44 protein-coding genes and 5 pseudogenes (1 of these 49 only partly in view) are annotated in these 57,671 nt (G+C 42.3%); 31 read left to right on the top strand and 18 right to left on the bottom strand.

The genetic code is table 11. From position 1 onward, the window contains the following. On the top strand, positions 1 to 270 hold the 3' portion of the coding sequence (locus HP552_RS27605) for a YheC/YheD family protein (RefSeq protein WP_175398581.1). The gene continues 492 nt to the left of window position 1, outside the view; only the last 270 of its 762 coding nucleotides appear in the window; its start codon lies beyond the left edge, outside the window; its stop codon occupies positions 268 to 270. Between the two features lie 1,237 nt (positions 271 to 1,507). Then, positions 1,508 to 1,752, top strand: a pseudogene (locus tag HP552_RS27600) (LbetaH domain-containing protein); the annotation flags it as partial. A gap of 304 nt (positions 1,753 to 2,056) precedes the next feature. Here HP552_RS27600 and HP552_RS35945 read toward each other — a convergent pair. Continuing rightward, positions 2,057 to 2,144, bottom strand: a pseudogene (locus HP552_RS35945) (IS200/IS605 family transposase); the annotation flags it as partial. A gap of 421 nt (positions 2,145 to 2,565) precedes the next feature. Here HP552_RS35945 and HP552_RS27595 point away from each other — a divergent pair. The 12 genes from HP552_RS27595 (at position 2,566) to HP552_RS27540 (ending at position 17,226) form a co-directional block, all read left to right on the top strand. Further along, positions 2,566 to 4,152, top strand: coding sequence for a glycoside hydrolase family 32 protein (locus HP552_RS27595; RefSeq protein WP_175398580.1), 1,587 nt, complete (start codon positions 2,566 to 2,568; stop codon positions 4,150 to 4,152). 503 nt (positions 4,153 to 4,655) lie between these two features. Next, on the top strand, positions 4,656 to 5,141 hold the full coding sequence (locus tag HP552_RS27590) for a hypothetical protein (RefSeq protein ID WP_175398579.1): 486 nt from the start codon (positions 4,656 to 4,658) through the stop codon (positions 5,139 to 5,141). A gap of 162 nt (positions 5,142 to 5,303) precedes the next feature. Beyond that, positions 5,304 to 5,534 carry a hypothetical protein gene (locus HP552_RS27585; RefSeq protein WP_175398578.1) on the top strand — a complete coding sequence of 77 codons (231 nt, stop codon included), beginning with the start codon at positions 5,304 to 5,306 and terminating at the stop codon, positions 5,532 to 5,534. Positions 5,535 to 5,848: 314 nt separating this feature from the next. Beyond that, positions 5,849 to 6,223, top strand: a complete 375-nt coding sequence (locus HP552_RS27580) for a winged helix-turn-helix transcriptional regulator (protein ID WP_175398577.1) — start codon at positions 5,849 to 5,851, stop codon at positions 6,221 to 6,223. Between the two features lie 756 nt (positions 6,224 to 6,979). Further along, entirely contained in the window at positions 6,980 to 7,645 is a 666-nt protein-coding gene (locus HP552_RS27575) for a nitroreductase family protein (RefSeq protein ID WP_175399132.1), read from the top strand. 533 nt (positions 7,646 to 8,178) lie between these two features. Next, positions 8,179 to 8,604: a MarR family winged helix-turn-helix transcriptional regulator gene (locus tag HP552_RS27570; protein ID WP_175398576.1), complete on the top strand. Its 426-nt coding sequence runs from the start codon at positions 8,179 to 8,181 to the stop codon at positions 8,602 to 8,604. A 468-nt stretch (positions 8,605 to 9,072) separates the two neighbouring features. Further along, positions 9,073 to 10,041 (top strand): NAD(P)H-dependent flavin oxidoreductase, encoded by a 969-nt coding sequence (locus HP552_RS27565; RefSeq protein WP_175398575.1) that lies wholly within the window; start codon positions 9,073 to 9,075, stop codon positions 10,039 to 10,041. Between the two features lie 287 nt (positions 10,042 to 10,328). Then, positions 10,329 to 11,687, top strand: coding sequence for an NtaA/DmoA family FMN-dependent monooxygenase (locus HP552_RS27560; protein WP_175398574.1), 1,359 nt, complete (start codon positions 10,329 to 10,331; stop codon positions 11,685 to 11,687). 881 nt (positions 11,688 to 12,568) lie between these two features. Beyond that, a complete protein-coding gene (locus tag HP552_RS27555) occupies positions 12,569 to 12,994 on the top strand; it encodes a MarR family winged helix-turn-helix transcriptional regulator (protein ID WP_175398573.1) in 426 nt (141 codons plus the stop codon). Between the two features lie 394 nt (positions 12,995 to 13,388). Beyond that, positions 13,389 to 14,528 (top strand): NtaA/DmoA family FMN-dependent monooxygenase, encoded by a 1,140-nt coding sequence (locus HP552_RS27550; RefSeq protein WP_175398572.1) that lies wholly within the window; start codon positions 13,389 to 13,391, stop codon positions 14,526 to 14,528. Between the two features lie 68 nt (positions 14,529 to 14,596). After that, on the top strand, positions 14,597 to 16,036 hold the full coding sequence (locus tag HP552_RS27545) for a DHA2 family efflux MFS transporter permease subunit (protein ID WP_175398571.1): 1,440 nt from the start codon (positions 14,597 to 14,599) through the stop codon (positions 16,034 to 16,036). Between the two features lie 158 nt (positions 16,037 to 16,194). Then, on the top strand, positions 16,195 to 17,226 hold the full coding sequence (locus HP552_RS27540; RefSeq protein ID WP_175398570.1) for an aldo/keto reductase: 1,032 nt from the start codon (positions 16,195 to 16,197) through the stop codon (positions 17,224 to 17,226). Positions 17,227 to 17,587: 361 nt separating this feature from the next. Here HP552_RS27540 and HP552_RS27535 read toward each other — a convergent pair whose 3' ends face one another. After that, complete coding sequence (locus tag HP552_RS27535) at positions 17,588 to 18,133, bottom strand: TetR/AcrR family transcriptional regulator (protein ID WP_175398569.1); 546 nt, start codon at positions 18,131 to 18,133, stop codon at positions 17,588 to 17,590. Positions 18,134 to 18,368: 235 nt separating this feature from the next. Between HP552_RS27535 and HP552_RS27530 the strand changes: the two genes are divergently transcribed. The 5 genes from HP552_RS27530 to HP552_RS27510 all read left to right on the top strand — a co-directional run bounded on the left by HP552_RS27530 (position 18,369) and on the right by HP552_RS27510 (position 22,255). Then, on the top strand, positions 18,369 to 19,130 hold the full coding sequence (locus HP552_RS27530) for an SDR family oxidoreductase (RefSeq protein ID WP_175398568.1): 762 nt from the start codon (positions 18,369 to 18,371) through the stop codon (positions 19,128 to 19,130). 902 nt (positions 19,131 to 20,032) lie between these two features. After that, the gene (locus tag HP552_RS27525) at positions 20,033 to 20,383 is read left to right on the top strand and encodes a PadR family transcriptional regulator (protein ID WP_175398567.1); all 351 of its coding nucleotides are present in this window, start codon (positions 20,033 to 20,035) and stop codon (positions 20,381 to 20,383) included. Beyond that, positions 20,380 to 21,054 carry a hypothetical protein gene (locus HP552_RS27520; RefSeq protein ID WP_175398566.1) on the top strand — a complete coding sequence of 225 codons (675 nt, stop codon included), beginning with the start codon at positions 20,380 to 20,382 and terminating at the stop codon, positions 21,052 to 21,054. Before HP552_RS27525 ends, HP552_RS27520 begins: the two co-directional genes overlap by 4 nt. Further along, positions 21,051 to 21,605 (top strand): DUF4825 domain-containing protein, encoded by a 555-nt coding sequence (locus tag HP552_RS27515; protein WP_175398565.1) that lies wholly within the window; start codon positions 21,051 to 21,053, stop codon positions 21,603 to 21,605. Before HP552_RS27520 ends, HP552_RS27515 begins: the two co-directional genes overlap by 4 nt. A 224-nt stretch (positions 21,606 to 21,829) precedes the next feature. Continuing rightward, positions 21,830 to 22,255, top strand: coding sequence for an RNA polymerase sigma factor (locus HP552_RS27510; RefSeq protein WP_246311085.1), 426 nt, complete (start codon positions 21,830 to 21,832; stop codon positions 22,253 to 22,255). 213 nt (positions 22,256 to 22,468) lie between these two features. On the opposite strand, the gene HP552_RS27505 is transcribed toward HP552_RS27510, so the two are convergent. Then, entirely contained in the window at positions 22,469 to 23,509 is a 1,041-nt protein-coding gene (locus HP552_RS27505; RefSeq protein WP_175399131.1) for an NAD(P)-dependent alcohol dehydrogenase, read from the bottom strand. 68 nt (positions 23,510 to 23,577) lie between these two features. Continuing rightward, positions 23,578 to 24,618, bottom strand: a complete 1,041-nt coding sequence (locus tag HP552_RS27500) for a zinc-binding alcohol dehydrogenase family protein (protein ID WP_175398563.1) — start codon at positions 24,616 to 24,618, stop codon at positions 23,578 to 23,580. A 188-nt stretch (positions 24,619 to 24,806) separates the two neighbouring features. Here HP552_RS27500 and HP552_RS27495 point away from each other — a divergent pair, with 188 nt between their 5' ends. Both HP552_RS27495 and HP552_RS35170 read left to right on the top strand, forming a co-directional pair. Continuing rightward, positions 24,807 to 25,232: a winged helix-turn-helix transcriptional regulator gene (locus tag HP552_RS27495; protein WP_175398562.1), complete on the top strand. Its 426-nt coding sequence runs from the start codon at positions 24,807 to 24,809 to the stop codon at positions 25,230 to 25,232. 303 nt (positions 25,233 to 25,535) lie between these two features. Further along, a pseudogene (locus HP552_RS35170) lies at positions 25,536 to 25,693 on the top strand (LLM class flavin-dependent oxidoreductase); the annotation flags it as partial. 375 nt (positions 25,694 to 26,068) lie between these two features. On the opposite strand, the gene HP552_RS27490 reads toward HP552_RS35170, so the two are convergent. Next, positions 26,069 to 26,917: an SDR family NAD(P)-dependent oxidoreductase gene (locus HP552_RS27490; RefSeq protein ID WP_175398561.1), complete on the bottom strand. Its 849-nt coding sequence runs from the start codon at positions 26,915 to 26,917 to the stop codon at positions 26,069 to 26,071. Positions 26,918 to 28,675: 1,758 nt separating this feature from the next. On the opposite strand from HP552_RS27490, the gene HP552_RS27485 reads away from it, so the two are divergent. The 3 genes from HP552_RS27485 (at position 28,676) to HP552_RS27475 (ending at position 30,768) form a co-directional block, all read left to right on the top strand. Beyond that, a complete protein-coding gene (locus tag HP552_RS27485) occupies positions 28,676 to 28,924 on the top strand; it encodes a hypothetical protein (RefSeq protein WP_175398560.1) in 249 nt (82 codons plus the stop codon). Between the two features lie 440 nt (positions 28,925 to 29,364). Beyond that, complete coding sequence (locus HP552_RS27480) at positions 29,365 to 29,742, top strand: MerR family transcriptional regulator (protein ID WP_175398559.1); 378 nt, start codon at positions 29,365 to 29,367, stop codon at positions 29,740 to 29,742. 282 nt (positions 29,743 to 30,024) lie between these two features. Beyond that, the gene (locus HP552_RS27475; protein ID WP_175398558.1) at positions 30,025 to 30,768 is read left to right on the top strand and encodes an SDR family oxidoreductase; all 744 of its coding nucleotides are present in this window, start codon (positions 30,025 to 30,027) and stop codon (positions 30,766 to 30,768) included. Between the two features lie 861 nt (positions 30,769 to 31,629). Here the strand turns inward: HP552_RS27475 and HP552_RS35165 are convergent. Continuing rightward, positions 31,630 to 31,788, bottom strand: a complete 159-nt coding sequence (locus HP552_RS35165; RefSeq protein WP_312884377.1) for an IS110 family transposase — start codon at positions 31,786 to 31,788, stop codon at positions 31,630 to 31,632. A 211-nt stretch (positions 31,789 to 31,999) separates the two neighbouring features. Here HP552_RS35165 and HP552_RS27465 point away from each other — a divergent pair, with 211 nt between their 5' ends. From HP552_RS27465 to HP552_RS27445, 5 genes are all read left to right on the top strand, one after another. After that, on the top strand, positions 32,000 to 32,593 hold the full coding sequence (locus HP552_RS27465) for a TetR/AcrR family transcriptional regulator (protein WP_175398557.1): 594 nt from the start codon (positions 32,000 to 32,002) through the stop codon (positions 32,591 to 32,593). 80 nt (positions 32,594 to 32,673) lie between these two features. Next, a complete protein-coding gene (locus tag HP552_RS27460; protein ID WP_175398556.1) occupies positions 32,674 to 33,696 on the top strand; it encodes an MBL fold metallo-hydrolase in 1,023 nt (340 codons plus the stop codon). A gap of 108 nt (positions 33,697 to 33,804) precedes the next feature. Next, on the top strand, positions 33,805 to 34,854 hold the full coding sequence (locus HP552_RS27455) for an aldo/keto reductase (RefSeq protein ID WP_175398555.1): 1,050 nt from the start codon (positions 33,805 to 33,807) through the stop codon (positions 34,852 to 34,854). Positions 34,855 to 35,810: 956 nt separating this feature from the next. Further along, positions 35,811 to 36,914 (top strand): colicin E5-related ribonuclease, encoded by a 1,104-nt coding sequence (locus tag HP552_RS27450; protein WP_175398554.1) that lies wholly within the window; start codon positions 35,811 to 35,813, stop codon positions 36,912 to 36,914. Positions 36,915 to 36,952: 38 nt separating this feature from the next. Next, positions 36,953 to 37,378, top strand: coding sequence for an SMI1/KNR4 family protein (locus HP552_RS27445; protein ID WP_175398553.1), 426 nt, complete (start codon positions 36,953 to 36,955; stop codon positions 37,376 to 37,378). Between the two features lie 794 nt (positions 37,379 to 38,172). Here HP552_RS27445 and HP552_RS27440 read toward each other — a convergent pair. The 12 genes and pseudogenes from HP552_RS27440 to HP552_RS27385 all read right to left on the bottom strand — a co-directional run. Continuing rightward, positions 38,173 to 38,527: pseudogene (locus HP552_RS27440) on the bottom strand (extracellular solute-binding protein); the annotation flags it as partial. Positions 38,528 to 38,662: 135 nt separating this feature from the next. Continuing rightward, positions 38,663 to 39,061, bottom strand: a complete 399-nt coding sequence (locus HP552_RS27435) for an RDD family protein (RefSeq protein ID WP_175398552.1) — start codon at positions 39,059 to 39,061, stop codon at positions 38,663 to 38,665. 346 nt (positions 39,062 to 39,407) lie between these two features. Then, positions 39,408 to 41,918, bottom strand: coding sequence for a WG repeat-containing protein (locus tag HP552_RS27430; protein ID WP_175398551.1), 2,511 nt, complete (start codon positions 41,916 to 41,918; stop codon positions 39,408 to 39,410). A 92-nt stretch (positions 41,919 to 42,010) separates the two neighbouring features. Further along, the gene (locus HP552_RS27425; RefSeq protein WP_175398550.1) at positions 42,011 to 43,423 is read right to left on the bottom strand and encodes a hypothetical protein; all 1,413 of its coding nucleotides are present in this window, start codon (positions 43,421 to 43,423) and stop codon (positions 42,011 to 42,013) included. Beyond that, a complete protein-coding gene (locus tag HP552_RS27420) occupies positions 43,405 to 43,947 on the bottom strand; it encodes a sigma-70 family RNA polymerase sigma factor (protein WP_175398549.1) in 543 nt (180 codons plus the stop codon). The genes HP552_RS27425 and HP552_RS27420 overlap by 19 nt, the downstream gene beginning before the upstream one ends. Before the next feature lie 132 nt (positions 43,948 to 44,079). After that, positions 44,080 to 44,358, bottom strand: a complete 279-nt coding sequence (locus tag HP552_RS27415) for a hypothetical protein (RefSeq protein ID WP_175398548.1) — start codon at positions 44,356 to 44,358, stop codon at positions 44,080 to 44,082. After that, a complete protein-coding gene (locus HP552_RS27410) occupies positions 44,345 to 46,120 on the bottom strand; it encodes a hypothetical protein (RefSeq protein ID WP_175398547.1) in 1,776 nt (591 codons plus the stop codon). Before HP552_RS27410 ends, HP552_RS27415 begins: the two co-directional genes overlap by 14 nt. Positions 46,121 to 46,124: 4 nt before the next feature. Next, positions 46,125 to 49,685: a DUF4132 domain-containing protein gene (locus HP552_RS27405; protein ID WP_175398546.1), complete on the bottom strand. Its 3,561-nt coding sequence runs from the start codon at positions 49,683 to 49,685 to the stop codon at positions 46,125 to 46,127. 45 nt (positions 49,686 to 49,730) lie between these two features. After that, positions 49,731 to 50,922: pseudogene (locus tag HP552_RS27400) on the bottom strand (VWA domain-containing protein). Continuing rightward, the gene (locus tag HP552_RS27395; protein WP_175398545.1) at positions 50,907 to 53,312 is read right to left on the bottom strand and encodes a DUF5682 family protein; all 2,406 of its coding nucleotides are present in this window, start codon (positions 53,310 to 53,312) and stop codon (positions 50,907 to 50,909) included. The pseudogene HP552_RS27400 and the gene HP552_RS27395 overlap by 16 nt, the downstream one beginning before the upstream one ends. Next, positions 53,300 to 54,400, bottom strand: coding sequence for an ATP-binding protein (locus HP552_RS27390; protein ID WP_175398544.1), 1,101 nt, complete (start codon positions 54,398 to 54,400; stop codon positions 53,300 to 53,302). Before HP552_RS27390 ends, HP552_RS27395 begins: the two co-directional genes overlap by 13 nt. A gap of 405 nt (positions 54,401 to 54,805) precedes the next feature. Continuing rightward, positions 54,806 to 55,783 carry an aldo/keto reductase gene (locus HP552_RS27385; RefSeq protein WP_175398543.1) on the bottom strand — a complete coding sequence of 326 codons (978 nt, stop codon included), beginning with the start codon at positions 55,781 to 55,783 and terminating at the stop codon, positions 54,806 to 54,808. A 290-nt stretch (positions 55,784 to 56,073) separates the two neighbouring features. Between HP552_RS27385 and HP552_RS27380 the strand changes: the two genes are divergently transcribed. Together HP552_RS27380 and HP552_RS27375 are read left to right on the top strand one after the other, a co-directional pair. After that, positions 56,074 to 57,264 (top strand): cytochrome P450 family protein, encoded by a 1,191-nt coding sequence (locus HP552_RS27380; protein ID WP_175398542.1) that lies wholly within the window; start codon positions 56,074 to 56,076, stop codon positions 57,262 to 57,264. Positions 57,265 to 57,304: 40 nt separating this feature from the next. Beyond that, entirely contained in the window at positions 57,305 to 57,649 is a 345-nt protein-coding gene (locus tag HP552_RS27375; protein WP_175398541.1) for a ribosomal protein L7/L12, read from the top strand. The last annotated feature ends 22 nt before the right edge of the window (positions 57,650 to 57,671 follow it).

Here is a 57,671-nt window from a genome sequence, read left to right as displayed (position 1 = left end):
CTGCTGGAATCTCATGCATCCCTGAAACGCAGAAATGAACTCATCCAGGAGATGAATGAGCTTGGATTACGTATTGCACGCCACATGAAGAAAAAATACCCGTACCTTAAGCAAATCGGCGTTGATATTGGGCTGGACCGGAGTTTGAAACCCTGGATTATTGAGGTGAACGTCAAACCGGACCCTTATATTTTCAACCAATTAAAGAACAAGACAATGTATCGAAGGGTGATTAAATATTTCCGCCATGCTGCTAAAAAAACAAAATAACGTTTCTCTTTTAATCATAACAATATCACCCCCCGCAGTCCGTTCTTATTCTGTAATCTATGCAGGGACCGAGCTGTTCTTTTAGAGAGATACCCTTACTTGGCAGCCGTCTTGTCGTCATAGATTTTGTAAAAAAAAGTGAATATTTCCCGAAAATTACTCTTAGCAGAAATCCAGAAATGGCAGCATGAAACTAAGCCCAGCTTTAGTGGTTTTTAAAAACTGTGCTTCTTAGGATGTATGGAGTGGGCGACTTCAATCTGTGCCGCTCAGAGATATTTGTTGCCTTAGCGCGTTTTCGAGGATTCTCGTTTTCCGGCACTTTCATTCTGCCCATGAACTAGGCTAGCCCACGATGCTTCCAAAAGGGAGCCACATACCGTGGTGCACCATGGCCGTTGTAGTCAGACTAACGGATGGGTTCGCGACACCACAGCTTAACGACCTTCCTCACCAGCCGTAAGAATAGTCTAAAACGCAGCATCAAAATTTTCATTACGCTGTGGTGCCCCGAGAGGGGCATGGATGGCTAACGGGCAGTTTGTTTGAAAATAGAAGATCCGTCTTGTAATGTATAAGTTGCCTTTAAGTAATACAACAATTTCCTTTCCTCGTGATATAATTCAGAAAAATTCATCGTCTGTAAATTAGATGTACATATGGAGTGCTACTTAAGATGAACGATATTTTAGAAGATATAATTAACAGGTTAAAGATAAGCTTGAAAGAGGATACAAATGGAATAATAATTGGCGAGTTCAATGATGTGATTTCTAGTATGAGTTCAATTCTCTTCATCTAACTCAGTACAAATCATTTCTAGAAAAAACAAATGGTGCACAGTGTGGGGCGATTGATTTTTGGTCCTATGAGGAATTACCTGATAATAATCAATTTAATCAGAACAGAGACATCTGCTTTTTTACTGATATGGTGTATCCAATCAAGGTGTTAAAATAGGTAAGACATGGTATCAATATGAACTAAAAGATAAATCATGTAGTTACCACAATTAGAATGCACTACAAAGATTCGTATGCTGCATTGTATCAAATGATATTTAATTTGTCTGGAGAAGTGGAGGACAATCACATGTCTCTATAAGGTTTTAAGTCAATCCGTGAAGATACAGTGAATCACATGTGAAAGAAGCCGTTCGATAAATGTCGAGGGACAAGAACATAGTCCGATTGACGATTAGATGTATATCTAAACAGTGAGTACATCACTTCAAACAATCCATATATACACTGCTACACATCCGCTGAATCCAATGGAAAGAAATAAAGGACCCGAATATGGAAAGCCAGTAAACATCAGTAATAGTGTATGGGTTGGTGGTAGAGCTATATCAATCCAGGTGTGACGATTGGTAATAATGTCGTAGTTGCTTCCGGAGCAGTTGTAACTAAGGACGTTCCAGACAACATGGTAGTTGGTGGCAACCCAGCGAGAGTAATTAAACAAATCGAGCAAAATTGAATATCGGTTTTGCTTTGATGGTGTAAGAGATGTGATGCATATTTGAAAGACTAAGAACATCTAATGAGTTAGCTCTCTATTTTAGGGAAGATTTATTGGTGGTATAAAATTTAAATGGACGCTATTATTCCAACAATGTCTCCTTTGGATGTGTTCTTTATTAAGCAGAGCTACAGTCTCAAGATATGCTGAGAAGTAATTATTTTTATAACCTGCACACCTATCACGAGCCTGAAAACGTATGTTCAGCTCAGTGTTATTTGTTACTTCCCCTTAACAGTTAAACTGGTTTACTTTTTTTTCTTCAATTCTCCCTGAACGGATCTTCGTACTCTTTCTTTTACACTCAGTTTGTCTATGGCTTGGTCGTACGCTTCTTGTTCACGATTATAGTTAACCTGACTATTCTCTCTGTCTACAGTCACGTCTTATAGCAGGGAAGTAAAACAAGCAGTAATTGTAATTTTATTCAAATTTGCTCGCCCCACTAATTTAATTCAGCGTCTTTCAACGACATCATTAATGTGCATTTGTAAACAAATTAGTTTTCCGATACAGAAGTAAGACTGAAAAACTTAATGAAAAGCTCTTTACTTCGCTTATTTCAACAATAAAAATGTTCAAATGTAAAATTAATGTGCAGAAATAACAAAAAAATATGTGCAAATAAGATAATATATTTTGACAAATGCACTTCATTGGATTATTTTGTTAATAGGAGTTGAGTTAGCTCCTCTAAGCAATTATCTTCCAATATAGTTGTCAAGCTAGTTGCTTACTTCTAATTAAGATTTTAAATCGAATTAAAGGAGAGTGAGTAACATCAAAGAATTACATTTATCAGGAGAAATGAGTAGTAGTAAAGAATCTGAGAATATATTTTTCAAAAACAGATTCAGGCCCCAATTACATTATTCACCTAAGAAAAATTGGATGAATGATCCTAACGGTATGGTTTACTATGAAGGAGAATATCACCTTTTCTACCAACATACGCCTCATGATACTGAACCTGATTTTGACAACATGCATTGGGGGCATGCGGTAAGCAATGATTTAGTACATTGGGAGGAACTTCCTCCGGCGATTCTTCCTGGCGAAGATGGAGCGATCTTCTCGGGAAGCGCGGTGGTGGATAATAACAATACAAGCGGATTTTTTAACGAGAATGGATCTGGATTGGTTGCAATTTATACTAATAATAGCAACAGTGCACAGTATGGAAAACCACAGGTGCAAAGCATTGCTTATAGCAGAGATAAAGGCCGAACTTGGACAAAATATAAAGGTAACCCTGTTTTATTCCCAATGAAAACGCTAGATTTCCGTGATCCGAAGGTATTCTGGCATGATGAATCCTCAATGTGGGTAATGGCTCTTGCTGTGAGAGACCGTATCGAATTTTACATCTCACCAAATCTTAAGGAATGGTCTTTTGCAAGCGAATTCGGTTCAGACATTGCTGGTATTCACCGAGGAGTATTTGAGTGTCCTGACTTATTACAAATCCAAGTAGATGAGGAACCTGATATTACTAAGTGGATTCTGATACTAAGCGTTGGGGATAGAAATGGTGTGAATCCAAAGGATCCAGAACCACCAGCTGGCGGTTCCGGTATGATGTATTTCATAGGGAACTTTGATGGTAGGTCATTCACACTAGATGATACGTTGGAATCTTTAGATGCTATCAGATGGATAGATTACGGATCTGACTTTTACGCCGCCGTGACATGGAATGGCATTCCGAAAGAAGACGGACGGAAGATTTGGGTCGGCTGGTTGAACAACTGGCGTTATGCCACCGCTCTTCCTTCAAAGGAATGGCGTGGCCAAATGTCAATCCCCCGAGAGATTCAGCTTAAGACATATCCGGAAGGAATTCGCTTAATTCAAGTACCTGTAAGTGAGCTAAGTCAACTCAGAAAACCGATTATGTCTCTGCAAGACTTAACGATTAAGCCAGGTAGCAACATCTTATCTGATATTTCTACTGAAAAGGCAGAAATTATTGCTGAATTTGAAATCGGTACTGCAATAGAAGTTGGGTTTAAGGTGAGAATGTCTGCCAATCAGGAGACGATCATCGGATATAATATCTTGAAAGAGGAGTTGTTTATCGATCGGACAAAGTCGAATGACATTGATTTCCATCCTGACTTTGCTGCAAAACACAAGGCCCCTATGAAGCCAGAGCATGAACGAATACAATTGAGTATTTATGTTGATTGGGCTAGTGTCGAGGTCTTCGGCAATAAAGGAAAAGCAATCATCTCAGACATGATTTTCCCGGACTTGGAAAGTAGAGGGTTAGAACTCTATACTCTTGGCGGAGAGCTAAAGATTGTTTCACTTCAAATCAATGATCTGGTAAGCATCTGGGGAAATGCTACATTTTAATGGTTACATCCCAGTTTTCGGCACCCATAGGTGTCCAAAATAATGAATATAAGATACTTCAAAAATCAGTTGAAGCATTTGTGAAAAAAATTGAATTCTTAACCGCTAATTCTAATGAGATGAGACTAGCGGTTCTTTTTTTATAAAAAGAGTGAAGAGAGCAAATTAACATCAACAATGAACAATGGAACAATATTTTTGTCCTCCGATGTCGCGCGATAAGAACATTGTACCATTGCTGAAATGGACAAGAACTTTGTACCATTGCCGAAAAGGACAAAAACATTGTGTCATTTCGGATTAGGTAGGTATATAAACAGTTGGATGATGGAACTCATGTGGCTAGATAAAAGCCACAGAACTCAGTTCCATTGCTGAAACATGGTACCAATGTCGATTTTAATTCTTATCTGTTTAATTAAACTAACGGGCAGGATAGCATAATATCTTAGCAACCTTCCTCCATTTCCGAACGTCGATAACTGATGAAAAGGGGGATTATTATGAAAAAAATGATGATTACACTGATAGTCATTTGCTTCATTCTACCTGGCTGCTTTTCTAATCAAACGGGAAATGAGCCAGTGAATGTGAATAATAAAGAGAAACTTGTGATTGAAAACGAAAACAATCTTACTTTGGATAAAGTGACAGCCGCTTTAAAGACTGAGGGAATTGAAATGTTTATAAAAGAACTGAATAATGATTGGATATTAAATAACGTTCACGCAAACAGGTTTTCTGTGTCTCGACCAACTGTAAAAGAAGTTTATAAAGAGTACATTTCAGTGTACATTTTTAATTCAGAGACAGCTCGAAGAGAAGGTCTAAATGATTTCAATCATCAAAAGGAAAAGTATGATATGCAAATACCAAACATCTATGAATATAAAAATGTTCTTATTCTGTATTGGCATAATGAAACCGTAGACAATTCGAAGAATGCGAAATTTAATAAACAAATAGAAATGGCAATTCAAAAAATTTAAATTCAGGGGTTCGACATTAAACTAACGGTGGAACGTTAGTTCAATAACAACAAGAAAAGCAGTCGATCATCGTGATCGGCTGCTTTTGTTCAGCTAACGGGCAGGATAGTTGAATTGATGTTAAAATGTAAGTAAATAAAGCAATAAGGGATGAGGAAAAATTTGAGGGAAAGATTTTCGATTGAAAAAGCAGAATGGTCTGATACAAGAGAAAAACAGTATAGAAAAGACTGTTTAGATATCGTGTTTCAGTTCGGTGATAATATAAAAAAGATTGATGATAAAACGTATTTGATAAGAAACCGTGAACTAATCGAGATATTGAAACCAGATAAACAAAGATCATTTTGGTATGAAACTTGGTTAAAATTAAAGGATTACTACGGGGTATAATCATTTAGCTCCATATTTCTGTTAAGCTAACGGGAAACGTTAATTTAATGACAACAGCTGCAGTCTAAGACTTTATTTTTCAAGTCTTGGTCTGCCGCTGCTTCTTTTAATGGACTTGTCAAAAAATTATTTTCTAATAGCTGACGATTCTTCTCTTTAAAACCTACGGTAATTCAACGACTCCAGTCTAACACTTTATTTTCACCAAACAGTTACATATGCTAGAATATAATCATTTCTCATCTTTTTGATGAAGCAATAAACATTCACATAGTACATTTTTTTGTACTTAACAGTAGAAAGCAGGTGAAAAGGTGTCTAGATTATATAAGGATGGATTTGATAAAGAGTGTATAAAGGAACATAGAGAAGAAGTTTATGGCATTGCCTATACCCAAAACATACTTTCTGGGCGTTGGAAATATATCATTCTTTGGTATTTAAAGACCAAAGAGCGTCGTTATAGTGAGATTAAAGCTTTTTTATGGGATATTCCACAAGGTTCTCTTACAAAGCAACTTCGAGAATTAGAAAGAGATGGCTTAATAAATCGTAAAGTTTATCCAGAGGTTCCTCCTCGAGTAGATTATTCATTAACCTCAAAAGGGAAAGAATTCATTCCTATAATTAATTTGATGGAAGAGTTCGGGAAGAAGTTCGGGGAGCAGTTTGGGGAGCAGGTAGACTAACCAAAGCGTTCTATTTATCGTTTACAATTTACCCCAAAATTTAAATGGTGGATAAAGTAATAGTTGTGGGAGGAGAGATCGTTCTAACGGCAGTTTTCTTTTACGATAAAAGTTTGTGAAGAAATGTATTAAAGTAACGTAGGAAGAAGTAAAGACCCTAAGCTGTCATTTTGGCAGCTTTTTTTTGCACTAACCAAGCTATTCAGTACAAAAAATGTACTAAGGCAATTTTTATTGCCCTCTTTAAAAAAATGAGAATTGGTTTTATTCTATTGTCTGTAACAAAGTTACTCAATGCACCAAGTTGATAGGCAAACGGTGTAATAAACTGAATCTGTCATTTTAGTGTGAAACGCTGATGTGGGTTCATCTTTCAATCTTTTGAGTTAGATCCATACTTTTGCCCCCGTTCTAGATAAATTCAATCCGTTAAAATGTGAGGAGGTCCGTTTCACCATGTTATAGTTAGCACGCTAAATACATTTTGATAGTGGGGGCATACCTATGATCTTTAAGGTTGGATGCGATTTTCATGAGTCGTTAGATAAAATTTCATTCCAAATGCGTCGAGATTATAACGAAAGTCTAAGAGAACTTAATCTTCATGTACGCCAGGATAAACAACTCGCTCGTTTGTGGTTAGGTAAATGGAATAACACAAATGTAACTAAGCTATGTGAACATTTAAAATGCGTACCGCCTATGGTAACAAATATGGAGAACAAAACAATCAAGTTATTTCTAGGAGGAATTACAATGTCAAACTCTCAAAATTCAGAAAAGATCGAACAGCAACTGTTCTTAGATGTGATTCGTGAACGTCGTTCTGTTCGTTCATACGATCCAAACGTGCAGATCTCACGTGAAGAAATGACTGAAATACTCGAACTGGCAACATTGGCTCCTTCGTCTTCGAACCTTCAGCCATGGCGTTTTCTCGTTATCGATACACCAGAGTTGAAAGAAAAGCTTTTACCTATCGCGTTTAACCAACAACAAGTAGTCGAAGCTTCTGCCGTTATTGCTGTGCTAGGAGATCTGAAAAGCTACCAGAAGGCAGAAGAAATTTATGGTCAGGCTGTTGAAGCAGGCTTTATGCCGATTGATACGGCTAAATCATTCATCGAACGAAATGTTGATATGTACTCAAACCTGCCTCCTGAAGAGACGCTACAAATTGTATATACGGATGGTGGCCTGATTTCGATGCAGCTCATGCTTGTCGCACGATCCAAAGGTTACGACACTGTTCCGATGCATGGATACGATAGAGCAAAGTTATTTGAAACGTTCGGAATTTCCGAGCAGTATGTGCCGGTTATGATCATTGCGATCGGAAAAGCAATGAAACCAGGACATCCTACTACTACACGTCTTCCTATTGAGGATGTAGCGTTCTTTAACGAATTTCCATCAGAATAAGCTTGACTTAATGCAAAGAAGTATTTCATATAAAAAGTAAAACTTTATTTTATCCCTATTAATTTATATGCCTATAAGGGGGACTCGAGATACGTGCAAAACAGGTGAAAAGGTGTCTAGATTATATAAGGATGGATTTGATAAAGAGTGTATAAAGGAACAAAGAGAAGTTAATGGCACTGCCTATACCCAAGACATACTTTCCTGGCGTTGGAAATATATCATTCTTTGGTATTTAAAGACCAAAGAGCGTCGTTATAGTAAGATTAAATCCTTTTTATGGGATATTCCACAAGGTTCTCTTACAAAGAACTTCGAGAATTAGAAAGAGGGCAGAATCTGAACATTTCAGTGTGAAAAAGTTGATTTGGATCAAGGTTCTATCTTATTGTTGGATCCATACTTTTGACCTCCATTCTAGATAAATTTAGCCCGATAAAATGAGAGTAGGTCCCTTAAGATAATGGATACCTAAATGTCATGATGATATAGTTAGCATACTAAATATATATTTATGACTAGCGGAGGCTGGTATGAACCATAAGGTTGATTGCGATATTCGTCAGTCGTTAGATAAAATTTCATTTCAAATGCGTCGAGATTATAATGAAAGTCTTAGGGAACTTAATCTTTATGTAGGCCAAGATAATTTACTCTCTCGTTTGTGGTTAGGAGATGGGATAACACAAATGCAGCTTTGTGAACATTTAAAATGTGAACCGCCTACGGTAACAAATATGGTTAAATCATTGGCACAAAACGGATTTATATACCGTAAACGTGATGAACAAGATGCAAGGGTTATGCGAATTTATCTAACGGACAAAGGCAAAGAATTAGAGAAGCCGGTTGAGTTCAAATGGAAACAGCAGCAAGAAAAATTACTCCATTCAATCTTACCGGAGGAACGCTTAATATTGAGGGATCTTATGAAGCGATTGGAGAGAAACCTAGAATAAGGTTAATTAATAAATATATTTAGCATATTAAATATAATTATTTACTTAGCAACCTAAGTATCTGGGTAATCACCAGTTAATTAGCTAGCAAGTTATATATCACTTCATTTTCTCCGATCTATCGAAATGCGATTGGGAATAATTTACTCCAGGCTCTTTTGCTTACTTGGAGCATATTTAAAACAAAGGAGATACATGGAATGAAAGAAAAGTGATGCAACTAGCACTACAATGGTTTCGGGGTACGGAGCCGAATCAGCACTTGGAGAATGCAGGGCACCGCCCAAGCAGCCGAATAGTTATGTGAAGCGGCTAAATTAGCCGAAAACGAAAACTTTCAAATGATCTTTATCGCCAATACTCCAGCATTAACCGTCGACTTAAGACCTCAGATTCCTTTTCAGACTAGCTAACCAGACTAGTCTGAGAGAAGGCGAAGTATTCTAAAATAGAAAGTGAGGAAACACAATGAAAAATCGTGTAACAGACATTTTAGGGATTGAAAAACCTATTATTCAAGGACCAATGAGTTGGCTAACAGACGGTAAGTTTGTAGGAGCTATTAGTAAGGGTGGAGGACTAGGTGTGCTTGGCATCAATGCTGGACAATCAGAACCTGCCAAGACCGTTGAAGAAACGGTGGAGAATATGCGCCGTGAGGTTCGTATTGCTAGAAGTATCACCTCAAATCCTATTGGAATCAATATCATTCCTACGGTGGCAGGTTTTGACCTCTATACACAACCCATGCTAGACATGATGGTAGAAGAGGGGGTCGAAGTGGCTGTGATGGTAGGGGCATTTTCAAAGGAATGGACTCAAAAATTTAAGGCCAACAATATCAAAATCATTTATCGAGGGGCACCAACTGTTGAAGTGACAGAGGAAGCTATCAAAGGTGGTGTGGATATTCTGGTTGCCACAGGTTTTGATGAAGGGGGACAAGTTCCAGCAAACGTTATTGGTACCTTTTCTATTGTGCCCTTGGTGGTAGATGCTGCAAAAGGTCGTGTGCCAGTATTAGCCGCTGGCGGGATTACAGATGAACGCACTGCCAAAGCTGCAATGGCTCTAGGAGCGGAAGGAGTGTTTGTCGGGACTGCCTTTCTTGCCTCAAAAGAGTCTCGTATGGCTGATAATATTAAAGATGCTTTAATTAAATCAGATGCTAATGATATGTTGCTTTATCGCACGCAACCTGCCTATTACCGTTCTCTACCGGGGGAACTCCCAAATAAATTGGCAGAATTGGATCGCAATTTAGCCGAAAATGAAGAGATTTACCAAGCATCGAATCCAGCATCGGGGATGAGAAATGGCATGCTATACGGTGATTTATCAAAAGGTTTCGCCTCATTGGGGCTTGGCATTTCAATGATCCATCAAATTGATTCGGTTGAAATCATTATCGATCGTTTAATGAGTGGCATTGAGTGAAAATATATTCTGGTAGATGCTTTAAGATAAGAAAGGACGATTTAAAATGAACAACTGACAAATTTATCGCACCTGTTTTACTGGTAAGCGGTTGTGATAGATGATGTTTATGTTGTGCCTAAAGATGCCATTGATTTTTATTAAGAAACGGCCTCAAAAGATAAAAGTTTGAGACTTTATAGCGAACTTGGACATTATTTGATGTTTGAACCAAACGGAGATGTAGTAGTTGATGATATTGTGGGATGGATCAATCAAAGAGTGAAAAAAAATAAAGGAGGAAAACGATGCACGACTCTTTAGATAATTCAAACAAGCAAATCAAGCTGGCCATCATGTTTGTAACAGGCTATGGTGGTGAGGGTTATTCTTGGCGATTTAATGATAGTAATCCAAGGGCTTACACCGACATCAATGCCTATATTGAGCTTGCCAAACTTGCTGAACAGGGTAAAATTCACACGCTGTTTATTGCGGATACACCTGGGATGGTGGGAGCTGGGGTAAATGGTGATATGGCTCGAAAATCACCGATGTTTGTGATGGAACCGATGACGATGCTAGCTGCTGTTGCCACGCATACCCAGAAAATCGGTTTGGTAGCAACCTATTCTACCACTTACAACTTACCGTATAATTTGGCTCGCCAACTTAAAACGCTGGACCTCATAAGTGGTGGGCGTGTCGGTTGGAATGCGGTAACAACAGGAACTCATGAGGTTGCTTATAATTTTGGAGCTAGTCCTCTGCCTGACACTACCACTCGTTATGAAATGGCAGATGAAATGGTAGAAGCAGTGCAGTCTCTTTGGGGAAGTTTTGGCGAAAATGCCTACATTACAGACCAACAAACTGGCGAATTTATCAAACTGGATCAATTAATCCCTGCAAATTTCAATGGTCAATACTACCAGACCCGAGGCCCACTTCCCCTTCCACCAAGTCCGCAAGGGCAACCGCCTATTTTTCAGGCAGGTCCAAGTTTTGAAGGGGTGGAAATGGCAGGTAAATTTGCCAGCGGTGTTTATGCTAACCCTTTTACGATTGAAGAAGCTCGTCATTACCGTAATTTGTTAAAACAAAGTGCGATAAAATACGGTAGAAACCCTGATGAAATCAATATGTTTTCTGGTTTTATGGTTACGGTGGGCGATACTTATGAAGAAGCACTTGCCCGCCGTCATCAGTTACTGGATTTTATGGGGAAAGATGCATTTGAAGGACAAATTCGCTATTTGTCAGCGATGATTGGCGTAAATTTACATGACTTGAATTTGAATGAACCCCTACCAAAATCTTTACAATATCAAGCCACGCCGAATCCAGGCGACCCACGCTCACTAAGAGCAGTAGAGCTAATCAAACAAGGGCTAAGTCCAAGAGATATATTGGCAAACGGAATCATCAACTATCACCCTGTAGTGGTTGGCACGCCTGAAGATGTGGCGGATTTCATTGAAGAATGGTTTAAAGCAGGGGCAACGGACGGTTTTTCCATTGTGCCAGAGAGTCAAAAAGGTGTAAAAGATTTTGTGGAAAAAGTTGTGCCCGTGTTGCAAAAACGAGGCTTATATCATCTTGATTATGAGGGAAATACTTTGCGTGAACACTTGGGTGTGCCGAAGCAATATGGAGTGAGAAAATAGATTAATTTCTTTGATACTGCTGATAATTATTCAGAAGGTGAAAGTGAAATTATTCTAGGACAATCCTTCCGAACATTTGTCACCTAAATAACGAATCATATGTTTTACTTGGATCTCAAGGCAAGCGTTTGTCCATGCGGCTGAGATCTGATGACTGTGAACGATTATCCAAATTTGCTTATTCACTTGATGTTTTAGTTCAGGGAGCAGCATCCGCATCGATCATAACCGAATTGCTCAAATAAAGAAGGTTATGATTACGTCATGGCTCAACTGATAAGAGTAACCTGGATGAAACGTCAGAAGGACAGATACGGAGATTAGCAAGCCACATCGATGCAAAGAGTCCATACGACTATGTTACCTTGAGCATGGTCTTGGGCTAAGCATGTGGAAAGATCCTAGAAGAGCAGAAGAAGGTACGGATGGTGTTAGAGGGATGGAAGAGAAGCCGGAGAGTATAAAGGAGTGCTTTGAATAAAACCGTTCACAAATAAACCGGCTGAAAGCCAGTTCCTTGTTAGTTGGCTAGTTTGATGTTTGAAACATGGACTGCCAAGGACCAAAAAATAAAGACCTAGACTGTCGCTGTTTCATTGACTAACGCGCTTCCATTCTGCGGATCGTACGGATACATCTACGATCTTTCGAAAATACGATATGTTACACTGTACCCTCCATTCAGATAGTTAACTCAATCCAAAAACACCTTATACCTGCTTAAAATTATAATGAATAGTCGGAACTACAAGGAAAAACAATAAAATATAAATAATGGGTATGATTTTCTCTTACGGACGAACAATAGTTGACGGCTGAACTACACACATGATATATTTAGCCTGCTAAACAATATCAATAATAAAGGTCGGGAGAACAACATGGAGAAAGAAATTGACTGTGAGATCCGTGAGCTGTTCGATAAACTTTCGGCAAGAATGAGACGAGATTACGGCGAAAGTCTTAGGGAACTAAACCTGCATGTCGGACAAGATAATCTGCTCTACCGTTTATTCTTAGATGATGGAGTAACACAAATGCAGCTAAGTGAACAATTAAACTGTGAACCTCCCACTATAACCAACATGGTTAAATCACTTGAACAAAACGGATTCATCTATCGTAAGCGTGATGAAAAAGATGCACGAGTCATGCGGATTTATTTAACCGATAAAGGAAAGGAACTTGAGGAGCCCGTTCGTATTATATGGAAAAAGCATCAAGAAAAGTTGCTAAAATCGATCTCAATTGATGAACGACTCCTCTTACGACGGCTTATGAAGCAAATGGAGAGTAATTTGTTTTAAGCACTCTCCACTTTTTGAATATTAGTTAGCAGGCTAAATTGATATTTAGCACACTAAATAATTTGATGTTTGAAAGTTTATCTAATTGGTTAGTGGGCTAATGATCTATGTCTCTTTCATACAAACGGACAAAGGAGATATATTCATGACGACTTGAGCGGCCATTAGCAGCATCCCATGTGTATTCATATGAAGAAGAAAGAGCCAAGGAATTCAACCGTGAACGATTTGTTATCGGAAGTATTGTAAATGTGGCTAAAAGACTAAGAGAAAAAGCAAATGAAGCCTGGGTGGACGAAATTATGATTCCGATTTTTAACCCGAAAAGGCTACGAGATTAAAAGCCATTGGGTTATTGGCTAGAGAGTTTGATCTTACAGAAAGAGGAGCAAAAATGAAAAGTAAAAAACAGCTTAAGATCGGCGTTATAGTTGAAGGGGTTGGTTGGAGTTACTGGGCATGGCGCCACCCTAATATGCCTGCCAATGCAAGCGAAAGTGTAGATTTCTATGTCAAGATGGCGAAACGAGCAGAAGAGGGCAAGTTCGATATGGTTTTTTTAGCAGATGTAAGCCATATAGGGCCTGGAAATATCCCGCATTTTCTAAGCATGTTTGAAGGTGTAACGATACTATCCGCATTAAGCATGGCCACTAGCCACATCGGGCTTGCTGCGACTATAGCCACGTCTTACGCTGATCCATTTACAGTGGCTAGACAGATGGCCTCTCTCGATAAAATTAGTAACGGGCGAGCGGCATGGAACGCTGTTACATCTAATTCTGGGGGGTTGGCTAACTACAGCAGAAGGCATTTGTCTAAAGAAGATTTATACCCTTTGAATAAAGAGTTCATCGAAATTGTAGAAGGCCTGTGGGATTCCTATGAAGATGATGCTTTTGTTCGTGATAAAGAGAGTGGTATCTTCCTCAATCCAAGAAAGATGCACCAACTGAATTACAGAGGCAAGTACTTTTCTGTTGACGGTCCGCTTAATATTAGTCGTTCTCCACAAGGAAGACCCGTCATCTTTCAAGCGGGTACGTCTGAAGCATTTATGAATATCGCATCCAAACATGCTGAAGGTGTGTTCATAAATGGGGATGATTACAATTACGCCAAGCAATTTAGTGAGGAATTGAGAAGAAGAGCAGTCCTTGCTGGACGAGCTCCGGAAGACCTGTTGATTATGCCGTCACAACACATCATCGTTGGAAGAACAGAAACGGAGGCGAATGAAAAGTTTCTGGAGTTACAAAGTTTATCGCCCCCAGGATACCGTACTCCTAAACCCCTATTTTTCGGATCCGCAGAGACCGTAGCCGATAGGATTGAACATTGGCATCAAACGGGCACAATGGACGTATTGCTTCTAAGACAAGAACATCCTTCGGGAATTGATGATTTTATTGATTTGGTCGTACCGATCCTGCAGGAAAAGGGAATATTCCGAAGTGAATATGAATCCCGTACGTTGAGAGGTAATTTAGGTCTTCCTTTCCTGGAAAATAGGTATACAAAAGATAAAGCCTGACGACCGTCGTTATGGTGCAGGTAGGGCAAAAAAATAAACGACTATGTTGATTTCAAGGAGATAGTGAAATGAAGAAGCAATACAATACACGTGCCATCTTGGCATCGCTGCTTATCTGTGGTTTTGTTGGGATGTTTAGCGAGACCGCTCTAAACATAGCAATGACTAATTTAATGGAAGTGTTCCACATTTCGGCGGCTACAGCGCAATGGTTGACAACAGGTTACTTACTAACACTTGGTATTCTAATGCCGTTCACTGGTCTATTATTGCAAATGTATACAACAAGACAACTTTTTATCGTGTCAACAGCTAGTTTAACGGCAGGTACATTCTTAGCGGCTGTATCCTTAAACTTTGAAATGCTCATGTTTGCACGTGTTATACAGGCAATTGGTATGGGGTTATTATTACCGCTCATGTTTAACACATTGCTTGTGATTTTTCCTCCAGAAAAGCGAGGCGCAGCGATGGGCTATATTGGGTTAGTCTTATCGTTTGCACCAGCACTGGGGCCAGCGATTAGTGGGATGATAATCCAGTATTTGTCTTGGCACTTTATTTTCTGGTCCTTACTACCATTCATAGTGATTGGTATGTTGTTTGGGATGAAGTATTTAGAAAATGTAACAGAAGTAAGTAAGCAACGTATTGATGTGCTTTCAGCAGTTTTATCCACAATTGGTTTCGGAAGTATCGTATTTGGATTTGGTCAAGCTGGTGAAGGAGGCCATGGGGGGGAAAGTTCCGTCGCTCTGACGTTGATTATTGTTGGTGTGATTGCACTTATCTTGTTTGTATTGCGACAAAATAAGGATCAGCCGTTACTAAATTTACGTGTATTTAAATATCCGATGTTCGTTGTCGGGGTTTTCCTAGTGATGATGTGTATAGTGATTTTTATGACCACAATGATTGTTTTGCCAATGTTCTTGCAAACAGGGGCAGGGCTATCTGTATTTGTTACAGGCTTAATATTATTACCTGGTAGTGCAATAAATGGTATTTTCCAGATGGTTTCTGGACGCTTATACGATAAGTACGGACCGAAATGGGTTATAATTCCAGGTTTAGTCATTGTGATGTTGGTTTTATGGTTCTTCACAACATTAACGCCAGCTTCATCAGTTGGATTAATTATTGCATTGCATATGGTTCTAGCGGGAGGGATTGGACTCGTTTGGCCAGCCTCACAAACAAACGCCTTAAACTCGCTGCCATCTGAATTATATCCACATGGTTCAGCTGCCCTGAACACGTTGATGCAAGTCGTTGGGGCTATGGGAACAGCTGTAGCGATTAGTATTTTAACAGGTGGAAAGAATAAGTATTTAGCTTCCTCATCTACACCAACAATGCCGAATGAAATCGCAAATGCGATAACTGCGGGAGCGCAAACCGTGTTTTGGAATTTGCTTTTAATTGCTGTTATTGGCTTTATTATTGGCTTGTTCGTGCGCCGCTCCGTTATCAACCGCGGAACAGTAGAGAGCATGAATATGCACTAAATATGAAAGTTCATTTACACGTATCACCATGCTTTTATGACTAGCTATAAAAAAGAAGAGGCACATAATAACGGATGTAGCGGACAGTTACATGCTGATTGCAAAGCGAGTATGATTGTGATGCTATAAAATGCCCAATATTAAGGAGGATATACAGAATGAAGTATAAGCAGCTTGGAAATACAGGACTTTTAGTTTCACAACTTGCGTTAGGCACAATGACGTTCACGAGTGGAAAGGATAACCATAAAATTCTCGGTTTAGTTGGGCAGGAAGAAGCCGACAAGATGATAAAAAAGAGTGTCGATATCGGAATTAATTTCTTTGATACTGCTGATAATTATGCAGAAGGTGAAAGTGAAATTATTCTTGGACAATCCTTCCGCAATCTTGGTATTGCGCGGGAGGAAGTTGTAATTGCTAGCAAAGCCGCCGGACGAACAGGTATGGGACGTAACGATGTCGGTGCTTCAAGAGGACATATTATGAATGCAGTGGAAGCAAGTTTAAAGAGATTGAAGATGGATTATATCGATTTGTATCAGATTCACGCCGATGATTTCTTGACACCTGTAGAAGAAACTTTAGGTGCTTTAAATGATCTGGTAACACAGGGTAAGGTACGATATATTGGCGTATCGAACTGGCATGCTTGGAAAATTGCTGATGCTCTTGGTATTTCTGAACGCAAAAATCTGGCTCGCTTTGAAACGGTTCAGGGGTATTATTCTCTTGCCAGCCGCGATGTCGAACGAGAGTTGGTGCCTCTGATGGAAGCAAAGAAGATGGGACTTCTGGTGTGGGGTCCGCTTGCTGGCGGTCTGCTGTCAGGGCGTTACGATCGACACAATCAAAAGGCAGAGGATTCGCGCCGCTCAGCGGTTGATTTCCCGATGGTAGATAAAGAGCGAGCTTGGAATATCATTGATAAGATAAAACCGATCGCTGAAGCACATGGGACAAGTATAGCAAGTGTGGCGCTCGCTTGGCTGATGACAAGACCAGTTGTAACCTCTGTTCTTGTTGGCGCGAAACGATTGGAACAGTTGGAAGAAAATCTGGAAGCCGCAAATTTAGAACTGACGGATGATGAAATTCAGCAACTTGACGAAGTGAGTACACTGCCTCCTGAATACCCAGGTTGGATGGTTGACTATCAGAAAAGAGATCGCCTGGAACCGCTTTTTTGACAGAATATTCAGTCCAGAGTATCGTGAGCTTAGGTTATAACGAAGGAATGTAAAGGCAATGAACCGTTGAGATATGGGATGGTGAACCCCAAGGGAATTAGTGGAGTATGTGCAGAAGAAGTAAACTGGGGAAATTTTTCTAGCTATTCCAGATGCCCAGCCCAGCCTCTTTAGAAAAGGAAAATTTCAAATGATATTCATCGCTGATACTCCAGCTTGATGGTTCTCAGGACCACAGTCTCCTATGGTCCCTCGATGGATCCTATGTTGGCACTATTGGCTGTGCAAGAGAAACGAAACATAATGGGCTTGCTGCTGCACTCTCAAGCAGCTGTTACCTAACTATGGCTCACTTTTTCGATTAGTCCAGGTTCATCATTTGAACAATATGCTCTGCTATACTTTGTTCTGTTAGTTTAATTTGTTCAGCAGTATGCAAAGTAACTGCTTCATTAATCATGTTGGCATAGATTTGTACGTACAAAGTACGTTCATCAGAGGATATTTCCTGCATACAAAGATTCAAATAATGCTTTAGTGCATTGACTAATTTTGAAGAGAGTAGAGGAATAATTCTGTTATAGTTACGGCGACATTTCTTTTTGACTTGTTGATGATACTCAAATGCTGCGAATACTAATTGCATCATATTATCTTTTGTAAAAGTACACACACCATTAGTATGTTGTTGAATAAGTTCTTCCGCTGATTTTTTTATAATCTCATCCAACAATTCATATTTATCTTGGAAATGAGCATAGAAAGTTGCCCGATTGATTTGGGCTCGTTCCGTTAAATTTTGTATTGTTATTTTATCAAAATCTTTTTCTTCCATCAGTTCAAAAAGTGACTCAAAAATGGATTCTCTTGTTCGAGTTGTACGAATATTTCTTACTTTAAGTCCCATGGATCTAACTCCTTTTTTTAAACCAACAAATGGCCCGCATTGTTGGTTGTTCCTCAATGATGTTCCCGATACAATTGAACTACTAAAGCAACTATTGTTGTAATAGTATACTGCTTAGAAGGTGGTTAGTCCATTTTGAAACCTTAAAGTGCAAGATTAATAGTTAATACCGATTTCATCGAACAATGTAATACAATTTCAAAATAATTATAACCAAATATTGGAGGAATTTAAAATGAAACTTACAGGAAACACGATCTTCATTACAGGTGGCGGTTCAGGAATTGGACGTGCATTGGCAGAAGCTCTACACAACCTTGGAAACAAAGTAATCATCTCGGGTAGAAGAAAAGAGCGTCTGGAGGAAGTGATTAGTGCTAATCCCGGAATGTCTGCAGTTGAACTGGACATACAGGATCTTTCCAGTATTGAGGCAACCGCTAAGCAACTTATTCAGGACTTTCCTGATTTGAATGTCTTATTTAATAACGCCGGCATCATGCTTTTCGATGAGGCTGCGGGTGTGATTGACGAAGAGGTTCTGGTTTCAACGGTCTCAACAAACTTGCTTGGACCCATTCGAATGACGTCTTCATTAATTGAACATTTGAAGTCTAAAGAAGAAGCTGTGATCATTAATACGACTTCTTCAGTCGGGTTTATTCCGTACGCAGCGACTGCGGTGTATTCGGCGACCAAAGCAGCGCTCCATTCCTATACCTTATCACAACGTTATTTGTTTAAAGATACAACAGTAAAAGTATTAGAAATCATACCACCTGGGGTTCAAACGGAACTCATGGGAGATATTAGTAACAATCCGCATGCGATGCCACTTGAAGCATTTATTGAAGAAACAATAAGATTACTCGGTACGGATGCTGAAGAGGTTCTAGTGGAACAAGCGAAAATGATTCGTGATAATCAAGGTCCGAATGAAGGAGCTTTTGTAACCCAGCTTAACGATATGGCGAGCCAAGCGCCAACAGACCATTAATTTCATCCATCTATGACTATCGGTTCCATTGTGTAACACGAAGGTGGTAGGCTTATTAGATGTCTTTCAAGTGCCGGATGCTGAAGAATGCGAGAACACCGTATATGAAGCGCTACGCAGATTATCTTAATAAAATTCGACTGAATCCTAATAAGAACTATAGAAACAAATGGCTCAAATGGGAAGGTTAATGATTATCACAAATAATTACTATATTAAAACCTTGAGAACATCATTCTCAAGGTTTTCCTTTTTCTTATTAAATCCCTATGCCTGCATTTAGTATGTCAATTAGCCGATACCAGGCATTGTTGAATTTCATTAAGGTCTCTCCAGTAAAATAGAGGAGGTAGTGAAGAAATAATACTTTTGATAGGACTGGGTATTTTTTGTTAACTAAAATAATTCATTTTGATAGGGAGGAAAGAAAATTTTACTATTGTCGCAGGACAAGAACATTGTTCAATTCAAAGTCGCTTATTTAGCGGTTTTTTTGTTTTAAGGAACTATGTTCTTGTCCCCCACTGAGGACAAGAACTTTGTACCATTGCCGAAAAGGACAAAAACATTGTGTCATTTCGGATTAGGTAGGTATATAAACAGTTGGATGATGGAACTCATGTAGCGAGATAAAAGCACAGAACTCAGTTCCATTGCTGAAACATGGTACCAATGTCGATTTTAATTCTTATCTGTTTAATTAAACTAACGGGCAGGTTAGTTTAAAAAGCATTGCACCAGGACAGCTATTCAAAGCGTTTAGTTACTTTTAGTTAGCAGTCATTACTAAAACAGAAAACCGGTAGTAGTTATATTTTATTCTAAGATGAATTTACTTATCATTGTATATTACTTTGTAATACATAGTAATATGTGGTACGATGTAAATGGGGGTGAACAAAATGACAGAAAGCAGTATCAGCCGAGATTTGCTTCGCGGTAACATGGATACGATCATCTTACGGGTTTTAACCGAAGGAGATAACTATGGCTATGAAATTATAAAAGCTATTTCGAAATATAGTTATGGTCAGTATGAATTGAAAGAACCATCGCTTTATACGAGCCTCAAAAGATTGGAATCCCATGGTCACATAAAATCGTACTGGGGAGATGAAAGCCATGGAGGTAGGCGTAAATATTACACAGTTACTTCTTCTGGTCATGAAGTATATTTACATAATCTCTTAGCATGGAAAAATGCCAAAAAGTTAATTGATCAATTAATTGAATCAGAGGGGGGAGCAGAATGAACAAATTAGAAAAATATGTAGACCATCTATTTACCGGATATAAAAAGACTCTGCAAGTGCAAGAACTTAGAAATGAGATTCTAAGCAATCTTGAAGCCAAAGTACATGATTTGACAGCACATGGTATGAAATACGAAGTTGCAGTACAAGAAGCAAAAAGTAGCATCAAGAGTGTAGACGGCTTGGTGGAGGGGCATTTTCCATATTACGTGAATAAATACAAAGCGGAACTTCTTCAAACCGCAGCGCTCTATTTTTTAATTGCCTGGGTTCTAACTATACCTTTAAGTCTTATCGAACAAGCAGGTATTCTCTTAAGCGTCATTCTGCCGATTTTGGCAGCAGTTTGTTATATAAGTTATCTTAAGAAAACTAATCTAAATCAAAATAATAAAGATATAGCTATCTCTCATGATGTCTCGAATAAGCGTCATCGCAATATAGCTTGGGCTATTTGGACTGTATTTTTCCTTATCCAATCGTTATTCACGACAGCTATCCATTTTGGAAGCGATATATGGTTTGGAAGAAGTATTCAGATACTAGGACCTTATCAGTTTGCAGTTCTTGCAACCCATTATATTTGGCCCTTAATTACTGTTATTATTCCATTATTGTTCCAAGCTTCATTGAAAGTGAAACAAAAACATATGGTAGGTGAATCTTTATGAATAAAAAAAACACAGCAAATTTTGTTCTAGCTATGATAGGGATTATTCTCTTTGTCACCGTTTATGGAATCCTATTGCCGAGAATGGAACGCGAAGATCAAGTCTATGCAGCTCAACAGACTGACCCTCTAACTCACAATATTGAAGAATCCATCAGATATAAAAATAAATACATGGGTAACGCGGGGAATTTATCGGGCCTAATTCATTCTCTTCCACTAGGCAATATTGAGAGTGAACTTGAGCTCTTTCCTGATAAGCTGGCAGCAAATATATTATATAAATCTTCTACTGCCGACATCACACCAGAACTGTTGGAACGTTCATTAATATATAATGCAACAGCAACCTTTGCATTAATTGATAACTTGCAGGAGATTCGTTATACATTTTCTGACTTATCGTATGTAGTATCTAGAGAAGATGCAGAAATGTTGCAGGGGCAAGCTGACTCTCCATTAATTAATTCCCCTAATAAATGGAGAACTGAATTTCAAAGTAAATTAGAAGATTCTAAATACGTGGAAATGGGAATGAAGACGTTATACTAAATGGTTGATTATTATCTATGAAATTAGATTGATTGCAAAGATTGAGCTAACGGGAAACGATAGCACAATAAATAATAAGAAGGGCAGCCGGTCTTTGTGATCGGCTGCCTTGTTCAGCTAACGGGCAGTGTACTCAATAGATTGATGACTCTTGTATACATATGACCCTTCAGAACGTTGTAAAGATTGAAGGGAGGTTGGATAATGAGCGGATGTTGCAGCTAATGCAGAATAAAATGAAGCATATTCAGCACTACTTGATTCGCTTGGGAGCGAGCAGGGCTGACGCCGAAGATATTATTCAGGACACGGTATATAAAGGGCTCCTTTATCTTGATTCCATCATGCCAGAAAAGTTCTCTGCCTGGCTATACCGGGTAGCGCTCAATCGATATTATGATATGCTTCGCAAGCGAAAAAGAATTGAGTGGTTGGATCAAGAGCCAACCGTGGAAGGTAGTGAAATCCCGGAGGGAATCCTGTTGCGTAAGGAACGGAGAGAAGAGATCGAGCATGTGATGGATGCACTGAATCCAATCTATAGGCAGTTGCTCATTTTGAAATACGAGCTTAATTTCAGTTATCGAGAAATATCCGATCTGGTAGGTATACGAGAGGAGATGGTAAAGACATATTTATTTCGATCATAGGTCAAAACATTGGATTTATTTATATATTTTATATTTACAAAAGAAAAGAATCCCAATCCTCTTCTATTTTATAGAGAGATTGGGATTTAATTCATTCAACAAGTGTTGTGGAAATATCGATAGCCTAATCATGTTAGAAGACAACAATATATATCCATAAGAAATTGTCAAAATGGCGGCTTTTCAAGTTTAACGAGATATGGCTATGATAACTTACAAGGTGGATACGTCCATAACAAATCGATAACGCACATCACTGCGGAGAACTCGCTCATAGGCTTCGGTTACTTGGTCGGCACTGATAACCTCGATTTTAGGGGCAATGCCGTGCTCCGCCGAGAAATCGAGCATCTCTTGAGTTTCCCGAATTCCGCCTACAAGGGACCCGGCTATGCTGCGACGACCCAAAAGTAAGGAAAACACATTATATTGATCGGGTCTACCTGGAGCGCCGACATTGACAAGTGTACCGTCTACACGAAGAAGCGATAAATACGCATCGACATCAAGATTCGAAGACACGGTGTTTAAGATGAGGTCAAAACGACCGGCCAGCGCTGTAAATGTTTCTGAATCGCTTGTGGCAAAGTAATGATCTGCTCCAAGGCTCAGGGCTTCGCTTTTTTTATCGATCGTGCGGCTCAAGACCGTAACTTCGGCGCCCAGGGCGTGCGCATATTGGATCGCCAGATGGCCGAGCCCTCCAACACCCAAAATGGCAACCTTTTTACCGGGACCGACATTCCAATGCTTCAAAGGAGAATACGTTGTGATGCCTGCACAAAGCAGCGGGCTTGCTACATCCAGCTCCAGGTTGTCCGGGATGCGAACTACGAATCTTTCTGTAACCACGATTTTTTGGCTGTATCCCCCGTATGTTGGATTGCCATCATAGTCTAACGAATTATAGGTCTGCACCGCGCCTTTTGTACAATACTGTTCCTCACCCTTGAGGCAGTATTCGCATTCTCCGCAAGAGTCTACAAAACAACCCACACCTACGCGATCGCCTACTCTAAATTTTGTAACATCGGAGCCCACTTCTCTTACGATTCCAGCGATTTCATGGCCCGGAACCATCGGGAACATTCCGCCACCCCATTCACCGTTTACGCTGTTGATATCGGAATGGCAAATCCCGCTAAACTTAATTTCGATTAAAACATCGTCCGGCCGCAATTCTCTCCGCTCGATCGTGGTCTTTTCGAAAGGTACTCCTGCACCTGGGGCACTTAGAACGCGTGTCTTACACATCATTTTCTACTCCTTTAATTATAGTATAGTTATTAAAGTTAACTTGAAGTCATCTTCAAAGCTTTCGATTAGTTATCGAAACCTTCCACGACCAATTTTCCAATCATGCTGCCGCTTTCGACCCGGCGGTGCGCTTCGCGCATATTCGCCGCATTGAATGGAGACAAGCGTTCGGTCAGCGTGGTCACTACTTTGCCGTCTTCAACCAGCTTGGCCACCGTGTTCAACAGTTCATGCTGAGCAGCCATATCTTTCGTCTCGAACATAGGGCGGGTGAACATGAATTCCCAGGCGAATGTGCCGCTTTTGTCTTGGAGCTTAGTCAAATCGACCGGTCCTTTGGTTTCAACGATTGAGCAGACGTTGCCTTGCGGTGCTAGTGCCTTCACGATGTTGTCCCAGTGCTTGTCGGTGCTGTTCAGGCAGAAGATGTATTCGGGTGCTTCCAGTCCAAGCTTCTCGATTTGCGAAGCAAAGTCATCATAGTGGGTGATGATATGGTGAGCGCCGTGCTTCAGCGCCCAGTCGGCCGAATCTTTGCGCGAAGCGGTGCCGATGACGGTGAGACCCGCCAGATTGGCGAGCTGGGTGGCGATCGATCCGACTCCGCCGGCCGCGCCGATGATCAGGATACTTTTGCCGGCATTGTCTTCCGGATTCTTGGATACGCCAAGGCGATCGTAAATCGCCTCCCAGGCGGTGATCGTCGTCAGCGGCAGCGCGGCGGCTTCGGCCCAGTCGAGGTTTTTCGGCTTGTGGCCAACGATCCGTTCGTCAACGAGTTGGAATTGCACATTGCTTCCGGGACGTGTGATGCTACCGGCATAGTAGACCTCATCGCCCGGCTGGAACAATGTCACACCTTCACCGACAGCTTCAACGATTCCCGAAGCATCCCAGCCGATCACGCGATACTGTTCTTCCTTGCGATCTTTCGGCGAGCGGACTTTCACGTCAACAGGGTTGATAGAGACGGCTTGGACACGGATGAGAATGTCCCTTCCTTGCGGCGAGGGTCTGTCCAGTTCCACGTCAATCAGACTATCTTCACGGTCGATTGGTAAATATTCTTTCAAGGCTACGGCTTTCATGGATGCTATATTTGTCATTTTGTATTCCTCCTATTTAAGTTATACTCTGATTATAGAATGGTAGAATCTGCTTTGTTAAGTACGCACATTCATGTGGCATAAGAACATAAATGTTATATAGTCACTTTTATGTACCTACAGCATAAAAATAATACTGTTTGCATCAAGGAGTTTGAACTTGGATTATTCAAAGAGGAGGAGAAAGCATGAGAGACAGAAAAAGCACATACGGAAAATGTCCGGGGGAAGAGAGCTGCCCGGTCGAGTTTACGCTGGATATCATCGGAGGAAAGTGGAAAGGCATGCTGCTGTATCATATGATCGAGGGACCGAAACGGTCCAGTGAATTCCGCCGCCTCTTCCCGACTATTACCCAGCGCATGCTGACTTTGCAGTTGCGCCAGTTGGAAGAGGATGGCATCGTGCATCGCGAGGTCTTTCAGCAGGTCCCGCCTAAGGTCGAATACTCGCTGACTGCATTCGGCCGTACGCTGGAACCAATTATCGATAGCATGAAGACCTGGGGAGAAACTTATGGCAATGACTCAACCAGTGGATGGACGGGAAGCGGAGAAGTCGAAAGCGATCTATATAATGAACGACGGACCGCTTCAAATCACAGATATTCATAAGTAAGAAAGGGGCTGTCCCAAAAGTCATATAAATGACCGGGACAGCCCCTGTTTCCAAAATTGTAAAACAAAAAGAAACCGCTCCTTGGTAAAATGGAAGTACCACCAACATTTTTCCAAGGAACGGTTTTCTTGTACATTCAAATATACCATGGATCAACTTTTCTTGCCAATGGATACACATAAATAGAACCATCGCTCCTCACAAACACCATATAACATAGATTAATCTATAGGATAAATCTAGAACTGAGGGATGAGACAATGACAAAGATACTTAAGAATTTGGATGAATGAGGAGAAATTTGGCTCACGAGTGTCGTTACCGTTCTTTCCTCGGATATCCGGTTCGCGTATACCAATCTTTTTCCACGTTGGATAGCATTAGCAACGGAAGGGCAGAGATTATGGTATGTGGAGGATCCTTTATTAATTCGTTCCCACTGTTTGGCTATAGCTTGACTTTATTTGCTTCTTACGAATCACCGATTGAATCGATAGTTCTCGCATGATTCGATTTGCTCAGATACTAAGATGTGTGAGCTCATAGTGGATTCTCCTTGGCGAATATGGTGTAGGAACCATACTTTGCACAAATCCTGCCTCGGGCTCTTTTATTCCTAGCAGGTGTTACACCCATCTCATAGTACCATCCATCGTGAGACAAATGGTTAGGTGTAATATCATTAAATCTAAAGGAAAAAGATAGCTTCATAAAGAAAGTGCGGCAGCCTGGCGATAGGCTGCCGCGGTCCGAATCGGGGTCTACATGTTGCGAATACAGAGCATAATCAAAAGGTCTAGCCGTTTAGTGTGCCTTCGTAACCTAGGAACGCTCAATAAGAAAATTCGTGTTCGTAAATCTCATGAATTCTTTCCAAAACGTTCCGGGATTGATCAATAAATTTTAATTTCGCAGTCTTACCTTTCAGCAAAAACACGCCGGTTTCATTGCGGTGTTCACCGAGGGCCGCCTCATACAACTGGTTCGCGCCGTGGGTAGGTGGAGAGAAAAACAGCTTCATTAGCCATTTAACCACTATGGGTAATCCGGAATTTTTTCCTTTTCTTATCGTATTATTGCTACCCGGGTCAACGCTGCGGATCTTGATGCCTTCTTTAGCAAGCTGCGATGAGATAGCCTGTGTCCACAGCGAAAGCGCCAGCTTTGAAGTGGCATATGGACCAAGTAGTTTGCGGAAGGTTTTGGGGCGTTCCAGGATTTCGATATTAAACTCTTTCACATAGTTTAGTGCAGCAGATGAGGTATTGACTACCGTTTTCAAGCTAGAGTTTTTTAAGAGTTCTTTCAATTCCATCAAAATGATATACGGAACGATCGTCATCAGTTCATAATGTTTCTCACGCCCTTGTTTCGAATAGCTCAGTTCGTTAAAGCTTCCGCCGGCATTGTTGAACAAGGTGTCAATCCGCTGCTCCTTTCCTTTGATCTCTTCCAAAGTACGTCTCAAGCTGGCATAATCGGCAAGATCCGCTATTTTATAAATGCGAATCCATCCACTATTGATGGCTTTTTGGATTCTCATATCATCCGCAGGAAAGTCGGATCGGTTCAAAGCAACCACCTGCCAGCCCTCTAACAGTAACTTCCGTGTTAATTCCAACCCGATCCCATTGCTTGCGCCAGTAATCAGTGCGATATTTTCTCGTTTGTTCGTGTTCATTGTATGTCTCCTCCTAATCGCGGGATATATTCCCCAGATGGCTCCCATTCTATAACTTGGAGTCGGCTCCAAGTCAAGGAGCGAAAATAAAGTTTTGTCACAAGGATTAAAGACTTGACTCCAAGCCAGTTCCAAGATTTATTTTGTACAAAATAATCTCCGGCCGGAACGGGAGGAAGACAGAAAAAAACTTTTACGATAAAGCAAATCGCTGCTATAAATAGAACTTCCGAGGATACGATTCGTTGTAAATACCCTGATCCTATGGTGGCCAAGTCAACCAAGCCCATCGCCCATGATTGGCTCATTCTGCATTTATGGCCATATAATTTGTTCTAGGAACTTACTATATTACGCTCTAACGGAGAACAATAGCTAAATAAGTACAGTGCAGCAGCAGGTGAGCAATGAACGTAACTCCAAAAACTAATGACAAAGCTAACTATGTTTTAATTCAATCAGACTGCGTTCAAATTGTAGTAGGTAAGATGGAAAGAAATAAAAATTGTTTAAACTAACCGGAAACGATAGTGTAATAGAACTAAAAAAGATCAGCTGATCAGATTGATCGGCTGCTTTTGTTCAACTAACGGGCAGGTTAAAGTGGTGACTAGGGAAAACATAATTAGACAAGATTTATTGGGATTGATCTTCAGGGGATGCGAATGATGCTGACAATTTGGTGCAGGAAATGCACGGAAAGTCTTTTTTATTTACGATAATATTTAACTCGAAGGGAGGGAGAACGATGGATTGGTTAGAGAGGATGAACAGCGCAATAGATCACATCGAAACAAATTTGGCTGACAATATCTCATATGATGAAATAGCGCAGATTGCCTGTTGTTCTACGTATCATTTTCAACGAAAGGTTTATATTAGCAACATCATGCGTAAGTACATGAGAAAGTATGAACTCTTAGGACAGGAGCGATTTATATAAAGGTCACTGGTACAAATTGAGGATTACTAATTCCTTGATCAATCTGCCGTTAGGCTTTCCCGCTCCTGTATCAATAAGGGATACTAAAAGAGCGCTGTCAAAATGCTGGAGTGAGGAAGGGGCGGACGTGTCTACAGTCCATTAAATCATTTGAAGATAAAGAGAGTGTGACGCAAGTAAGGGGATGAGTAGCTGTCTGCCTTCATCTGATAATTATTGAGCTAGCTTGAGGGTGACTTTACTCATGTTATAATGAGTTTCTTATTAAATATATATAATTTACTTTAAAGAGGTTATTGCTATTAATACAGTAGGATTAGATGAATCTATCCCGGTTTACATAAACACACCATTTACTTCTTATATTCCTTTTATAGAATGGTTACTAGTCATTATTATTACACTCGCTGCTTGTATAATTCTTGTAAGAATAGGTACAAGATTAATAAAGCTACTCGATTTAATGATTATTGAAAAGACTAATAAACCTAAATTTACTTCGGAAAAGAACAATAAAAAATAATGAAACTTAACAAAACCAAATCATATTTCCGATGAAGAATGCAGGATAGTATCGTATCAAGAACTCAAATACATATACTGATTCTTTTGATTAATAATTTGGATGATACTATGTAATAAGGGACTATGATGCTTAATTATTATTTCGTTTTGTGTTTAGGTTTAGTGTGCTTTTTTTGGTTACGGGATGGATGTTGTCAGTTTACAAGAGTGAGTGTAAAAGGGGATATTCCCGCACAAGAGTTCATCTTACTGTTAGACCATTTTTAACGTAATTTTGATGATTTAAACTGATGGATGCTTTCTGGAATCAGACTAAAAGTGAAACAAGAAGCTTTATCTTAGCCTTGCAAGAAAAAGAATGCGATAGTGACCAGTCACTCTCTGCGTTTTGGGTAGATACCTTCAAAAACTCTGCCTATGTACATTGGATCGATCTAGTTGAAGCGAAATATCCAGATGTCAAAAAAATCTCTACAAATGAATTTAAGCGAATACGCCAGTCATTTGCAGAATTGTTGGAAGAGAAGCGTGAAGTTTAATTCTGCCTTCAGTAATTAATTTCGTTATGTTCTGTAAGTCTTCTCGGTTAGGGAATTTGGTATTGAATTTAGCTTTAACTCCATAATTTTCAGCCTATTTTTGGGATTGATCCTGAGTTAAAGAGAAGAAGATTCCACCTTTTTTCAGAACAGCACACCTCTATTAGAATCAAATTGCAATTAACTCTGCTCATATAGGAGTTTTAAAAAGGATTTTAAGAGAGCTTTGGAGGTAGATAATGTAGTAGACACAATACCCTCTTTCTGCGAATTTTGAATAGAATACATCTAAGTCCATATAGTAAACTCTAAGTTAAAAGCTTGTTCAATCCGCCATTAAACTAGGAAATCCCCTTAATAGTTGGTTGTTAATTCCAGAAATATGGAAATGAATGAAGGATAAAGGTTAGAGTTTACTTTGATGACTGGAGGAGAATGCGATGTCCACGATTAAAGAAATTTCGGAGAAAACCGGAATTACCCCATATACTCTTCGATTTTACGAACGGGAAGGGATCCTGCCATATGTCAAGCGCGATTCGAGTGGCAATCGAGTGTATGACGAAGAGAGTATGGATTGGTTGAATTTTATTTTGGCGCTGCGAGCGACGGGCATGCCACTTGCCGAGATCAGGAAATATGTGGGTCTATACCAAGAAGGCGAGAACACCCTAGAATTACGTAAACAAATGATGCTTATCCACAAGGAAAAAGTGGAGAAGGACCTCTCGGAAACAATTAAATCTTTGGAGCAAATCAATTACAAACTGGCACTTTATGACATGCAGGAAAAAGGATTGGCCAAGATGCTGCCCTAGATGTTGGTTTGCAACATTTCACTCTAAGATGGAGCGCGTTTCCCGGATGGAGATGCGTCTTTTTTGGTGCTTATATTAGAGTAAACTCTAATATATTTTCCGTTGTTATTTCCCTATTATTTCCACTTATTGTCTGTATCATCAAAAATTCCACGAATTTGTGGGGATTTCGCCTATGCAAATTATTTAATTTTTGAGACTTGACTTATATTAAACTCTAATTGATAACCTGGAATCAAGCCGACGATGAGTGGCTAATACAAGGACAAAGGGGAAGTACACATGAATACAAAAGTAGCAATCATCACAGGTGCAAGCAGCGGAATGGGAGCGGCCACGGCGAAACTTCTCGCTCAACACAATATTAAAGTCATGCTTGCCGCTCGCCGGGAAGACCGATTGCAGCAGCTGCAAGAAGAAATTCGTAACGCTGGAGGTGAAGCCAGCTACATGGTGACTGACGTCACTTCGCGTGTTGATCTGGAAGCATTGGCGGATAAAACGATTAAAGTCTATGGACAAATCGACATTTTGATTAATAATGCTGGGGTCATGCCTCTTTCGTTCTTCAAAAATTTAAAAGTCGACGAATGGGATAGAATGATCGATGTGAACATTAAGGGTGTCCTCTATGGGATAGCGGCAGTGTACAAACATATGGAAGAACGTAACGAGGGGCATATCATTAATTTTTCGTCCATTGCGGGACATATCATCTTCCCTTCAAGCTCTATTTATAGTGCGACCAAGCATGCTGTACGGATTTTAACAGAAGGTATGCGAACCGAATTGGGATCCACACAAAATATTCGGACAACACTCATCTCCCCTGGTGCGGTGGAGACCGAGCTGTACGATACCATTACCGATAACTCCATTTATCCGGCATTGGAGAAATTGGGCAGCCAGGAATGGAGTCAACTTGACCCAAGCGACATTGCCAGAACGATACTATTTGCAATCCAGCAGCCGACTAACGTAACCATTAACGAACTGATTGTCCGCCCCACGTCTCAAAGCTTATAACATTGTCTCCGCCAAAAACGGCAAGTAGTTCAAGCTCGCCCGGGAAGGACTGTACTAAAAACCTGGTTAGTTTTTTGAAGACTGATCCCCCTTTTATGAGACTGGGATCAAAACACCTTGAAAGTTTAAAGCAGCCAGTCGTCGATAATCAATCGGTGACTGGTTGTTTAGTTTTGTTTGAATGGAAATTGAGATTGAAGCTGCTCCTACTGCATAATCCGTTGTACACGTTCAGGGTTGATGTATGCGGTTTCTGTAAAACCAGTTAAGCCTCAGCTAGATTCAAACCGGTGTGACGTAATAGCGCATTACCATGTGAATAACCGCTTAGATCTCCAGCCTCACCGAGTATACCCGCTAGATTTGTTACGTGGATGCCTTGTATTTCAAGCAGGGTTTTTGCGTAAGGAATAGGTTCGAGAATAGTATGGAGCCCATGCTCAATCTGCTCAAGTTGTCGGAGTGCTTGAGTCGTGCCCACACTGGATTTTGCAAGTGAAATAAGCAGCTTAGCGCGCTTCACTCCAGCATGGGCGCTTCACATATTGCTTCCAACCAGCAAGAACTTGATGCGTAGTTAATTGACCGATCTCACTCGGTAACGGGAAGAGTCCGAGTGTGGCGATTGCACTGATTCAGGTAAGGATCTTAGACCTGCCTCAGGAAAGACAACGTCTACCCAGCGATGAATCCGGTTGACGGCACTGTTGAGGCGCTTGGTAACTGTTTCTCGGTTAGCCATTAGAATACGTAGTTCTTCATAAGTCTCGGAATGAAAACGAACAGAGAGTAGAACCCATTTTTAATCAAGTCCGCAATAACAAGCGCATCTTTGTGATCGCTTTTAGAGGGAGTATTATCTCAGTTTTCCTTGTTCTTTTTGACAAGATCAGGATTAACTAGAACAGCTGCTAAACCTTGATCGGAGAGCCAGCGTGCTAGGTTGAACCAGTAGTGACCGGTGGGTTCCATGCCAACCAAGATTTTGTTCAGTTGGTGGGTTTTAAGTAAGTCCTCAATCCAACGTTTGAAAAGCTCAAAGCCTTCACGATGATTCCCAAATTGGAGCGGATTCCCTAGAGCATCATTCCAAATATTCGTATTACAGGAATTCTAACGGGCAGCATAGCGTGGTAGCAGTCCCCGAATATAAAAATTATTAATTAAGCCAATTCTCTCCTATCTCACTATATATTTTTTGACCTTATCGCTGCTATTTGACTTTAATTGAATGATCGTTTATTATTCGACCATGAGATATAAGGATAAAAACAAAAATGAAGCTATTGTTCAAGCAACCATACAGCTTTTGAACGAGATCGGCTTCTCTGAAATTTCCATGTCTAAAATTGCCAAACGGGCTAAGGTTTCACCAGGAACGATCTATGTTTACTTCGAAAACAAGGAGGACATGCTGAGGAAGCTGTTTATGAATGTCGAGCAGAAGATTAGTTCGAGTATGTTCCAGGGTGTCCATCATCCAACGCCGGTCAAGGAAAGATTTGAACTGATTATGAACAACTATATTGAATTCATTCTTAACCATAAAGATGAATTCCTCTTTTATGAACAATTTTGCAATTCACCGCTGGTCGAGAATTTGTATCTTGAAGATTCCAGTATGATGTTCCAGCCTTTTTATAAATTGATTGAGGAAGGCAAAGATCAGAATATGCTTAAAGATTACGATACCATGCTGATGCTAGTTTTGATTTATGCTCCTGTTACCGAGCTTGCCAAACAATATTACAGAAGAGAGTTTGAATTTAGTGATAAAAATGTGAAGGACTTGATTCAATCGAGTTGGGACGCTGTCAAAGCATAGGAGTCCTTCTTTTTTTAATTGTAAAATGAATGAACATTCAATTTTATTGATTTTAATAAACCATTCGAGAGTGGGTACCTATGTCCAGTAAGAGAAGAACGGAATATCTAACATCCAAAAACTTCGTAAACGGGAGGTTTAAATATCCTGTTGAAACGCGTGTCGATTATAGCGTAAAGGCTTTACTCCCAATCTTGCGGCAATATATCAAAGGCAATCACAGGGCACGGCCGAAAGAAATACTTCCGATTCAGCGAATCGTGACACCTTTATCAAAGGAAGATGTTAACAAAGCGGCAGTTACATGGCTCGGGCACTCTACTTCGTTAATTCAGCTGGAGGGGCGGCTATTACTGATAGATCCGATATTTGAGCCCTATTCCTCTCCTTACAGGTTTGGCGGCAGACGTTATAGCGAACAACTGCCCATTGAAATCGAAGATCTTCCGCAGATTGATGCGGTGCTCATCTCACATGATCACTATGATCATTTGGATTACCGGTCGATCCGGAGATTAAAAGATAAAGTGAGAACGTTTTATGTTCCGCTTGGGGTCAGCAGTCATTTGGAAAGATGGGGTGTGGCACCTGAGAAGATTGAGGAGCTTGATTGGTGGAAGGAAGCCGGGTTTGAAGGTCTGAAGTTTCGCTGTACCCCGGCAAAGCATGCCTCGGGACGAGGTGTTTTCAAGCAAAATTCCACATTGTGGTGTTCGTGGATTATCGAAGGAAAACATACAAAGATATTTTACAGCGGGGATAGCGGCTACGGTCCTCATTTTAAAGAGATTGGTGATCATTATGGCCCTTTTGATCTGACGTTAATCGAGGCGGGACAATACGACGACAGTGGGTGGTGGCCGCTGCATATGCTGCCCGAGGAGACGGTTCAAGCCCACATTGAACTTCAAGGCAACATATTGCTCCCGGTTCATTGGGGCGCATTTACACTCGCGCTCCATGACTGGGATGAACCGATCAAGCGTGTTCTCAAGGCTGCGGCTGAAAGAAACGTCGTCATCGCGGTACCTCGCATAGGTGAAAGTGTTGAGATTGGTTCTTCTGAAATACCATCGGTTCCATGGTGGAGAGATATTACTTGAAGGGGGTGATTCATGTAAAAAGCGGCATATCCAACGATGATCATTTACTTATAAAAAATGAAAGATTTCCAGTTCGAAAAAATGAATAACTATTATTAGGAGGCATGTATGAAATACTATTTCTTAGGAAAAAGCGGATTACGCGTCTCGGAGCTTGCTCTTGGCACCATGACTTTCGGTACGGATTGGGGATGGGGCGCAGGCGCGGATGAAGCCCGGAACATGCTGGACATCTACCTCGACCGGGGCGGAAATTTCGTTGATACGGCCAGTGGATATACGAACGGAAGCTCGGAAAACATGTTGGGTGAAATTCTGGGCGAGCGTCGTAAGCGCATCGTGCTTGCCACGAAATATACGATGAATACGCATCAAGGCGACCCGAATGCAGGTGGAAATCACAGAAAAAGCATGATTCGCTCGGTTGAAACAAGTTTGTCGCGAATGAAAACAGATTATATCGACCTGCTGTATTTGCACTCCTGGGACAACACGACGCCGGTTGAGGAAGTGATGCGGGCTATGGATGATCTTGTACGAGCGGGCAAGGTGCTTTATGTAGGAATATCGGATACGCCGGCCTGGCAGATTTCGCGGATGCAGACGATCGCCGACCTGAGAGGGTGGTCGCCTCTGGTTGCGCTGCAAAATGAACACAGTCTGATCGAGCGAACGTCGGAAAGAGAGCTCACTCCGATGGCTCAGGAGCTGGGGCTTGGGGTTGTTGCCTGGTCGCCTCTGGCCAACGGTCTGCTGACCGGAAAATATTCAAGAGAGGATTTGCAACAGCAAAGCAAGGAATCCGAAGGCTGGAGCTCGCGGGTAACCATGATGGCTAACCATGGTATGCTGAATGAGCGGGTATTTAATATTGTGGATGAAGTCAAAAAAGTAGCAGATGAAGTGAACGCCCCGGCAACGCATGTCGCGTTGGCATGGCTAAGAGCACAATCGTCGGTTACATCCATTTTGCTGGGGGCAAGCAAAGCCGGACAGCTTGAAAGCAATTTGGATATGCTTGATTTGCAGCTTACGGAGGAACAACTGCAAAGGCTCGACACGGTAAGCGCGATTGAGCTGGGGTTTCCACATAAGTACTTAAATGACCCTGCAAACCTGTGGGGAGTCTTTGGGGGCGTAGCCGTCGAGCGCCGCTAAGATATGTACAAACACCTTCAAGTGATGGTTACCTTGTCGTTAGATATGGTAATTAACTTGGAGGTGTTTTTTTAGTAGGGAACTTTATGTCAATGTACAGACAGATTTAATTTTTTTATGTACAGACGTACAGATTGCTTTTATATATATAAAAGGATAATCGGATAGATAACAGGAAACATAATTCAATAAACAAAATGAGGTAGCCTACATAGTGATCGGTTGCCTTTATTAAGCTAACGGGCAGGATAGTTTAAGATCATTCACGCTGTGAGGACAAGAACATTGTACCAGTGCCGAAAAGGACAGGAACATTGTGTCATTTCGGATTAGGTAGTTATCTAACTAGTATCATGAAGGGAACTCCTGTGGTAAAGAGGTTATTCAGTTTACAACAAAATTCTTGACGCTGCCATGGATGAATGTAAATAGTACATATAGAGGTAATTAAATTTGAAGAGTTCCTAAGTACACACGATAGGGACGTCCGTCAAAATTAAGTAATCGCAAGATGTTTAATGCTATTCTTTATTTTGCCTAAATGTCGAGGAACAAGAACATGGTCCCATTGAAGCCGCTATTTTAGCGGCTTTTTTAATTTATCGGTACAAGTTCTTGTCCCGAGCCAAGGACAAGAACTTGTACCGATTGCCGGAATGGACAAGAACATAGTCCGATTACCGATTAGATGAATATCTAATCATTGATAACATGCACTTAAAGCTTTATTAAGTACCATATTACATTAGCGAAGTTTAATCTCACCAAGCTAGAGCCAAAAAGAGTCCCTTTTTTATGGTCCTCGTTTAATTCATTGGAGTTAATTACAATTTGTTATAATCTCCGTTTGGAAATTCTAGTAAAAAGGTTACACATAAATAGAACTATCGCTCCTTAAAAACAGCATCTAACAAAGAGTAAACTATAGGATAGATTTAGAATTGAGGGTTGAGACAATGACAAAGATACAGATTCCTGTGGATCAAATGACACATACGGTGGAACTGTTTAAGTTAGGACACGGGCACTTGCAGCAAATTCTGGATAAATTAATCAGCCATCTTACTCCGTTGATTGGAGGATTTGAAGGGGAGACAGCTGAGCGTTTTGCCCATCTATACCGCTATGCGGAGAAAAACTTGAATAACACTCTGGAGCTGCTCCACATGGTATCCCTACGCTTGGAACAAATACGAGATCGCTTTGTGGATACCGATTCAACTATGGTTAATATATCTTCGTTACTAGAGTATCAGGCTAACCCAGGTACACCCCGTACCAACGATCTCGTATGTGGCCCCAATGATCCACCTCCTAAACGAAGTATCGAGGAACATGTGAATGCCTTCTTTAATCAGGCTGGGGAGAATGTAGCTACAATTGGGGATTCTATCCTCCAACTAGGCAAAGATTTTATTGAACATCCTCTGGATACCACGGGGGAGCTTTTGTATGATAATACCATTGGTACGATCACTGACATAGGGAACGGAATTGCCTTCACATGGAACTATGGTTGGGACAATGGAGATACCCGCGAACAGGCAGAGAAGACAATAGCGGCTGAGTTCGATAAAATGAAGCAAGAGGGCGGGGCAGAGTATGCTGCAAATATTACAACTTCTATGCTCCTTGGCGTTTTCGGTAGAAAAGTTGGAATAAAGTCCATCGATGGTAGGCAGCATCATTCACCTCATACCGATTCGGGTGGAAGTAATGGAAATGGAATGAATTCTCAGCTAGATAGTTATTCTGGAGAGCCCTTTCACTATAGCCAAGAACCTACAAAAAGAGGTGGCAAAAGTATTGCAGATCAAATTACTGAACGTGGTTGGAATGATCAACGACTGAGTGAAGCTATAAATGAACCGGCAGGGACTGTAGACTGGATTGATCAAAGAAAAGGACAGAATAATGCACCGGTTACAGTATATTATCACAAAGATAGTGGTTATGTTGTTAGAAGAAATGATACGGGAGAAATTATTCAGGTTAGTCAAGTGGATGACCCCGATTGGAGCACATACTGGTCAGATGATGACATCAAGTGGGTTAAATAGATTCAATGAATTTAAATCATAAGTAGGGAGTAGAGCATATGGTCGATAATAATACCTGGAGCACGGAGTATTCTTCTGTTGATATGCGTGCAGTAAGGCTAGTAGAAGAAAAATGGGGTATACAGTTTCCTTCAGAATACATTAAGTTTATTCAAAAATATCACGGTGCAGAGCCTGTACAACGGACGTTGAATATCAATGGAAAGAAAGTTATGTTTTCTTCCTTCTTAACCTTCATCGCATTTGATGATCTTGATATATTAGATGTATATAATGAGCAAAAGAACAGTCTTCCTCTTAATCATTTTCCTTTTGCTATAGATGAGGAGGGTAACCTCTTTTGCTTTTATTTCAGCAACTTGCCTCATCCCAGTATTATTTATGTAGAAACTATACCTTCTGCCGATCCTCAGGATATTTATATCGCCTCAGACTTTACAGAGTTCATGCAACAATTTAATTAACTGAGCTAACTTTGGATTATGGCAAAGCGGATCAATCTTTATGTAGATGACCCCAGAGACTGTCCAGAAGGTTTCATGGTGGATCCTAGCTATGATGAAGCCATACATATTAGGTTAACATTCTCACCCTAGAGCACGACTTAGGTGAAGATGTAAATGGAAATAAGTTGCGTAACCCGGTTCGACGTAAAAATATGTATGAAAATAAATAACTATAGGTTCTTGGCATTAGAGGCCGCTATTTTAGATGTTTAAGGAATACTTAGCAAAGAACCGGCAGGAGATATACATATGTACAAAATACGAGTTTTGTGAAACAGTACTAAAGTTTTTGACGACTCATCATAAATATGTCTTTCCTATATCAACTACAATTCAAATCATACCGTCTCTCGATCTTTTAACATGGATAAATGTGGCTTTTGTGATTTATAACCCCCGAGAAATTTTCAATTTCATATGGATAAATATGTGATCCATATATAAATCACAACAACATCTCTAATATCGTATTATCTCCACAATTCAGCTATCCAATCTAATCTATCCAAATATAATATGCACCCATTATAATACCGAATATTCTTTTGATTCTTTCCTACGTCATTTTTAATGAATTTGGCATGAACCGGTTCAAATTCAAATGTTTTATAGGCAGCCTGTTATTGACTGGCCACGTTACTTATGACATATTGGTAATTGATACCATCTTTTGTTACTTCCAAATCAAAATAATTGGATCGCGTATGCTCATTAAATGAATGCTTACCTGAGCCACGTGCCGATCCCTGCCCGGCTCCCTTCTTATCCTTAAATGCCTGAAGCACCGTCCATTCGTCGATCGTAGTCGGTACATCGAGTCGAAGCTCATCCAGCCAGTCTTTTCGGATAATCGGCTCTTGATAGGTTCGCAGCTTATCATCTCCCTGAATAAAGGGAAACGCGTAATAACTTCCACTCGCTGTGCGAATCTGCATATCAATGTCCGGATGCACGTTCAGGTACTACTTCAGATGAGGTGCGTATTGATCAATAACATCGTTTAAATCGCAAAATATATCCGGCTTTGATCTCTTTCTCCGGCCCACCGGGATAATTGCTCCACTCGTATTCAATCATATCCGGCAGTTCTCCGGACGTAAGGAGCACAACGCGGGTTTGTGATTATACTGCTGAAATCACAAAAAAACAGACCATAAATACCGCCATGGTCTGTGACAAGGGATATGATTGGATCCGATGATAAAGAATATATTGCGCCTGATCTCGCTCGAATTTTCATGTTTAGTCCCAGACGACTTCGGTACCTGCGATAAAATCATGTATTGCACGTTTGTCTTCACGTATCGCCACCATGAACACACTTACGATGAAACCAATGCCCAATGTGATTCCATATACAAGTCCTGCAACAATTACTCGCATAAGCATGGTTCCAATTCCAGGAGGCTCATGTGTATCGTATTTTCGAATTCGAATTCCGCAGATGCGTTTTCCAATGGTTCTACCGTACCAGAATGCTGGCAATAAAATGGAATACAATGCACTTAATATTTTGGCGATCGGTTCATCACTATCAAAGTTTCCTGTAATGAGTCCTGCAATAATCATTAAAGGCAATGCAATGATAATACCATCCAAAATACTGGCACCGAGCCTTATCCAAAAACCTGCTTTGTACAAAATGTTTCCTCCAAACTTTCTTTACTAATTTCGATGATTTTTTCAGCTCACCTTATACCTTTGCAAAACCCTCTGTTCTACTATGGCGTAAATCACTCCCGCAAGAGCAAATAGCCCATGGATATCGTTCTGTTCAGATGATATGTCGCAACGATGTGGTCTCTAAACATCTGATCAAATACCCACGACCCTAGTAAACCGCAACCGACACTATATAGAAGCACCCTGGCAAAGATCTAGGGACATATTTACGCAGAAGCCGTGAAATCGGACACAAACAATCTAAATCCCCTCCCATATCTAAACACCATTCGTAGGCATTAGGTTACGGAGGTAATGGATTGGGTTACGATTGCTCGTGAAACGCTCTCCAAAACGAGCCCTCGGTATTAATGATATCTCTGATCTGAGTAAAAGGAATCGTAAACGTTGGAAATCCCGCCGCATAAGGAGCAATATCATAAGGATTGAAATATAGATGCAGCGCGTCTGCCGTGACAAAAAAGGGCTGATTCGGACTAATCCCTTCATAGGTATCCGGAAATACATAGGAATACTGCGGATCATTTTTGATCTGATCCCCCACAATCTGGCTCAACACTTTCACATAGTCACTATTGGGTTTAAATAAGTCCTTCAGTTCATACATCTGTCCAGTAGTGAGGTTAATAATGGCATAGATCATCGTTGGCATGCCATGTGCAGCTCCGAAAGGATAGTTATATCCCGTGAGCTGCAGCTGCAGCAGCTGTTGCTGGTAGAACGTAAGTTCAAAATCACCGGTATAGCTATAGTCCAGCTTCTGGTCGGCAGGTATCGGTTTGACCTGAGACAAGGTCCTCAATTTCAGATTAAGTGCTAGTTGTGCGGCTTGATCGGCTAATCCTTCCACCTGCGGGTAGTAGACGAGGTAATCGGGATTCGGTTTATACTTCTCTTCACGTACACGGTAAGGCGGATGAAGCGGAACGATCGTATTTTGCCGCCAAATGATCTGCCCGGCACGATTGACATAGGATAAGCGCTGATCTACATTCGCCTTGATTAAATCCGGTGCCACAACTTCGAGTGTACCTGACCCTTCCACACGAGGAAAACCTGGTGCAGGTCGCCCGCTTAGATCCAAAAGAACCGTCTGTCTTCCATCTGATGCAGAAGCTAAGCCTCCTCGATAATTGCTGACATCACGATATAGGAATTCCGTAAGTCTCCTGCCGGTGACATCTGCAATGGCATACAGAGAGCCTACGTAAGGCTGTTCCGGGTCGATCGCTTGCCCCAGCGCAAATCGCTGCTCTCCCAGATCTCGAATGTCATTGTAGTCGGGTTGTATGACAAATGCTCCCTGCGAATTGATTACACCATAGAGCGACTTGTAACCCTCCGCTGTGTTCACAATGGCGTGACCGCCGCTAAAAGGAAAGGCTGAAGTAAATTTCGGTTCAATGTGGACCTGACCACGTTCCTCCAGGTACCCGTATTTTCCCGAGGTTTCCCTCTGAAATGCCAGTAAACCATCTCCGAGAGGACCCACATACACGTAAGGATATGTCGCCAGTCTCTGCCCATTACGATCAATGAGTGCAAATTCATTGTCTTTGATCTGAACAACGGCTTTTCCGTTACTGAAATCGTAGGCTGATACGAATTGTGCCCGGATCACCTCATTGCCAGCAGCGTCCAGGTAGCCGTAACGACTGACATCCCCGCCTGTCTGACCTCCGGAAGTATCATAGAAAAGCGCACGCCCCTCCTTCAGATCCGCAATAAACGGATACGCCCGTTTGGTTAGCACATGACCTTGTTCATTGATCATTTTGAATCCTTGAGAATCTATGACGATTGCCCGTTCTTCTGCGAACGCATTAATGGATTCGTATACAGGCTGAACCACATACTGCCCATTCAGATTAATAACGCCTGCATTTCCGTCCTTAACAACGACTGCCAGACCATTTGGCTGAAAATCACGTGCATCATCAAGCACAGGTTCTAGTCGGATACGACCTTCTGCGTCCATATACCCCCACTTGGTTCCACTAACGGTTCTTACCGATATGGGGAATAACCACGTCGTTTCACGGACATGACTGCCTCCCATGCCCTGTTTAATTCGTTTCTCCAGTTCAAACAGCACTTCACGCGATGGATACGGTTCATGGAAGCTTAGCGCTTTCTGAACCGACATCAGTGCAGCAGGCAATAAACCGGCTCGGTACTGGGCATCGGCAAGGTAGTACCAGTAAAAGGTGTAATCCTGATATTGTTGGGTTAGTTGTTCATAGTAATGGACGACCTTGGGAAAGTAATACATGTACACATCCGTGGCGGGTACCCATTTCCCATTTTGCCACCGGATGATGTCTACCCGGTAAGCCTCCCCTGTATCATGTGTCCAGAGGGCAATCTCTACTTTTCCATCTCTTCCGTGCTGACCTGGCATATCAATAATCTCGGCATGACTGAAATAGAGATCTTCTGGTGCCACATCAGTTAACCCTGACTCCGTCCATTCATATACAGCAAGTTTGGACCAGATTGAACCGAGCTGCCAGCCAACGATAAGATTGTTTCTTGCAATAGATGTCACAGGTGCAGCTGTGAGCAAGGTTACATTGTATCCCATGCCTTTGGTGACGGACATCTTCGTCCACTGACCTTGCACAAATTTCAAAATGAACAATGTCAATTCTCCATCCAGTTTATATACCGCAGCAATCTCCGGCATCCCGTCTCCGGTCAGATCTGCTGCATAAATAGCTGGATGTTCGACAGGTTTAAGTATAGTGACAACAGCAGCGCCAGCTGGAAGTTGTTGTTTTACAATTCGAGTTAACAGCGGCTCGCTCATGGACATGTCTGTTTCCTCCCTTATGACCGCATTCGCCTAATGGTATGCATCATAACCCGGGATATGACATCTGAACGAATAAAACTGCTAACATCTCATTAAGAGATCTTATCGCGTAGTATTACTTTCTGACCGTTAAACATAATGTGGTTAACCTCTTGTATCGGAATGGTCTGGGTCGATATCCATTTCGTTATAGTATCCTCAATCCTCACAAACCCTCCTTTTGGTGTAATCTGTGTACCATCATTTAAATAGATCTCCAGACGAAGATCCTCGAGGGGAATTCGATTCATATCCATACCCTTCAGTGTTACACCTACGGAAGAAACGGTTACTTTGACATCTGTATCTTTATCAAGATGGACCGTAGCATCCCCCGTTTTGCTTAAAGCCTCTTCTTTCAAATTAAAACTTGTTTCCCACTGCCCCTTAATTATCTGATCATAGGTAGTAAACTTCCCTTTAAGCTGAAGATTTTCGAGTTGACTGATATCGGATATATCGAAGATATACTCTATATAGTCTCCACCGTAACCGATACCGTCTTTCATAAAAGAACCATAATAAATCGTATTCATTGGAATATTTTGTGGAGTACCTTGCTTATCGGTAAAGAAAAAATGACCATAATTGTAACTGCCCATTTCAATGTTGGGATTCACCTGAATATGCAGTTTTCCATCCACGAAACCTATATTGGAGATATATAACCAATCCATTCCCTCCAAAGGAATATGAGTTTTGTCACGTTGCAGTACATGAATTGAGCCCTCTTCATTAAATATCTTTGAGGATTCTCCACTCCACCCACTGATATCGTCTTTCATTTGATTCAGGGTAACGTAGTCATTCTGTTGATGCGTACTTAAAAGACTGGAAAGATTAAGTTGTACATCATAATTCTCATCTTTGGATGCACCAGACAAAAATGAACTTACACTCAACGTCATCCGGCTCTTCAGTTTTTTTCCTTGTATCAGAAATCGTACAACCGCTGTTTTTTCTTCGGCATCATAATATACGATCTGAGCGTTATTTGCCTGACCACCAGATACATGATAGCTATATATATCAAGTGTGGCATCAATTCGATCTTCCGTAAGATCCGTGAAAGAAACATATATTTCCGCAGTATTTCCATCTCTCACTGCACCAAGTGTCTGCATCCGTATGCCTTGATCTTCACTTAGCTTGTTTACTGGTTGAAGGATATTAATACGATCCGCACTCAGAAAGCGGAGAACGGATGACAGATCAATAACCCCTAAGGCTGCTGCTGCACCAGTAACAACCGTTAAGGATAAAACGGACGCAGCAGAAATATAGATGATCTTATGTCTCATTTTACTATTCGAGGATGTTTTCGAATTTTTCATTTGACTTTGAGCATCTACTTGAAGCCCAGCCTTCTCATAAAATATATTCTTGATATTCATTAGATTTTGTTCAGTTAAATGATCCTTTGAACGTGAAATGTAAATCACCACCTTTATTTTCTTTTCATCCACCAATCTCGCAGGTGCTTTTTAGAACGGTAAATTTTATTGTGGACCTGTCTAACTTGTAGGGATAATGCTTCTGAGATTTCATTAGGCTTTTGCCCATCGTAAAACCGGCGTTTCATAATCTCTCGATCCGGTTCAGGGAACGCTTCAATGGCTTGCTGTAAATCATTCTGTTCTTCTCGGCTGATGATTTGAGAGAGTGTATCTTCTGTTTCAACAACATGGATGCTTTCTTCGTACAGAAGTTCACTCCTTCGGTTCAATTTTCGATATCGATCAATCGCCTTGTGCTTAGCGATGGTTGCAAGATAATTTTTTAGACTACTACGTTCAGGCTGGAATGCTAGTGGATTTTGCCAAAAAGAAAAAAAGGTGTCTGCCACGCATTCTTCTATATCTTCTGTCGATGCCTTATGTAATATGGAATAAATGATCTTCCACAGTAAACCCGCGTAATGATCCATAATCCACGTCATGGCACCAGGATCGCGCCTTGCGACTGCTTCCCTGATCTGTTCCTCACTCATCGATGTTCATTCCTCCTCTCATTAGCTTAAAATAGCACTCCTACTTAAATTCGATTTAAAATTCCAATTTACTCACAATCCACAAAAAAAGATTTGCAGAGGCATACGCTTCTACAAATCTTTCAGTGCGCTTCAAGATGTTTCCTGAACACTTAGTTGCACATATTGAGTTAACCGGCAATAATATCGCAGCAAGAGCTCTTCATCACCGTTTCCGAGAGCCAGATGACGTCCTTCCATAATCATTGGCTCAACCACTTCCTGAAGAAACGTTAGTTGGAACCGCTTGGTCTCCTCGAGGAACTGCTCCAGCACTTCCACATCCCTCAGTGTAAATTGAGATATTCCCCGCAGCAGCAGTTCTTCTGCCCAACTGCCTACCTGCTGTATGAACTGACTATAGTCTTCCAAGTCTCCCCGTCCTTCCGTAACCCAAATCCATTTTCAGGCTGATTACCTGTTGACCCTTCAGGAAACTGATTGGATAAAACTTGCTCTGTTCAATTCGAACAAAAGCATAAAAGTGTTCGAGTGATGTGGCTCCATATCCTGACTCCAGACGCTGAAACATCGTTTGCCAGTCCATTGAATAAGGGAACGTCAGGGGAAGCAGCTCTCCGTCTTCACTTTCAACCGTCAGAATAAGATTCTGGGTTTGTTTATCAAAGCTGTGATCTACGATTCGGGCCACCCGTAGGATCGCAAGACGCTCCTTCGGTGGTGTGAAGAGATCAAATACCCGGGAATCCTCAAGGAGTACAGAAGATACATCCTGTAGGTATTTGCCCAGATTCACATCTCCCACTTTTGTTCGCGTCATTAGTTCTAGTTTCGCGCCTTCTCCGGAGGATAGCCTGCGGTCTTCATTCACTTTTACCGTGTGAAATTGCAGCTCTTCCCCAGCGAATTGACGGAAGGTTACGTTGGATAACCAGGGAGTATATGCTCCATAGTGCTCTGAGTAGGAGAACGATTGATCGTCATAGTATACGGCTCGGACATCACTATACGTATACATCTCCTGGTCATCGAAGCAGTAGAAATAATACGTTATTCCGCGGTAACCGGACCGAGTCTCCCAAGCGTCGGCCCCCAGACCATACAAGTGCAGCTGCGGAACCGTGAAGTATTTACTGCGAAAACTGCCTATGAGCTGACTCTGTTTAAACGCAGATACATTCTTCTGCTCCAACACCTCCAGCGCGAGATACAGTTTGGTGATCCGATCTAGCATGGACTGCATGGAGAAACGGATATGCCGGTTAAAAAACAGCTGCAGTTCACCCTGAATTCCTCGTAAACTGCGCTCAACGTCAGGAAGGTTGCCACTATGAGCCGCAATAGCCAATGTCTCGAGCTGAGCCATATAGGTTTGAGGCAGCCTTGCGAGTCCTGTGTTTAACATACCAGTAAGCATGCCCCGACATTCGCGAACGGTTTGAATGGAAAACTTGGCTTCATATACCTTTCCGCTTAATGCTTCCGTATCGTCTACATTTTGTTGTCTTCGATATCGCAGTAAAGCTTCCAGCTTTGCCATAGTTCCAGCGGTCTGTTTCACCTTGCATAGAGCCTTGGCCAGGCTCGGTTCCTCAGTAAAAGAAACCTCAATGTCTTGTCTTACAAGCCGTACCGTAAGGAGTGAATCCTCCAAAATTTCAATCTGTTCGGGGTACCGCAACCTGAACAAAACCTCTTCGATCATTGAAGTGCTGTACGACTTCATTAATGTGGACAGGTCATACTCCGTCATCCAGCGGAAACGGGGGTCAATAACTGGAGATACCGCTTCCTCTGCTCTACCGAGGGAATTGACACTGGACTCGTCAGAACCTGCTTCAAGTTTTTCCACCTCTGTCTTATTAGCTCCTGCAGCATCTTCGTCCGTCTGCTGCTCACGCTGATAATACAAGATGGAGATTAGAACATGTTTGCAGACATGATCTGACGGACAAGAACACGCCCAATGATCCAGCGTATCTTCCAGCGTACACAGGGTTCCATCGCTCAACTGACAGCTCACAGAGGATGCATTCCACGTATATTGCACACTCACGCCGTAATCCATGTCTTTCAAGGACCGCTTGTATAATCCCTTGTTGGCATGCCGTATAAGAAAATCTTCGGTACACAGCTTTACAAATATCCTAAATTTTTGTTTAAATTCATTCACGTCATCAACGTCCTGTCGCTCTCAAGATATCATAGAGCGTTTCACTGAAGACACGACCTGGAATTTGTCCCAAGGCAATGCTCTTGTTGTTGCCATAATAATAGTTCTTCTTGCTATCCGGTCTAAAGAAATGCAGGTCTTCCAGCGTAATATTATCCATTCCCTCGTAATATGAAATACTCGTACCGCTGAAGCGCAATTCAGCAACAAATTCATCGTATTCTTTGTAAAACTCGTGATACCAACCGCCGTCCATTGCCGGCCCTTTAATCCAACCGTATTTCTCCAGCGCTTTAGGGAAAGCAGTTGGTGAGAATTCTGATTCAGGAAGACGATTATATTCCTCAAGCTTGAAATCTTCATCCTCAGGCAAATGAATTTCACGCTCAAGCTGCTCGAAAGGCTGCTTGATCTCGTAATCTTCAAGCTGCGTTTTCCAGCCCTCCAAAATGGATGCTTCAAGTTCAAGAGGGTGTACAAGTCCGACCTGCGCATCAGAAGGCAGTTCGTATTCATCCTCATCCACAGTATTAAACGTGCCATCCTCCATATAGCGGAAGGTGCTGATCAGCTGTCCATCTTGATACGTGCCCCAGATCAGACCTACAGCGAATTTCTGCATGATTACATTTTGGACAAACAGCGCCTTCCACTCATCTGCGGACCACAGACGCTGCTTGGACAGTGATTCTTCCAGGCGCTCCGCCTGAATGCCGACCATCGTTTTGAGGTCTTTCTTCAGCTGTGTGAAACGTGCCTTGGACTGTGCAGCGAGTTCGGCATCGTCTTTCTGTGCAGGGGCAGGCAGGCTTTTCACGGTTTTACCAGTTTCTTCATTCAAGGCAACCACCTGCAGATCCCCATTCACTTTAATCAGGAAGGAACGCTCTCCGTAACTAAGCCGCATCGTTCCTGACTCGTCAAAACCGAGCGTAGTGACAAGCCGATCTTCCAACTGTTCCGGGGTAAGTCCCAAATTGTCGGCTGCTAGCTGCAGCGCTTCTTCTGCAGCGCCCTTAACCTGCCTGTTTTTCACGCTTCGTTTAATCTTGTCAATGGCCATGAGCGCAGAGGGCTCTTTCAGATAAGCCAGTACCTTTACAGCGTCTGCTGCAATGGCTCCCCGGCTGTTTTCCGTCCATTCCTTAATTTGAGGGGCTACAATGTTCACGATCTGGATATCGCCAAAGAGTGCCGAGACATACATCACCCACTTCTCTTTGGCAGGCGCACCGTCCTGGATCCACAACTGGAGCAGTTCACTTGCAAATCGCGCTAACGATTCTTCGCTAACGTATTCACGCAGTTCATTCAGCCTTTCGTTCGGCGCAGCTGTATGATCTACCGATTGCACCAGGATGTATTGCTTGATTCGTTCGTCCAAAGGCTGATTGTCCCCCAAACGAATAAGAGAAGGTAGATCCTTCAGGGATAGCCAGCCAAGCCTAGCGAGCTTTTTGGCATCCGCCTGATCAGCAAGTGCTGCGTGGGCATATTCAGGACTTTGGTCCGCGGTATCCAGCAGAATTTGGATCAGGTTCTTCCAATCCTCTGACTTCTCAGCCTTCAGAAGCTCATGGTACAGATCCTTATTCTGTTCCAAGCTGCGGATGGCGCTGAGAGCCATTTCTTTCACGCCTGCTTTCTTCTCTGAGCGGTATATGGTCGTAAATAAGTCGGGGTCTGGCAAGCGATTAAATTCGGATAACGCGAGTCCGTTTGCCTTTTTGGACGAATCCTGCAATCCGGCACGAATCGCTTCGGCAAGCTTGTTCGTTGAGAGTTCGCTCCGCTGTTCAAAGGTGATCTCCAAAATCAACACCCGAGTGTCCGTTGGAAGCTTCTTATACTGTTCCAGGGCATAGTCCAGATTTTGCTGGATGATCCTGCGGTACTCCTCCTGGGGCATGGATATATATCTGTAATCCGTCATGCCATTGAGCGAGATCAGGCTGGTTAACAATTTCTCATGCTGCACCTCCGGATCTTGTCCATAACGTTGAAGCAGCTTCTCTCCACTAAACGCGTATGACCGATACATATCAGAGACAATGTCCAGCGTCCACTCCGGATGTGTTGCCAGAATCACGAACCGGCGCATCGCCTCCGAATCCACAGGCAGGAAACTAATGGCAACCAGGCTCTGAATACGCTTTTTGTCACGATTCAGGTTATTAAACAGACCACGGCTGTTTGGATCCTTCCAGTACTCCTCAAACGGAGTTTTTCCTTCCAGATACCGTGCGATCGCAAGACCGCTGCGACCTCCATCCAAAGGCTCCCGCAGTACGGCAAAGACAGCTTGTTCAACCGTTCCGTCAGCGTTAGGCAGTTCTAGACCCTGATCCTCCAATATCTTTTGTATAATCAGCTTGAGATATGGGGTTTTGAGAATCTGGTATGCTCGTCTGGATTGATCGGGCTCACTCGTAATCGCCGACTGTAGAGTATGCCAGGATATGGAATGCATGTTGAGCTCGCTCAGCATTAGCTCGATCAACTGGTAAGGTTCTTCGAGAGGAAGCAGACCAGCAAGCAGCGCATCTGCATTCTTGGTTCTGGAATCCATACTCAGTAGGTACATGCGCATTTCAAAAGGATAGATCTCATGCAATTGCGTTATTGCTTCCAGTAGCGCATGACCCGTGTCGCCTTTGTTCTCAAGAAACCGCTCTTTGCCCCCGCTGATATTAATCAGATATAATAACGAACTGCTCAGCAATACCATGGATTGGTGGAACACGTTCTGGGACAATTGCTCTTTTTTATTCAATGAAGTATTGGGATAATGCTCTGCAATTAGTCGATTCCGCTTTTGTTGAAGGAATTCCGGATCCAGATCATGAACGGACCGATTAGACCGGGTCTGCATGGAGCAAACAATCAACGGCTCTATTAGCTTATGTAACGTCGGACGGAGCTGTTCTGCATCATCAGCTATTACCAGTTGAAGCAACTCATGCAGATTTTGACTGAGTAAATGTACCTGTGCCGGATGTGTGGCAATGCCATTCAACTGGGAATACGATTTCAACAGAAGCAAAGCATCAATAATTTCACTTTGGTGGTTTCCGTAGCCATTTCCTTTTTTGGAATCAACAAACAACTGAACACGGCTTAGCCTGCTTTTCAGTTCCTCTACAATCTCCTTCTCTCCGGCAAACTGACGGATTTTCTCCAACCGGGACAGCAAACCACCCAGTCGATCCTGACTTTTGCTCTTTCCGCTTAATCCGTAAGCTTCTGAATCATTGCCGAGACAGACGGTGAAGCCATCTGTACTCCACGAATTGCGTCTGGAATATTGGGATTCCAGATGAATGACAATAGCCCCCGCCCGAAAAAATACATCTCCATCGTCTTTCTTGGCAAGTTTCATGAGAGCATCAATCGTATAGTACACATAGTGACTCGAATTTCCCAGCATTTCAGGAAACTTGTCCGTTATTCCCAGGACATAATCAGTGATTTCTTGACTCCGATCTGTTTTGAGTGAGTAATCCCTCGAGCACATCTCAGCAAACTTCTCTACCAGTGCTTCAACCGCGCGGTCTGTTGTAAGCATTACGCATTCCTCCTTTAGTTTTAAGTCTCATTTTATATCCTCAAATTACGTCATAATCTCGCCAATCCAATTTGCCAATTCATTGGGAGTAATCGCAGCTACATGCGCTCCCATATTGGTTAACGTTTGTGCAGCATGTTTGTTGTAGACGGTATCCCCATTAAAGTCGAGGGCTGTGAGGACAAGCAATTTGCACCCTGCGTCGATGATATCTTTGCACGCCTTGTACATCTGCTGGATCGGATATCCCTCTTCCAGATCACTCACTAGGATATAGATCGTTTTGCCTGGATTATCGATCAACGTTTCTCCATAACGCAGAGCCTTGGCAATATGAGTTCCTCCACCCAGCTGTACACTCATGAGCACGTCTACCGGATCTTCCAACCTGTCGCTCAGATCGACAACCTGGGTATCGAATATAAACAGATGGGTACGCAAAGCATTTAAGCGATAGAAGATACTTGCCATCACCGAGCTGTAAATGACCGAGTCCATCATACTGCCGCTTTCATCCACAGCGATGATGATGTTCCATTTGTTATGCGGCTGGATGTTACCATCAAAATATAAACGATCAATCACAAATCTGCGTTTGGTTCGGTCATAATTCTTCAGGTTCTTGGTGATGGTTTGTTTGAAATTCAGATTGCGCAAGGATCGTACAGAACTGGGCGTGTACCTGCTGCGTTTCCCCATGATACTGGCTCTGGTCTGAGACTCCAGTTTACGGCGCAGCTCTTCAACTACGGTTCGCACAATTTCCTTCGCACTTCGGAGTACGTCGCCCTTCATTCGCCCTTTGAACTGCATGATGTTTTTCAGCAGGTTCATATTGGGTTCGAGAGATTCAAGCAGCTTTTTATCTGTTAACAGCTCTGTCAGACCGTAACGGTCCAATGCTTGTTTTTCCAGCAATTCCACGGTTTGGTTTGGGAAACAATTCCCTGACCTTATGCAGCCAATTGGGGACCGTGAGATCCGAAGAACCACGTCCGCCTTCTTTTCGATATCCCTGTTCCTCGCCATACTCGCGATTGTACAGATAACCCAAAATTTCATCGATTTCGGTGTAAGCAAAATGATCCGCATCGTAAGCCTCTGTATTCGACAACCCTTTTTCTGCAGATTCGCCCAGGATCAATCGCCACCGGTTTAAGGTTTCCGCCTGTTTCGGATCCGGAGTCTCTTTCACATGATCGGAAGATGTACTGCCTCTGTTCAAATCAGCTTCCATGCCTCAAACTCCTTCCGAATGGCATCGTCCCATGCTTTCGCCTGAAATAGCATTTGTTCGTCTACCCCGGGCTTGGACATCTCTTCGGCCTGCACCTGATGCAAACTCGCAACCCGATCCGCAATCAGTGCCGTCTCCATGGGGGTGAAATAAGTAAAAGCAAGTCGCAGTTCCGGGATCATGACGATAAATTCATCATGATCTAACTGCTCTATCATATAATTCAATTCTGATAACAGCTGATCTTCGTATAGAAAAGCGTCTCGTGCCACGGCAAACACGCCCTGTAAATAATGTGCTGTCTGCCGCATTTGTTCCGGCGTTCCACGGATGTATCCCCGAGCGCGATTAACAATCTCTTCCCTTGACCGGTCACCGAGACCCGAAGATATGGCCAGGCATACCCCTTCGAGTTGAGCCGGAAGCCTGTGGTCTGCCAGCAGTTCATTCAGGTGTGCCCTGAATGTTTCATCCTGATAACGTTCCTCAGAGGACTCAGCAAGCATCGCGAGCAGCTTCAGTCCCTGAATAATCGCTTTATGCTCATCCGGATTTGTTTTCGAGAGCTGCAACAGCTTATCCACGGCATTGTTATAGGCTTCAGCAACCAGTTCGGGAAGATGGCTGTCTTCCGATAAACCAAGCAACCTTCGGTGTTGATGAATTCGATCCAAAATATGAAGGCTCCCGCACAGGGACAGGAAATTCCCATCCTTTCTTAACGCAGAACGCACCTGGTCATACAATTGCTTTGCCGTATCCTGCAACCCCATTAGCAGTGCCTGGAGCATGGATTTCGCAAGTTCTCCGCTATGGTGATCCGGGATATCCTGCATGTGTTCTGCCATTTTCCGAGTAGCTGCTTCCTGAATCGTGCCACCGTAGAGGGAATTTTCGATTAATCTTGCTTCAATTCTGGACGAATAGTTATAGATCCACGTCTCCCGGACCAGGTTCATGTCTCGCTGTGCAATCCAGTCCGGACCTGATTGACGCTTCGCAAATTCCGGCACCAGATAAGTAATGCATTGAAACAATTGACTAAGCTGCCGGTGCTCCGGTTTGGCATACAGATCCAGCACCTTCTTGTGCTGCCCGGTCGTCCGAAGATGAAGCTTCGACACGGCACAACGTGCTTTGAAATCTTCAACAATCGGAATACTGAACGAATTGGGAGCGACACTCCCAATCACATCACCCGTAAGGAGACGCTGCAGTTCCTGCAGAGGTTTTTCTGTAGCGAGCGTTAGCTCTCCTTTGACAAAAGAAGCGAGAGCTGCATCCATCAGCTCGTAGACACCGCCCTCCCTTTTGCCACGAAGTGTCGCCAGGCCCTGAATCATGCTGTAAGCTTCTATCGCGTCACTCGTTGATACATGCTCATGACCTTCGCGCAGTTTACGAGTAAGCTGGGACAGCAGATCAACTGCCGTCTTGTTATATGCCGTATTTTTCTGGCGGAGCAGTTGGGACCAGATCATATCGTAGTAATTCACATAAGGCATTCCGCTCGCATAGCCATTCAGACGATCCGCCTCCGCAAAGGTATATACCATGGGATACATCTGCTGATGGACCGAATCCTTCGGTGAAGAACTCATGCTATCGGGCACAGCCTTGTTCTGATTTGTGCTAAGTTTCAAGTCCAGCAGTCCATAGGTATGGAATCCACCTGTAATGACAAGCACACGATCATATTTCCGGGAAGCCTTATCGATACAAGTTCGCATATGGGCTTCTCTAGCAAGGTCACCAGAACGGCTTAGTCGCTCCGTTGTATAACACATGCGGGATAACGTACAATACGTGAATACATCCTGCACAAACTCCTGCGTTGATTTCTCCAGGCCGCCAATCTCAAACACTTTCTCCCACAGTTCATCGAAACTGCGACAGTTCGTTTTTTGGCACAAACGGTCGATAAAGTCCGAACCAGCCAGCAGTGTTTCATCCTGGATGGATATTTCCCGTTGTTCTGATTTTTCTTCCATAGAGAAATGATAGTAATCAAGATCAATAAACTGAGCCGGAATGCCCAGCCGGGATGCTTCTCGCAAAGCTACATATTCAGGAGAGTAACGCAGCATGGGATAGTAGCATGCTGCCCGATCATCCTCAGTCTCATAGGTGTAATACATACTGACCGGGGGAAGCGTCGCTTCATCGGCCAATACGGAAATGAATGGATTTCCGCTCTCAGGCCCTTCAATCAGAATGCTGTCCGGCTTGTACGCTTCAATCAACTGCAGCATATGATAAGAACACACCGGGCTGTGGTGCCTTATGGGAAAATAGATGATGCCGTTGTTCAGGTTATACACCTGAGATTCAAACAGGATCTGTAATTGGCTAACGTCCAGCTCCTCCAATTGGTGTTTTACCCGATCCATTTTTTCTCCTCATAATAATCCTTCCAGATGCCCTCTTCCCTGGAGCGCTCTTTCACGACCTTGGAGAAATAGGTTTTGAGAATGGACAGATCCTTGTCATTTTCCTTGGCGATGGTTCCGAGCATGTTCTGAACCAGCCGGTCCAGTGCAATCCCTTTATCTTCGTAATAATACGAGGTCATTGCACTTTGGACGTAAACGGATACGGCTTCGGCGGTACTCATGGAAGCTTGGGGCGTATCCAGCTTGTACCCCTCGCGTGTCATTCCGGTACGAAGCTCCATAAAAGTTGTAGCAAGCAGTTCAACTACATCCGGATTAATTTCGATGTCAATATCACTATGTAATAACAGGCTGCGTGCCTGGGATTCAATAATTTTCGCTTCCATTTTTACACTGCTGATCGGTTTGATCGTTTCAAAGTTGAAACGGCGTTTCAGTGCACCGCTCATCTCGTTAACACCTTTATCACGAATATTCGCTGTCGCAATGACGTTAAATCCTGGTTTCGCAAACAGTACACCGCCATCCAGTTCAGGAATGCTCATCACCTTGTCGCTTAAAATACTGATCAGACTATCCTGTGCTTCGGCGGGACAACGTGTAATCTCTTCGAAACGGGTGATAATGCCTTTCTTCATGCCACTGTACAGTGGGGAGGGTACCAGCGCCGCTTCGGATGGACCTTTATCAAGCAGCATGGCATAGTTCCACGAATATTTGATCATGTCTTCCGTTGTACCTGCCGTCCCCTGAATGGTATTCAGACTGGTTCCCGAGATTGCTGCGGTAAGCAGTTCACTGAGCATCGTCTTGGCCGTTCCTGGTTCTCCCACCAGCATTAACCCACGATTGCCCGCCAGCGTTACTACTGCGCGTTCAATTAATACGTCATTGCCGTAAAATTTACGCGTGATCGCAATGGCCTCCCCATCCAGAATTGCAGGCTTGTCCCTGCCAATGATGAAATCCCGCACGTATGCCGGGGACAGTAGCCAATTGGGAGGCCGCTTTCCCGTATCTTCCTCCCGAAGTGCGCGTAACTCAGCCTCGTATAGTGTCTCGGCAGGTGGTTTAAGCATTTCCATCGTCAACAGTATCCCCTCTCACAAAACAGATCGTATGTTCTTATTCCTATTATTTTATCACAGAGGTCTCTCAACTACCCTAGAAACCGAGAAAAATGGTTGAAACGTCCCTCTTATCCGAACTCTGTACTAAGTCGATGGACATGGAAATAGCACATTTATGAACAAAGAGGCCAGTCATTAATTCCGTTATATCGGCATCATGCTCCCTCCAACTTAGATTCTTTCAAGGCTTTTGCATAAAAAGTCCTATGAACTACTAATATCATTACATCAAATAATATGATGGTTTAACCAAAGAATGCGAACAACGCAAAGAAACACAGACTGTCAGCCTGCGTTTCATCCTTCTCACTACTATTTTTCAAAAATGATTCTACATTCTACCATTCGCATGTTTCCTGCTTACATTCTTCGTCCACAGGATGCGGAATAGAGCTCATACCACTCATATCTTGTCAATTCAATCCGGGTTGCATCACGGCAGGCACGAATACGCTCCGGTCGTATTGAACCAATGACAGGTTGAATACCGGCGGGATGCTTCATTAACCAGGCGAGCACTACAGACTCAGCCGTAACACCACGTTCCCCGGCTATACGATGAACAACTCTGACTGTATGTTCAATTTCGGGTCTTTGCCCCTCAACCACCCTGCCTGTGAATCTTCCCTGAGCCAGCGGCCCCCATGCTTGCAGCTGGATATGCTCCGCCTGACAATACTCCATCGTACCGTAAGGAAAAACGTTATCCTTGGCTTGTGGACGGTTCACGGTAACCCCTGCTTCGACGAATCCGATTTTGTCCAGACTCATCTCAAGCTGATTCACTATGAGAGGAACGGTACAGTTCAGCTGAAGCAGACGAATCTGTTCTGAACCCATGTTGGACACACCAAAATGCCTGACCTTTCCTGAATGATGGAGCCTCGCAAGTGCCTCACCGATCTCCTGCGGATGGGCAAGAGGATCGGGGCGATGGAGCAGCAATATGTCCAGATAATCTACCCCGAGGCGTGTAAGAATGCCGTCAACACTGGCTTGAATATGTGCTCCGGAAGAATCATAGCGCTGTGGGCCTACGTCATCTCCCACCAGGCGTATGCCGCATTTCGACTGAATAATGATCTGTTCTCTCAATCCATGGCGCTCTGATAGTATTCGCCCAAAAACATGTTCTGCTTTGCCACGTGTATAGATATCGGCCAGATCATAATGATTAATGCCGATCTCAAGAGCTGCTTCAACAGCGTGGTGCCCTTCGAGTACAAGATCATCAGTGATGGGCAAACCATCCCATTCCCCTCCGAATCGCATGCATCCAAGCACAAGGGGACTTGCAGGAATCTGGTGTTGATGCAGTGGGAGCCTTAAGTCTGTCATGCAGAATTCACCTCCTTTTCAATGTTTTTAAACCGTTTTCAATAGATATACACTTTCTTCCCAACCATTCTATTTTCCTTCCTTTACAAGCAAATTTGAACGAACTTTGATATCATTATCGATAATTATAGCTGCAAATAACATAATATGGACAAAAACAAGGTTTCTGTGGTTCTCTATTGAATATGTAGAAGGTGCATGCTTTGCAAATTAAGCCATAGAATTAAACGTGTGCATACTTTGGAAAAGGAATTCATATCTGAGCTCTTGGATGAGAGGAGAGAATTGAATTGAACACGAACGAAACTTCACAAACAACGTTTTTTACTAAGGAATTTACGCAAAACCCCTATCCTGTATACGAAAAATTAAGAGAGACGGACCCTGTCTTCAAAGTCATGTTTCCTCATGGTGAGTTCGGATGGATTATTACCCGCTACGAGGACGCAGTCGAAGTGCTTAAGGACCCTCGCTTCAGTAAGGATGTCGCCAAACGGTACGGTCCTGAGAATCAATCCATTTTTGTGAATAACATGCTATTTTCTGACCCGCCGGATCACCGCCGTCTAAGAGGACTTGTACAGAAAGCGTTCACGCCAAAGCTGGTTGCGGACATGAGAAGTCATATCCAGGAAATCGCAGACGACTTACTGAATAACATTGGATCCCGGGACAAAATGAACCTGATTGATGAGTATGCTTTTCCACTCCCCATTATTGTCATTAGTGAAATTTTGGGAGTACCTCTTGAAGATCAGGACAAGTTCCGTTTATGGTCCAATTACATTATTGATGCGTCGAATTCGGATCACGCCGAGATGTTTGAACAGCATGCCCGGGAGTTCACCGAGTATCTCACTGCCTGGTTTGCAAAAGTGCGAGAGAATCCTGGCAAAGACCTGATCAGTCAGCTCGTGATCGCAGAAGAATCCGGACAACAACTGACTGAAAATGAATTGCTCGGCGTAGTTTCCCTGCTCATTATTGCGGGACACGAAACTACTGTTAATCTGATCGGTAATGGAGTGCTTGCCCTACTGGAACACCCCGAACAGCGTGATCTGTTGATTCAACAACCGGAGCTTATTCATAATGCAATCGAAGAAATGCTTCGCTACAACGGTCCTGTCGAATTCAGTACGTCCCGCTGGGCGCTGGAGGATATTGAATTTCGAGGACAGAACATCGCCAAAGGTGAGCTTGTGATCGTCGCGCTTGATTCCGCGAATCGGGATGATGCCAAATTCAAAGATGCAGATGTCTTTGACATCACACGGGAAAAGAGTTCGCATCTCGCTTTTGGGACAGGCATTCACCTCTGTCTTGGTGCGCCCCTGGCACGTCTGGAAGGCGAGATTGCCATCCATACCTTGCTCGCCCGTTTTCCCGAGATACAGCTTCAGACAGACGTTACTCAACTGGAGTGGAGACCTGGCATGATTGTGCGTGGAGTCAAGGAGATTCCAGTGCAACTCAAATAAATCAAGTCATAAGCGTAATGAAAGAGAGGCTTTTTGCATCATGGAAATCAACACTGTAATACTCATTGTTTTGTTGCTTCTAGTTCTGGTGTTAACCATTAGAGTTCTTAGTCTTCAAAGCCAGCTAAATGAACTCAAACGGGATGTGGAGCGGATTGAAAATGGCACCGGCATGACGCCGCGTTCCAACGTGAATTATTCATCCTTAGCTTCGACCCTGTCGTCTGCTCCGGATACACAAATGGAGTTGTCCCGGCTTGATCATGAGTTGCTGGAACTTATACAACAAGGGCAAAAGATAAAGGCCATCAAAAAGCTGCGCGAAGCCAGAGACCTTTCCCTCAAAGATGCCAAAGATTATGTCGATGCTTTAGATCGCACATAAAGTCTTGGAGATTTTATTAAAC

This window comes from Paenibacillus xylanilyticus (assembly GCF_013359935.1).
Lineage (GTDB): Bacteria > Bacillota > Bacilli > Paenibacillales > Paenibacillaceae > Paenibacillus > Paenibacillus xylanilyticus.
Note: the sequence above shows the minus strand (reverse complement) of the source record. Positions and strands in the feature narration are given on the sequence as shown.

What these genes read in the sequence shown, in the direction of transcription:
- HP552_RS27590 (WP_175398579.1), top strand. Translation starts at nt 4,656, where the DNA reads ATGAAAAAAATGATGATTACACTGATAGTCATTTGCTTCATTCTACCT.
- HP552_RS27455 (WP_175398555.1), top strand. Translation starts at nt 33,805, where the DNA reads ATGAAATACTATTTCTTAGGAAAAAGCGGATTACGCGTCTCGGAGCTT.
- HP552_RS27565 (WP_175398575.1), top strand. Translation starts at nt 9,073, where the DNA reads ATGAAAAATCGTGTAACAGACATTTTAGGGATTGAAAAACCTATTATT.
- HP552_RS27395 (WP_175398545.1), bottom strand. Translation starts at nt 53,312, where the DNA reads ATGGATCGGGTAAAACACCAATTGGAGGAGCTGGACGTTAGCCAATTA.
- HP552_RS27495 (WP_175398562.1), top strand. Translation starts at nt 24,807, where the DNA reads ATGAGAGACAGAAAAAGCACATACGGAAAATGTCCGGGGGAAGAGAGC.
- HP552_RS27515 (WP_175398565.1), top strand. Translation starts at nt 21,051, where the DNA reads ATGAATAAAAAAAACACAGCAAATTTTGTTCTAGCTATGATAGGGATT.
- HP552_RS27390 (WP_175398544.1), bottom strand. Translation starts at nt 54,400, where the DNA reads ATGGAAATGCTTAAACCACCTGCCGAGACACTATACGAGGCTGAGTTA.
- HP552_RS27560 (WP_175398574.1), top strand. Translation starts at nt 10,329, where the DNA reads ATGCACGACTCTTTAGATAATTCAAACAAGCAAATCAAGCTGGCCATC.
- HP552_RS27510 (WP_246311085.1), top strand. Translation starts at nt 21,830, where the DNA reads ATGCAGAATAAAATGAAGCATATTCAGCACTACTTGATTCGCTTGGGA.
- HP552_RS27545 (WP_175398571.1), top strand. Translation starts at nt 14,597, where the DNA reads ATGAAGAAGCAATACAATACACGTGCCATCTTGGCATCGCTGCTTATC.
- HP552_RS27385 (WP_175398543.1), bottom strand. Translation starts at nt 55,783, where the DNA reads ATGACAGACTTAAGGCTCCCACTGCATCAACACCAGATTCCTGCAAGT.
- HP552_RS27525 (WP_175398567.1), top strand. Translation starts at nt 20,033, where the DNA reads ATGACAGAAAGCAGTATCAGCCGAGATTTGCTTCGCGGTAACATGGAT.
- HP552_RS27475 (WP_175398558.1), top strand. Translation starts at nt 30,025, where the DNA reads ATGAATACAAAAGTAGCAATCATCACAGGTGCAAGCAGCGGAATGGGA.
- HP552_RS27535 (WP_175398569.1), bottom strand. Translation starts at nt 18,133, where the DNA reads ATGGGACTTAAAGTAAGAAATATTCGTACAACTCGAACAAGAGAATCC.
- HP552_RS27460 (WP_175398556.1), top strand. Translation starts at nt 32,674, where the DNA reads ATGTCCAGTAAGAGAAGAACGGAATATCTAACATCCAAAAACTTCGTA.
- HP552_RS27505 (WP_175399131.1), bottom strand. Translation starts at nt 23,509, where the DNA reads ATGTGTAAGACACGCGTTCTAAGTGCCCCAGGTGCAGGAGTACCTTTC.
- HP552_RS27405 (WP_175398546.1), bottom strand. Translation starts at nt 49,685, where the DNA reads ATGCTTACAACAGACCGCGCGGTTGAAGCACTGGTAGAGAAGTTTGCT.
- HP552_RS27540 (WP_175398570.1), top strand. Translation starts at nt 16,195, where the DNA reads ATGAAGTATAAGCAGCTTGGAAATACAGGACTTTTAGTTTCACAACTT.
- HP552_RS27575 (WP_175399132.1), top strand. Translation starts at nt 6,980, where the DNA reads ATGTCAAACTCTCAAAATTCAGAAAAGATCGAACAGCAACTGTTCTTA.
- HP552_RS27420 (WP_175398549.1), bottom strand. Translation starts at nt 43,947, where the DNA reads ATGAGTGAGGAACAGATCAGGGAAGCAGTCGCAAGGCGCGATCCTGGT.
- HP552_RS27485 (WP_175398560.1), top strand. Translation starts at nt 28,676, where the DNA reads ATGGATGCTTTCTGGAATCAGACTAAAAGTGAAACAAGAAGCTTTATC.
- HP552_RS27500 (WP_175398563.1), bottom strand. Translation starts at nt 24,618, where the DNA reads ATGACAAATATAGCATCCATGAAAGCCGTAGCCTTGAAAGAATATTTA.
- HP552_RS27530 (WP_175398568.1), top strand. Translation starts at nt 18,369, where the DNA reads ATGAAACTTACAGGAAACACGATCTTCATTACAGGTGGCGGTTCAGGA.
- HP552_RS27555 (WP_175398573.1), top strand. Translation starts at nt 12,569, where the DNA reads ATGGAGAAAGAAATTGACTGTGAGATCCGTGAGCTGTTCGATAAACTT.
- HP552_RS27520 (WP_175398566.1), top strand. Translation starts at nt 20,380, where the DNA reads ATGAACAAATTAGAAAAATATGTAGACCATCTATTTACCGGATATAAA.
- HP552_RS27375 (WP_175398541.1), top strand. Translation starts at nt 57,305, where the DNA reads ATGGAAATCAACACTGTAATACTCATTGTTTTGTTGCTTCTAGTTCTG.
- HP552_RS27465 (WP_175398557.1), top strand. Translation starts at nt 32,000, where the DNA reads ATGATCGTTTATTATTCGACCATGAGATATAAGGATAAAAACAAAAAT.
- HP552_RS27550 (WP_175398572.1), top strand. Translation starts at nt 13,389, where the DNA reads ATGAAAAGTAAAAAACAGCTTAAGATCGGCGTTATAGTTGAAGGGGTT.
- HP552_RS27480 (WP_175398559.1), top strand. Translation starts at nt 29,365, where the DNA reads ATGTCCACGATTAAAGAAATTTCGGAGAAAACCGGAATTACCCCATAT.
- HP552_RS27445 (WP_175398553.1), top strand. Translation starts at nt 36,953, where the DNA reads ATGGTCGATAATAATACCTGGAGCACGGAGTATTCTTCTGTTGATATG.
- HP552_RS27430 (WP_175398551.1), bottom strand. Translation starts at nt 41,918, where the DNA reads ATGTCCATGAGCGAGCCGCTGTTAACTCGAATTGTAAAACAACAACTT.
- HP552_RS27490 (WP_175398561.1), bottom strand. Translation starts at nt 26,917, where the DNA reads ATGAACACGAACAAACGAGAAAATATCGCACTGATTACTGGCGCAAGC.
- HP552_RS27450 (WP_175398554.1), top strand. Translation starts at nt 35,811, where the DNA reads ATGACAAAGATACAGATTCCTGTGGATCAAATGACACATACGGTGGAA.
- HP552_RS27570 (WP_175398576.1), top strand. Translation starts at nt 8,179, where the DNA reads ATGAACCATAAGGTTGATTGCGATATTCGTCAGTCGTTAGATAAAATT.